This is a genomic window from Rhizobium sp. FG96, assembly GCF_057808655.1.
Genome location: NZ_JBMDIL010000021.1, coordinates 1 through 55,867, shown reverse-complemented (window position 1 = coordinate 55,867; position 55,867 = coordinate 1). Strand labels below are relative to the sequence as shown.

The 55,867-nt window shown below is 62.7% G+C and carries 55 protein-coding genes and 1 tRNA gene (1 of these 56 cut by a window edge); 30 read left to right on the top strand and 26 right to left on the bottom strand.

Going from position 1 to position 55,867, the window contains the following annotated elements; genetic code table 11:
* The 13 genes from eno to ACODR6_RS30305 form a co-directional block, all read left to right on the top strand.
* Window positions 1-592: the 3' end of a phosphopyruvate hydratase gene (eno, locus tag ACODR6_RS30365; RefSeq protein WP_112711757.1), read on the top strand. It extends 683 nt beyond the left edge of the window; the window shows 592 of its 1,275 coding nt (coding positions 684-1,275); its start codon lies off the left edge, out of view; the stop codon is at window positions 590-592.
* A 144-nt stretch (window positions 593-736) separates the two neighbouring features.
* Window positions 737-1,057, top strand: coding sequence for an FtsB family cell division protein (locus ACODR6_RS30360; RefSeq protein WP_112518610.1), 321 nt, complete (start codon window positions 737-739; stop codon window positions 1,055-1,057).
* 146 nt (window positions 1,058-1,203) lie between these two features.
* Window positions 1,204-2,250, top strand: a complete 1,047-nt coding sequence (pdhA, locus tag ACODR6_RS30355; RefSeq protein WP_112711759.1) for a pyruvate dehydrogenase (acetyl-transferring) E1 component subunit alpha — start codon at window positions 1,204-1,206, stop codon at window positions 2,248-2,250.
* Window positions 2,251-2,265: 15 nt separating this feature from the next.
* On the top strand, window positions 2,266-3,654 hold the full coding sequence (locus ACODR6_RS30350; protein ID WP_489026216.1) for a pyruvate dehydrogenase complex E1 component subunit beta: 1,389 nt from the start codon (window positions 2,266-2,268) through the stop codon (window positions 3,652-3,654).
* Window positions 3,655-3,669: 15 nt separating this feature from the next.
* Entirely contained in the window at window positions 3,670-5,013 is a 1,344-nt protein-coding gene (locus ACODR6_RS30345) for a pyruvate dehydrogenase complex dihydrolipoamide acetyltransferase (RefSeq protein WP_130278382.1), read from the top strand.
* A gap of 19 nt (window positions 5,014-5,032) precedes the next feature.
* Window positions 5,033-5,674 carry an SGNH/GDSL hydrolase family protein gene (locus ACODR6_RS30340; RefSeq protein ID WP_199629324.1) on the top strand — a complete coding sequence of 214 codons (642 nt, stop codon included), beginning with the start codon at window positions 5,033-5,035 and terminating at the stop codon, window positions 5,672-5,674.
* Window positions 5,675-5,676: 2 nt separating this feature from the next.
* Window positions 5,677-6,261, top strand: a complete 585-nt coding sequence (locus ACODR6_RS30335) for a GNAT family N-acetyltransferase (protein ID WP_489026213.1) — start codon at window positions 5,677-5,679, stop codon at window positions 6,259-6,261.
* Window positions 6,262-6,274: 13 nt separating this feature from the next.
* Window positions 6,275-7,723 carry a dihydrolipoyl dehydrogenase gene (gene lpdA / locus ACODR6_RS30330; RefSeq protein ID WP_413709450.1) on the top strand — a complete coding sequence of 483 codons (1,449 nt, stop codon included), beginning with the start codon at window positions 6,275-6,277 and terminating at the stop codon, window positions 7,721-7,723.
* 76 nt (window positions 7,724-7,799) lie between these two features.
* A complete protein-coding gene (locus ACODR6_RS30325) occupies window positions 7,800-8,054 on the top strand; it encodes a GlsB/YeaQ/YmgE family stress response membrane protein (RefSeq protein ID WP_112711771.1) in 255 nt (84 codons plus the stop codon).
* Window positions 8,055-8,080: 26 nt separating this feature from the next.
* Window positions 8,081-8,329 carry a GlsB/YeaQ/YmgE family stress response membrane protein gene (locus ACODR6_RS30320; protein ID WP_112711773.1) on the top strand — a complete coding sequence of 83 codons (249 nt, stop codon included), beginning with the start codon at window positions 8,081-8,083 and terminating at the stop codon, window positions 8,327-8,329.
* A gap of 91 nt (window positions 8,330-8,420) precedes the next feature.
* Window positions 8,421-9,392, top strand: coding sequence for a lipoyl synthase (gene lipA, locus ACODR6_RS30315; RefSeq protein WP_130278378.1), 972 nt, complete (start codon window positions 8,421-8,423; stop codon window positions 9,390-9,392).
* Between the two features lie 79 nt (window positions 9,393-9,471).
* On the top strand, window positions 9,472-10,044 hold the full coding sequence (locus ACODR6_RS30310) for a P-loop NTPase family protein (RefSeq protein ID WP_489026210.1): 573 nt from the start codon (window positions 9,472-9,474) through the stop codon (window positions 10,042-10,044).
* Between the two features lie 9 nt (window positions 10,045-10,053).
* Window positions 10,054-10,500 (top strand): type II toxin-antitoxin system RatA family toxin, encoded by a 447-nt coding sequence (locus ACODR6_RS30305; protein WP_489026208.1) that lies wholly within the window; start codon window positions 10,054-10,056, stop codon window positions 10,498-10,500.
* Between the two features lie 3 nt (window positions 10,501-10,503).
* Here ACODR6_RS30305 and ACODR6_RS30300 read toward each other — a convergent pair whose 3' ends face one another.
* The 3 genes from ACODR6_RS30300 to ACODR6_RS30290 all read right to left on the bottom strand — a co-directional run bounded on the left by ACODR6_RS30300 (window position 10,504) and on the right by ACODR6_RS30290 (window position 12,595).
* On the bottom strand, window positions 10,504-10,809 hold the full coding sequence (locus ACODR6_RS30300; RefSeq protein ID WP_112711779.1) for a hypothetical protein: 306 nt from the start codon (window positions 10,807-10,809) through the stop codon (window positions 10,504-10,506).
* Between the two features lie 74 nt (window positions 10,810-10,883).
* Complete coding sequence (locus ACODR6_RS30295; RefSeq protein WP_489026206.1) at window positions 10,884-11,372, bottom strand: CinA family protein; 489 nt, start codon at window positions 11,370-11,372, stop codon at window positions 10,884-10,886.
* Window positions 11,373-11,374: 2 nt separating this feature from the next.
* Window positions 11,375-12,595, bottom strand: coding sequence for a bifunctional 2-C-methyl-D-erythritol 4-phosphate cytidylyltransferase/2-C-methyl-D-erythritol 2,4-cyclodiphosphate synthase (locus ACODR6_RS30290; RefSeq protein ID WP_489026205.1), 1,221 nt, complete (start codon window positions 12,593-12,595; stop codon window positions 11,375-11,377).
* 144 nt (window positions 12,596-12,739) lie between these two features.
* On the opposite strand from ACODR6_RS30290, the gene dusB reads away from it, so the two are divergent.
* From dusB to ACODR6_RS30245, 9 genes are all read left to right on the top strand, one after another.
* Window positions 12,740-13,762 carry a tRNA dihydrouridine synthase DusB gene (gene dusB / locus ACODR6_RS30285; RefSeq protein WP_489026203.1) on the top strand — a complete coding sequence of 341 codons (1,023 nt, stop codon included), beginning with the start codon at window positions 12,740-12,742 and terminating at the stop codon, window positions 13,760-13,762.
* Entirely contained in the window at window positions 13,759-14,904 is a 1,146-nt protein-coding gene (locus ACODR6_RS30280) for a two-component system sensor histidine kinase NtrB (RefSeq protein ID WP_449096946.1), read from the top strand. Before dusB ends, ACODR6_RS30280 begins: the two co-directional genes overlap by 4 nt.
* Complete coding sequence (ntrC, locus tag ACODR6_RS30275) at window positions 14,901-16,352, top strand: nitrogen regulation protein NR(I) (RefSeq protein ID WP_112711789.1); 1,452 nt, start codon at window positions 14,901-14,903, stop codon at window positions 16,350-16,352. Before ACODR6_RS30280 ends, ntrC begins: the two co-directional genes overlap by 4 nt.
* A gap of 197 nt (window positions 16,353-16,549) precedes the next feature.
* The gene (locus ACODR6_RS30270) at window positions 16,550-18,820 is read left to right on the top strand and encodes a sensor histidine kinase NtrY-like (RefSeq protein ID WP_489026200.1); all 2,271 of its coding nucleotides are present in this window, start codon (window positions 16,550-16,552) and stop codon (window positions 18,818-18,820) included.
* The gene (ntrX, locus tag ACODR6_RS30265; protein ID WP_112711793.1) at window positions 18,810-20,174 is read left to right on the top strand and encodes a nitrogen assimilation response regulator NtrX; all 1,365 of its coding nucleotides are present in this window, start codon (window positions 18,810-18,812) and stop codon (window positions 20,172-20,174) included. Before ACODR6_RS30270 ends, ntrX begins: the two co-directional genes overlap by 11 nt.
* A gap of 59 nt (window positions 20,175-20,233) precedes the next feature.
* Complete coding sequence (locus ACODR6_RS30260) at window positions 20,234-21,097, top strand: D-amino-acid transaminase (protein ID WP_130278371.1); 864 nt, start codon at window positions 20,234-20,236, stop codon at window positions 21,095-21,097.
* Window positions 21,098-21,207: 110 nt separating this feature from the next.
* A complete protein-coding gene (gene hfq / locus ACODR6_RS30255; RefSeq protein WP_003539403.1) occupies window positions 21,208-21,450 on the top strand; it encodes an RNA chaperone Hfq in 243 nt (80 codons plus the stop codon).
* A 77-nt stretch (window positions 21,451-21,527) separates the two neighbouring features.
* Window positions 21,528-22,859, top strand: a complete 1,332-nt coding sequence (gene hflX, locus ACODR6_RS30250; protein WP_489026197.1) for a GTPase HflX — start codon at window positions 21,528-21,530, stop codon at window positions 22,857-22,859.
* A 44-nt stretch (window positions 22,860-22,903) separates the two neighbouring features.
* Entirely contained in the window at window positions 22,904-23,239 is a 336-nt protein-coding gene (locus ACODR6_RS30245; RefSeq protein WP_489026196.1) for a hypothetical protein, read from the top strand.
* On the opposite strand, the gene ACODR6_RS30240 is transcribed toward ACODR6_RS30245, so the two are convergent.
* Genes ACODR6_RS30240 through ACODR6_RS30230 form a run of 3 tightly spaced genes read right to left on the bottom strand, consistent with a single transcriptional unit; the run spans window position 23,221 to window position 25,884 of the window.
* The gene (locus ACODR6_RS30240) at window positions 23,221-24,450 is read right to left on the bottom strand and encodes an FAD-dependent oxidoreductase (protein WP_489026194.1); all 1,230 of its coding nucleotides are present in this window, start codon (window positions 24,448-24,450) and stop codon (window positions 23,221-23,223) included. The two genes, ACODR6_RS30245 and ACODR6_RS30240, sit on opposite strands and share 19 nt — an antisense overlap.
* 6 nt (window positions 24,451-24,456) lie before the next feature.
* A complete protein-coding gene (gene mazG, locus ACODR6_RS30235; RefSeq protein WP_489026192.1) occupies window positions 24,457-25,290 on the bottom strand; it encodes a nucleoside triphosphate pyrophosphohydrolase in 834 nt (277 codons plus the stop codon).
* A 6-nt stretch (window positions 25,291-25,296) separates the two neighbouring features.
* Window positions 25,297-25,884 (bottom strand): nucleoside deaminase, encoded by a 588-nt coding sequence (locus ACODR6_RS30230; RefSeq protein ID WP_112711805.1) that lies wholly within the window; start codon window positions 25,882-25,884, stop codon window positions 25,297-25,299.
* Here ACODR6_RS30230 and ACODR6_RS30225 point away from each other — a divergent pair.
* From ACODR6_RS30225 to ACODR6_RS30200, 6 genes are read left to right on the top strand one after another with little or no spacing between them, the layout of a single operon-like run.
* Entirely contained in the window at window positions 25,874-26,131 is a 258-nt protein-coding gene (locus ACODR6_RS30225) for a hypothetical protein (protein WP_203428918.1), read from the top strand. The genes ACODR6_RS30230 and ACODR6_RS30225 overlap by 11 nt on opposite strands.
* A gap of 2 nt (window positions 26,132-26,133) precedes the next feature.
* A complete protein-coding gene (gene cysG, locus ACODR6_RS30220; protein ID WP_489026189.1) occupies window positions 26,134-27,570 on the top strand; it encodes a siroheme synthase CysG in 1,437 nt (478 codons plus the stop codon).
* 2 nt (window positions 27,571-27,572) lie between these two features.
* Window positions 27,573-27,887 (top strand): DUF2849 domain-containing protein, encoded by a 315-nt coding sequence (locus ACODR6_RS30215; protein WP_130278364.1) that lies wholly within the window; start codon window positions 27,573-27,575, stop codon window positions 27,885-27,887.
* 8 nt (window positions 27,888-27,895) lie between these two features.
* Window positions 27,896-29,566 carry a nitrite/sulfite reductase gene (locus ACODR6_RS30210; RefSeq protein ID WP_489026186.1) on the top strand — a complete coding sequence of 557 codons (1,671 nt, stop codon included), beginning with the start codon at window positions 27,896-27,898 and terminating at the stop codon, window positions 29,564-29,566.
* 10 nt (window positions 29,567-29,576) lie between these two features.
* Complete coding sequence (locus ACODR6_RS30205; protein ID WP_489026184.1) at window positions 29,577-30,089, top strand: DUF934 domain-containing protein; 513 nt, start codon at window positions 29,577-29,579, stop codon at window positions 30,087-30,089.
* A 37-nt stretch (window positions 30,090-30,126) separates the two neighbouring features.
* The gene (locus ACODR6_RS30200; RefSeq protein WP_489026182.1) at window positions 30,127-31,338 is read left to right on the top strand and encodes a UbiH/UbiF family hydroxylase; all 1,212 of its coding nucleotides are present in this window, start codon (window positions 30,127-30,129) and stop codon (window positions 31,336-31,338) included.
* Here the strand turns inward: ACODR6_RS30200 and ACODR6_RS30195 are convergent.
* A complete protein-coding gene (locus ACODR6_RS30195) occupies window positions 31,318-32,268 on the bottom strand; it encodes an AEC family transporter (RefSeq protein WP_489026180.1) in 951 nt (316 codons plus the stop codon). The two genes, ACODR6_RS30200 and ACODR6_RS30195, sit on opposite strands and share 21 nt — an antisense overlap.
* Window positions 32,269-32,312: 44 nt before the next feature.
* The gene (locus tag ACODR6_RS30190; RefSeq protein WP_489026178.1) at window positions 32,313-33,062 is read right to left on the bottom strand and encodes a cytochrome c biogenesis CcdA family protein; all 750 of its coding nucleotides are present in this window, start codon (window positions 33,060-33,062) and stop codon (window positions 32,313-32,315) included.
* Window positions 33,063-33,258: 196 nt separating this feature from the next.
* On the opposite strand from ACODR6_RS30190, the gene ACODR6_RS30185 reads away from it, so the two are divergent.
* A tRNA-Lys gene (locus ACODR6_RS30185) sits at window positions 33,259-33,334 on the top strand.
* A gap of 66 nt (window positions 33,335-33,400) precedes the next feature.
* On the opposite strand, the gene ACODR6_RS30180 is transcribed toward ACODR6_RS30185, so the two are convergent.
* Window positions 33,401-33,865, bottom strand: coding sequence for a hypothetical protein (locus tag ACODR6_RS30180; protein WP_489026176.1), 465 nt, complete (start codon window positions 33,863-33,865; stop codon window positions 33,401-33,403).
* Window positions 33,866-33,932: 67 nt separating this feature from the next.
* Here ACODR6_RS30180 and ACODR6_RS30175 point away from each other — a divergent pair, with 67 nt between their 5' ends.
* On the top strand, window positions 33,933-34,154 hold the full coding sequence (locus ACODR6_RS30175) for a hypothetical protein (protein WP_489026175.1): 222 nt from the start codon (window positions 33,933-33,935) through the stop codon (window positions 34,152-34,154).
* A 139-nt stretch (window positions 34,155-34,293) separates the two neighbouring features.
* Here ACODR6_RS30175 and ACODR6_RS30170 read toward each other — a convergent pair whose 3' ends face one another.
* The 17 genes from ACODR6_RS30170 to ACODR6_RS30090 form a co-directional block, all read right to left on the bottom strand.
* On the bottom strand, window positions 34,294-34,554 hold the full coding sequence (locus ACODR6_RS30170) for a hypothetical protein (RefSeq protein WP_489026173.1): 261 nt from the start codon (window positions 34,552-34,554) through the stop codon (window positions 34,294-34,296).
* Window positions 34,551-35,435: a lysozyme family protein gene (locus ACODR6_RS30165; RefSeq protein WP_489026171.1), complete on the bottom strand. Its 885-nt coding sequence runs from the start codon at window positions 35,433-35,435 to the stop codon at window positions 34,551-34,553. The genes ACODR6_RS30170 and ACODR6_RS30165 overlap by 4 nt, the downstream gene beginning before the upstream one ends.
* 62 nt (window positions 35,436-35,497) lie before the next feature.
* Window positions 35,498-36,046, bottom strand: a complete 549-nt coding sequence (locus tag ACODR6_RS30160; RefSeq protein WP_489026169.1) for a hypothetical protein — start codon at window positions 36,044-36,046, stop codon at window positions 35,498-35,500.
* Window positions 36,047-37,405 (bottom strand): hypothetical protein, encoded by a 1,359-nt coding sequence (locus ACODR6_RS30155; protein ID WP_489026167.1) that lies wholly within the window; start codon window positions 37,403-37,405, stop codon window positions 36,047-36,049.
* A gap of 60 nt (window positions 37,406-37,465) precedes the next feature.
* The gene (locus ACODR6_RS30150) at window positions 37,466-37,735 is read right to left on the bottom strand and encodes a hypothetical protein (protein ID WP_489026166.1); all 270 of its coding nucleotides are present in this window, start codon (window positions 37,733-37,735) and stop codon (window positions 37,466-37,468) included.
* Between the two features lie 83 nt (window positions 37,736-37,818).
* Window positions 37,819-43,056: an LPD38 domain-containing protein gene (locus ACODR6_RS30145; protein ID WP_489026164.1), complete on the bottom strand. Its 5,238-nt coding sequence runs from the start codon at window positions 43,054-43,056 to the stop codon at window positions 37,819-37,821.
* 59 nt (window positions 43,057-43,115) lie between these two features.
* On the bottom strand, window positions 43,116-45,701 hold the full coding sequence (locus ACODR6_RS30140; protein WP_489026162.1) for a transglycosylase SLT domain-containing protein: 2,586 nt from the start codon (window positions 45,699-45,701) through the stop codon (window positions 43,116-43,118).
* Entirely contained in the window at window positions 45,701-46,258 is a 558-nt protein-coding gene (locus ACODR6_RS30135) for a hypothetical protein (protein ID WP_489026161.1), read from the bottom strand. The genes ACODR6_RS30140 and ACODR6_RS30135 overlap by 1 nt, the downstream gene beginning before the upstream one ends.
* Window positions 46,259-46,268: 10 nt before the next feature.
* Entirely contained in the window at window positions 46,269-48,290 is a 2,022-nt protein-coding gene (locus ACODR6_RS30130; RefSeq protein ID WP_489026159.1) for a phage tail protein, read from the bottom strand.
* Entirely contained in the window at window positions 48,290-48,919 is a 630-nt protein-coding gene (locus ACODR6_RS30125) for a hypothetical protein (RefSeq protein ID WP_489026157.1), read from the bottom strand. The genes ACODR6_RS30130 and ACODR6_RS30125 overlap by 1 nt, the downstream gene beginning before the upstream one ends.
* Window positions 48,920-48,992: 73 nt before the next feature.
* Window positions 48,993-49,268, bottom strand: coding sequence for a hypothetical protein (locus ACODR6_RS30120; protein WP_148195103.1), 276 nt, complete (start codon window positions 49,266-49,268; stop codon window positions 48,993-48,995).
* Window positions 49,269-49,327: 59 nt separating this feature from the next.
* On the bottom strand, window positions 49,328-50,197 hold the full coding sequence (locus ACODR6_RS30115) for a phage capsid protein (RefSeq protein ID WP_489026156.1): 870 nt from the start codon (window positions 50,195-50,197) through the stop codon (window positions 49,328-49,330).
* Between the two features lie 150 nt (window positions 50,198-50,347).
* A complete protein-coding gene (locus ACODR6_RS30110) occupies window positions 50,348-51,256 on the bottom strand; it encodes a hypothetical protein (RefSeq protein WP_489026154.1) in 909 nt (302 codons plus the stop codon).
* Window positions 51,257-51,270: 14 nt separating this feature from the next.
* Window positions 51,271-51,621, bottom strand: coding sequence for a hypothetical protein (locus ACODR6_RS30105; RefSeq protein WP_489026153.1), 351 nt, complete (start codon window positions 51,619-51,621; stop codon window positions 51,271-51,273).
* A gap of 14 nt (window positions 51,622-51,635) precedes the next feature.
* The gene (locus ACODR6_RS30100) at window positions 51,636-53,198 is read right to left on the bottom strand and encodes a portal protein (RefSeq protein ID WP_489026151.1); all 1,563 of its coding nucleotides are present in this window, start codon (window positions 53,196-53,198) and stop codon (window positions 51,636-51,638) included.
* Window positions 53,198-53,422, bottom strand: coding sequence for a hypothetical protein (locus tag ACODR6_RS30095; protein WP_489026149.1), 225 nt, complete (start codon window positions 53,420-53,422; stop codon window positions 53,198-53,200). Before ACODR6_RS30095 ends, ACODR6_RS30100 begins: the two co-directional genes overlap by 1 nt.
* Before the next feature lie 366 nt (window positions 53,423-53,788).
* Window positions 53,789-55,465, bottom strand: coding sequence for a hypothetical protein (locus ACODR6_RS30090; RefSeq protein WP_489026147.1), 1,677 nt, complete (start codon window positions 55,463-55,465; stop codon window positions 53,789-53,791).
* Between the last annotated feature and the right edge of the window lie 402 nt (window positions 55,466-55,867).

Sequence of the window (55,867 nt, the reverse complement as noted above, 5' to 3'; positions counted from 1 at the left end):
TGGCTACAAGCCGGGCGAAGACATCTATCTCGGCCTCGATTGCGCTGCGACCGAATTCTTCAAGGACGGCAAGTACGTTCTCGAAGGCGAGGGACGCACGCTGGAATCGGGCGCCATGGCCGAATATCTCGCACAGCTCGCTGCCCAGTACCCGATCATCTCGATCGAAGACGGCATGGCTGAAGACGATTGGGACGGCTGGAAGGCCCTGACCGATCTGGCCGGCAAGAAGGTTCAGCTGGTCGGCGACGACCTGTTCGTCACCAACTCGGCCCGCCTGCGCGACGGCATCAAGATGGGCGTTGCAAACTCGATCCTCGTCAAGGTCAACCAGATCGGCTCGCTGACCGAGACGCTCGACGCCGTCAACACCGCGCACAAGGCAGCCTACACCGCTGTCATGTCGCACCGTTCGGGCGAAACCGAAGATTCCACGATCGCCGATCTCGCAGTTGCCACCAACTGCGGTCAGATCAAGACCGGCTCGCTGTCGCGCTCGGATCGTCTGGCAAAGTACAACCAGCTGATCCGCATCGAAGAGGGCCTCGGCCCGCAGGCCCGCTATGCCGGCCGCTCAATCATCCGCGGCTGATAGCCCTTAAAGCTCAATGCCTTGAAACCCGCGCTTCACCGGCGCGGGTTTTTTCTTGCCCGCAAGAATTCATAGTCAACGGACGGTTAATCTCTGAGCGTTACTCTCTTCGCATAGGTAATGCGTTTTAGAGCATGTGTGCGTATGTGGACAAAGCATCATAAGAAAAAGAAGATCGGCCGGTTCGTGGTTCCGGCCATGACGGTCGCCTTTCTCTCCTATTTCGGCTATCATTGCATCCATGGCGATTACGGCCTGCGTGCCACCGAAGTCTTCGAGCAGCGGCGCATTGCCCGCGAGAAGGAATTGGCGACGCTGAAGGCCAAGCGCGAGCATATCGAGCAGCAGGTCGCGCTGCTGAGTGATGGCTCTCTCGATAAGGATATGCTGGACGAAAAAGCCCGTTACCAGCTGAATATGTCTCGCGCCGACGAGGTCGTCATATTCAATTCATATTCCAATTAACCGAATACTGGTTAATCGATAATTCAATAGAATTATCAGTGGCTTAATCCTGAATACGTGCCATGCATTTATGGCATTGCTGTGGCCATCTTTCTTCCCTATGGTACGCGCCACTCGAAGAACGACAAACCCATAGGGAGGGTTGTATGGCGCCTCGCAAGAACGCGACCGTTTCCAGCCGTAAAACCAGCACGAAATCCGCAGCCAAGGCCTCCAATGGTGGTCCGGTTGCCGATTTTACGCGCGATGAGGAGCTCAAGGCCTATCGCGAGATGCTTCTGATCCGCCGCTTCGAAGAGAAGGCCGGTCAGCTTTACGGCATGGGCTTCATCGGTGGTTTCTGTCACCTTTATATCGGCCAGGAAGCTGTCGTTGTCGGCATGCAGATGGCGCAGAAAGAAGGCGACCAGGTCATCACGGCTTACCGTGACCACGGCCACATGCTGGCAACCGGCATGAGCGCCCGCGGCGTCATGGCGGAACTGACCGGACGCAAGGGCGGCTATTCCCACGGGAAGGGCGGCTCCATGCACATGTTCTCCAAGGAAAAGCACTTCTACGGCGGCCACGGCATCGTCGGCGCCCAGGTGTCGCTCGGCACGGGCCTGGCTTTCGCCAACCGCTACCGCGGCAACGACTCGGTCAGCGTCGCCTATTTCGGTGATGGCGCTGCCAACCAGGGCCAGGTCTACGAAAGCTTCAACATGGCGGCGCTCTGGAAGCTGCCGATCATCTACATCGTCGAAAACAACCGTTACGCCATGGGCACCTCGACCGCCCGTGCAACGGCGCAGTCGAACTACTCGCTGCGCGGTTCGGGCTTCGGCATTCCGGGCGTCCAGGTGGACGGTATGGATGTGCGCGCCGTCAAGGCTGCCGCAGACGAAGCGCTCGAGCACTGCCGCTCCGGCAAGGGCCCGATCATCCTGGAAATGCTGACCTATCGCTATCGCGGCCACTCGATGTCCGACCCGGCGAAGTATCGCACCAAGGAAGAAGTGCAGAAAATGCGCTCCGAGCAGGATCCGATCGAGCAGGTCAAGGCTCGCCTCGTCGAAAAGGGCTGGGCTTCCGAAGACGATCTGAAGACGATCGACAAGGATGTCCGCGACATCGTCGCCGACAGCGCCGATTTTGCCCAGAACGATCCGGAGCCGGATGCATCCGAGCTCTACACCGACATTCTGCTCTAATCGGGGAGGGAACCAATGCCTATCGATATCCTCATGCCCGCCCTCTCTCCGACGATGGAAGAAGGCACGCTGTCCAAGTGGCTCAAGAATGAAGGCGACAAGGTCACTTCGGGTGACGTGATTGCCGAAATCGAAACCGACAAGGCGACGATGGAAGTCGAAGCCGTCGATGAAGGCGTGATCGGCAAGCTGCTGGTCCCGGCCGGCACCGAAAACGTCAAGGTCAACGCCAAGATCGCGATTCTGCTGCAGGACGGCGAATCGGCTGCCGATATTTCGTCGGCTGCCCCTGCTGCTGAGCCGGCTCCGGCCGCTGCTGCTCCGGCGCCTGCCGCAACCGAACAGAAGTCGTCTGCCGCTCCGGTCCCGGCCGAGCCCAAGGCATCCGTGCCCAACGACCCGGAAATTCCGGCCGGCACCGAAATGGTCTCCATGACCGTTCGCGAAGCACTGCGCGACGCAATGGCCGAAGAAATGCGCGCTGACGACAACGTCTTCGTCATGGGCGAAGAAGTTGCCGAATATCAGGGCGCCTACAAGGTCACCCAGGGTCTCCTGCAGGAGTTCGGCGCACGCCGCGTCATCGACACCCCGATCACCGAACACGGCTTTGCCGGCGTCGGCGTCGGCGCTGCCATGGCCGGCCTGAAGCCGATCGTCGAGTTCATGACCTTCAACTTCGCCATGCAGGCGATCGACCAGATCATTAACTCCGCTGCTAAGACGCTTTACATGTCGGGCGGCCAGATGGGCGCTCCGATCGTCTTCCGCGGCCCCAACGGCGCAGCTGCCCGCGTCGGCGCACAGCACAGCCAGGATTATGCATCCTGGTACAGCCAGATCCCTGGCCTCAAGGTCGTCATGCCCTACACGGCAGCTGACGCCAAGGGCCTGCTCAAGGCTGCGATCCGCGATCCGAACCCGGTCGTCTTCCTCGAAAACGAAATTCTCTACGGTCAGCACTTCGACGTGCCGAAGCTCGACAATTTCGTTCTGCCGATCGGCAAGGCGCGCATCCACCGCCAGGGCAAGGACGTCACCATCGTCTCCTTCGGCATCGGCATGACCTATGCGGTCAAGGCTGTTGCCGAGCTCGAGAAGATCGGCATCGACGCCGAACTGATCGACCTGCGCACGCTGCGCCCGATGGACCTCCCGACGGTCATCGAATCCGTCAAGAAGACCGGCCGCCTCGTCACCGTCGAGGAAGGCTACCCGCAGAACTCGGTCGGCACCGAAATCGCCACCCGCGTCATGCAGCAGGCCTTCGATTACCTCGATGCACCGGTTCTGACGATCGCCGGCAAGGACGTTCCGATGCCCTACGCCGCAAACCTCGAAAAGCTGGCGCTGCCGAATGTCGACGAAGTCGTCCAGGCAGTGAAAACCGTCTGCTACAAGTAAGGGGAGGCTGTTCCGATGCCTATCAACATCACGATGCCTGCCCTGTCTCCGACCATGGAAGAGGGCAACCTGGCCAAGTGGCTCGTCAAGGAAGGCGACACGGTCAAGTCGGGTGACGTCATCGCCGAGATCGAGACCGACAAGGCGACGATGGAAGTCGAAGCCGTCGATGAAGGCACTGTTGCCAAGATCGTCGTTCCCGCCGGTACCGAAGGCGTCAAGGTCAACGCGCTGATCGCGGTTCTAGCTGCCGAAGGCGAAGACGTAAAGGCTGCCGCAAGCGGTGCAGGTTCTGCACCGAAGGCCGAAGCCGCACCGGCGCCGAAGGCGGAAGCAGCACCTGCTGCCGCCCAGCCGGCTCCGGCCGCTGCTGCTCCGGCTCCGGCCGCAGCACCTGCTGCCGCAGCCTCGTCCGGTAACCGCACCTTCTCGTCGCCGCTCGCCCGCCGCCTTGCCAAGGAAGCCGGTATCGACCTTTCGGCGGTTTCCGGCTCTGGTCCGCACGGCCGCGTCGTCAAGAGCGACATCGAAGCTGCCGTCGCCGGCGGTGGTGCCAAGGCTCCGGCCGCAGCAGCCCCGCAAGCCGCCGCACCGGCTCCCGCCGCAGCCCCGAAGGGCGCTTCCGACGAAGCCGTCCTCAAGCTGTTCGAAGCCGGTTCCTATGAACTCGTGCCACATGACGGCATGCGCAAGGTCATTGCCAAGCGTCTGGTCGAATCCAAGCAGACCGTTCCGCACTTCTACGTCACCGTCGATTGCGAACTCGATGCGCTTCTGGCGCTCCGTGCCCAGCTCAACGATGCCGCACCGAAGTCCAAGGACGGCGTTCCGGCCTACAAGCTGTCGGTCAACGACATGGTCATCAAGGCGATGGCGCTTGCTCTTCGCGACGTTCCGGATGCAAACGTTTCCTGGACCGAAAATGCGATGGTCAAGCACAAGAACGCCGATGTCGGCGTTGCTGTCTCCATCCCGGGTGGCTTGATCACCCCGATCGTCCGCAAGGCGGAGCTGAAGACGCTCTCGGCAATCTCCAACGAGATGAAGGACCTCGGCAAGCGCGCCAAGGACCGCAAGCTGAAGCCTGAGGAATACCAGGGCGGTACCACGTCGGTGTCGAACATGGGCATGATGGGCGTCAAGCAGTTTGCCGCCGTCATCAACCCGCCGCATGCAACGATCCTCGCGGTCGGCGCAGGCGAGCAGCGTGTCATCGTCAAGAAGGGCGAAATGGCGATTGCCACCGTCATGAGCGTCACGCTCTCGACCGACCACCGTTGCGTAGACGGCGCTCTCGGAGCCGAGGTGCTGCAGGCGTTCAAGGGCTACATCGAAAACCCGATGGGCATGCTGGTCTGATCAAAGGGCGGAGGCGGAAATGACGAAGACCGTTCTTTGCTATGGCGACTCGCTGACCTGGGGCTACAGCGCCGAGACGATCGGCCGCCACGCCTATGAAGATCGCTGGCCGAGCGCGCTACAAGCCGCTCTCGGCAGCGATGTCCGCGTCATCGCCGAAGGTCTGAACGGCCGGACCACCGCCTTCGACGACCATCTTGCCGATTGCGACCGCAACGGCGCACGCATTCTGCCGACCATTCTGCAGACGCATGCGCCGCTCGATCTCATCATCATCCTGCTCGGCACCAACGACATGAAGCCTGTCGTGGCGGGTTCGGCTTTTGCCGCCTGCCAGGGCATCGCCCGGCTGGTGCGGCTGATCCGCAATCACGCCTGGCCCTTCGAGTTCGACGGTCCGGATATCCTGATCGTGGCGCCTCCGGTCCTTTGCGAGACGGCTAACGTACCGTTCGCCGCGTCGTTTACTGGCGGCATCGAAGAGTCTGCGAAGCTTGCGACGCTCTACCGCGATCTCGCCGACGAACTCGGCTGCGGCTTCTTCGACGGCAATTCCGTCGCCAAGACGACGCCGCTCGACGGCATCCATCTCGATGCCGAAAATACCCGCGCTCTCGGGCGCGGCATGGAATCGATCGTCCGGATGATGCTGGGGCTGTGACCATGGGCGGCGCTTTCGCAGCGCTTAGAGCGGCGGAACGGAAGGATGCGGCCGAGCTCGCGATCCTCGTCGATATCGGCTCGCATGGCTTTGCCTCCTGGCTGTGGTTTTCGGAGGTTGCCAACGGCAAGACCGATACGCCTCTGGAGCATGGCCGGCTGAAGATGAGCCGGGACGGCGAATGGGGCAGCTGGCAGAACGCAGTCGTTGCCGAAGCTTACGGCGAGGTCGCCGGCGCTGCAATCGGATACGAGTTGGGCGAGGGGATCCACGCCCTCAAGACGGACCGTCCCGCACTGGCGCCCGTCATCGCCATGCAGAAGACGGTCGCCGGTGGCTGGTTCATCGGCACGCTGGCAGTCTACCGCCATCTGCGCGGTATCGGCATTGGAATGAAGCTGCTCGGTGACCAGATCGACAGGGCAAACGGATTGCCGGTCAGCCTGATCACCGCAAGCGACAATGACGCAGCGCTCGCGCTGTACAAGAAGAATGGATTTTCGGAAGCGGCGCGCGCTGACGCCGTACCGCTTTTCGAAGGCAGCAAGAAACACGAGTGGGTGCTTTTGACCCGCCTCGCCGGATAAAAAGGCAGGAAACATGGCTGAGAATTACGACGTCATCATCATCGGTTCTGGACCTGGCGGCTATGTCGCGGCAGTGCGTGCTGGCCAGCTCGGCCTGAAGGTCGCGATCGTCGAGCGCGAGCACCTGGGCGGCATCTGCCTCAACTGGGGCTGCATCCCGACCAAGGCGCTGCTGCGCTCCGCCGAAATTCTCGATCATTCGAACCACCTGAAGGATTACGGCCTCGTTCTTGAGGGTTCGGTCAAGGCCGACACCAAAGCCGTCGTCGCCCGCTCGCGCGCCGTCTCCGGCCGCCTGAATGCCGGCGTCGGCTTTCTGATGAAGAAGAACAAGGTCGATGTCATCTGGGGCGAGGCGAAGATCACCAAGCCGGGCGAGATCACCGTTTCCAAGTCGTCGAAGCCTGTCGTCGAGCCGCAGCATCCGCTGCCGAAGAACATCAAGAGCGAAGCCGGCACCTACACGGCCAAGCACATCATCATTGCCACCGGCGCCCGTCCGCGCGCTCTGCCGGGCATCGAGCCGGATGGCAAGCTGATCTGGACCTATTTCGAAGCGCTGAAGCCGGATGTCCTGCCGAAGTCGCTGATCGTCATGGGCTCGGGTGCCATCGGCATCGAATTCGCGAGCTTCTACCGCTCGATGGGCGTCGACGTCACCGTCGTCGAAGTCATGCCGACGATCATGCCGGTCGAGGACGCGGAGATCACCGCGATCGCCCGCAAGCAGCTCGAAAAGCGTGGGCTGAAGATATTCACCAGCGCCAAGATCACCAAGGTCGAAAAGGGCGCAGACAGCGTCACCGCGACCGTCGAGACTGCCGATGGCAAGTCGCAGCAGATCACCGCTGACCGGATGATCTCGGCCGTCGGCGTTCAGGGCAATATCGAAAATCTCGGCCTGGAGGCGCTCGGCGTGAAGACCGACCGCGGCTGCGTCGTCATCGACGGCTACGGCAAGACGAACGTCCCCGGCATTTACGCCATCGGCGACGTCGCCGGCCCGCCGATGCTCGCCCACAAGGCCGAGCATGAAGGCGTCGTCTGCATCGAGAAGATCGCCGGCCTGCCGAACGTCCATCCGACCGACAAGAGCAAGGTTCCGGGCTGCACCTATTGTAATCCACAGGTCGCATCGGTCGGCCTCACCGAAGCCAAGGCCAAGGAAGCCGGCCGCGATATCCGCGTCGGCCGTTTCTCCTTCGTTGCCAACGGCAAGGCGATCGCGCTCGGCGAAGACCAGGGCATGGTGAAGGTCATCTTCGACAAGAAGACCGGCGAACTGCTCGGCGCCCACATGGTCGGCGCCGAAGTCACCGAGCTCATCCAGGGCTTCGTCGTCGCCATGAACCTGGAAACGACCGAAGAAGAACTGATGCACACGATCTTCCCGCATCCGACCGTTTCGGAATCGATGAAGGAAGCCGTGCTCGACGCCTACGGCCGCGTGCTGAACGCTTGATAATTTCCGTTTCCGCCCTCTCTATCAGGATGGTGTGAACTGTCCTGACGGGGCGGAAAAACGAAAGGAAATCATCATGTCAATGGGTACGCAGGCACTGCTCATCTTCCTGCTGATCGGGCTCGTTGCCGGCTTTCTGGCAAGCCTTGTGGTTGGCGGCGGCGGTTTGATCCGGTGCTTGCTGAGCGGCATCATCGGCGCCTTCGTCGGTGGCTTTCTGTTCAATGCGCTGGGCATCTCGCTCGGCATTGAAAATGCATTGGTGGTACAGATCATTCACGCCACCGTCGGCGCGATCATCGTGGTGCTGATCGCCAGAGCGATAGCGTAGGCAGACCGGGAAACGGAAGGACGGATATGGAAGGCGTAGGCTGGTTGGCGGCAATCATCATCGGCGGTTTTGCGGGCTGGCTCGCGGGCAAGCTGATGGATGCGCGATACGGCATTCTGCTGAACATCGTGCTCGGCATCGTCGGCTCGGTCGTCGCGACCGCCATCCTGGCGCAGTTCCATATTGAAGTGGCCGGTGGGCGGCTCGGCTACTTCGTCACCGGATTCCTGGGCGCTTGCCTGCTGATATTCTTCGCCCGGCTCGTCCGGCGATGATGCACATGACCGGCCGATTGTAACGGACGGCCAAAAGACTTATGTGCAGACTGATGAAGCCGCATTGGGGCGGCGGAAAGTTGAAACGGTAATGGTAACCATTCTCGACACGATCAATCCCGACGTAAAGCGCGTGCGCCATCCGGAAAAGGCCCACCGGCCTGACCAGGAAGTTCTGCGCAAGCCGGAATGGATCCGTGTAAAGGCGCCGACCTCCAAGGGCTATGCCGAAACCCGCTCGATCGTGAAGGAGCACAAGCTCGTCACCGTCTGCGAGGAAGCCGGCTGCCCTAATATCGGCGAGTGCTGGGACAAGAAGCACGCCACCTTCATGATCATGGGCGAGATCTGTACTCGCGCCTGCGCCTTCTGCAACGTCTCGACCGGCAAGCCGAATGCGCTGGATATGGCAGAGCCCGAGAACGTCGCCAAGGCCGTCAAGCAGATGGGCCTCAGCCATGTCGTCATCACCTCCGTTGACCGTGACGATCTGGAAGATGGTGGCGCCGAGCATTTCGAAAAGGTGATCTGGGCGATCCGCGAGGCCTCGCCGATGACGACGATCGAAATCCTGACCCCTGACTTCCTGAAGAAGCCGGGTGCCCTGGAGCGTGTCGTCGCCGCCAAGCCCGACGTCTTCAACCACAACATGGAAACCGTCGCCGGCAACTACCTGACCGTCCGTCCCGGCGCCCGCTATTTCCACTCCATCCGCCTGCTGCAGCGCGTGAAGGAACTGGACCCGACCATGTTCACCAAGTCGGGCATCATGGTTGGCCTCGGCGAAGAGCGCAACGAAGTGCTGCAGCTGATGGACGACCTGCGCACCGCCGACGTCGACTTCCTGACCATCGGCCAGTACCTGCAGCCGACCCGCAAGCACCACAAGGTCGAAAGCTTCGTGACCCCGGAGGAATTCAAGTCCTACGAGACCGTCGCTTACACCAAGGGCTTCCTGATGGTCGCTTCCAGCCCGCTGACGCGCTCCTCGCATCACGCCGGCGATGACTTCGCCCGTTTGAAAGCGGCGCGCGAAAAGAAGCTGCTGATCGCCGCAGAATAAAATCCCTGCTTGCATTTTCGAGAAGCCGCGGCGATTTTTCGCCGCGGCTTTTTGTTTGCCGAGAATGCGGAGCGATGCGATGCCGGCCTATATCGACGACCTCGACCAAGCCGTCAGCCTGATCCGCGGCTCAGGGCGCATCATGGTCGTCGGCTGCTCCGGCGGCGGCAAGAGCACGCTATCGCGAAAACTCTCCGGCCTTCTCGGCCTCCGGCATATCTCGATGGACAGGGAGTTCTTCTGGCTGCCCGGCTGGGTAAAGCGGGCGAAGGCCGAGGAGCGGGCGCTGATCACCGAGGTTGTCAACGGGGAAGCCTGGCTGATGGACGGCACCGGCCCCTCGACCTTCGATATCCGCGTGCCGCGCACGCAGTTCATCATCTGGGTGCGCATGCCGCGGTGGATCTGCCTCTGGGGTATCTGCAAGCGCGCGTTCTTCCACCTCGGCAAGACACGGCCGGACATGGCGCCCGGCTGCCGGGAACAGCTGCCGGACCGCGAATTCCTCACCTACATCTGGACTTTCGAGCAGCGGTTTTCGCCGCTCGTCATCGACGGGATCGATCGCTACGGCCCTGATATCCCGGTTTTGCAGCTGAAAAGCCGGCGAGACGTGGGCCGCCTTCTTGATCTTCTCGGCGCGCCCGCTTAACTGCGCTTCATGCCGCAATTCGAAACGCATCGCCCCGTTCCCCATACAGCCGAGCAGATGTTCGACCTCGTCGCGGATGTCGAGCGCTATCCGGAATTCCTGCCGCTCTGCGAGGCGCTGACGATCCGCAGCCGCAAGGAACGCGACGGCAAGATCCTGCTCGTCGCCGATATGACGGTTGGCTACAAGGCGATCCGCGAGACATTCACGACGCAAGTGCTGCTCAACAAGGCAGAGCGCGTCATTGACGTGAAATATATCGACGGCCCGTTCAAGTATCTCGACAATCGCTGGAGCTTCGCCGAAGCCACGCCGGGCTCGATGGTCAATTTCTTCATCGATTACGAGTTCAAGAGCCGCATTCTGGGCGCGCTCATGGGCACGATGTTCGACAGGGCTTTCCGCATGTTCACGGAAGCCTTCGAAAAGCGCGCATCGGCGATCTACGGCAGCTGACGCCTACCGATCCAGGAAGTGGTCGAAGACCTGGTTTGCCGGATAGGCGTAGTAGCCCCGATCCACGAAACTGCGCCGGTAGAGGCAGTTCCGCAGAGCCACATTGTAGATCATGCTGTGCGTATCCGGCGAGCCGCGATGAGACATCGCTTCCGGCTGGCAATAGGACAGCGCTCGATCGTAGCGGGCGAGCAGCACCGGGTCGGAATCGACACGGATGCCGGAATAGGTCTGATAGTTGGACGGTGCTTCCGCGGCAGAAATACAGCCGAGGCTCAATGCAACGCCGATGGCAGCCAAATATCGCATGGGAACATCCTTCAAAACCGGCAGCGGCCGGCAACGCGGCAGAAACGGTGGCAGAAGACTTTTGTTCCCGGATGCTACTTCAGCGCCAGCAGCATTTCCAGCGCCGTCTTGACGGTCGCAAGCCGCACCTTGTCGCGGCCGATATCGCCATAGAGCATCTTGTGATGCATGAGCGCGCCCTGGCGTGATTTCGCCGCGAGATGGACGAGGCCGACAGGCTTTTCCGCTGAGCCGCCGCCTGGCCCGGCAATGCCGGTCACCGCCACGGCAAAAGCAGCGCGCGAGCGGAAGAGGGCGCCATGCACCATCTGCCGCGCGGTTTCCTCGGATACGGCGCCGAAGCGTGCAAGCGTATGCTCCTGGACGCCGAGCATCTCCATCTTCGCCATGTTCGTATAGGTGACGAAACCGCGGTCGACGACGGCGGAGGATCCCGAGATCTCCGTCAAGGCACCGGCGATCAATCCGCCCGTGCAGCTCTCCGCCGTCGAGACCATCAACTCCTCTGCCGAGAACTCCCGGATGATCTTCTCAGCAAGCGCCAGGATCTCGGCCGTGAACATCGTCAATCCCTCGCGCCGCGGAAGACGACGGTCGCCGTGGCGATGGCGGCAATGCCCTCGCGGCGGCCGACGAAGCCGATCGTCTCGTTGGTCGTCGCCTTCACCGAGCAGCGGCCGATGGAAATACCGAGGAACTCGGCAAGATTGGCGCGCATCTCGTCGCGATGCGGCCCGACCTTCGGTGCTTCTGCGATCAGCGAGACGTCGGCATTCATGATCGTCCCGCCGCAGTCGCGCACGATCTTGGCGGCATGTTCGAGGAAGATTCGGGATGCCGCGCCCTTCCATTGCGGATCGGATGGCGGAAAATGGTCGCCGATATCGCCGGCGCCGCAGGTGGCGAGCAGCGCATCGGTCAGCGCATGCAGCGCCACGTCGGCATCCGAATGTCCCTTCAGCTTCTGATCGTGCGGAATGAACAGGCCGCAGAGCGTCACGCCGTCGCCGGGCTCCAACTGGTGGACGTCATAGCCGTTGCCGGTACGCACGTCGGGCAGGGCCGATGACGACAGGCGGTTGTCGGCAAGGGCGATATCGCGCTTCACGGTCAGCTTCATGTTGTCGGCAGCTCCTTCAACGATGGTCACGGGAATGCCCGCCCATTCGGCAATCGAGGCATCGTCGGTGAAATCACTCCGGCCGGATCGATGCGCATCTTCATGCGCGGCCAGAATGGTGTCGAAAGCGAAGGACTGCGGCGTCTGCGCCGCAAAGAGGTGTTCGCGCGACACGGTCTCCAGCACGGTTCCCGTATTGTCGGCGCGTTTCAGCGTATCGGCGACCGGCGTGGCAGGAAGGACTGCGGGCGCTCCGGCAATGAGCGCATCGGCGACGCGGTCGAGCAGCACATGGTCGAAGAACGGCCGCACGGCATCGTGAATGAGAACGTGGCTGATGCCCTTGTCCTTGAGATGGCGCAGGCCGGCCAGCACCGATTGCTGGCGCGTCGCGCCGCCATGCACCGCCTCGATCGGCGTCGCTGAAAGGATATGGCGCAGCGCCTTGTCGAACAGCGCCTCGTCGTCGGGGTGGATGACCACGACGATATGGGCGGCGTGCTCCCATGTCATGAAGTTTTCAAGCGTATGGGCAATAACCGGCTTGCCGCCGACCATGCGATACTGCTTCGGCCCTTCGACGGAGGCACCAGCGCGCTCGCCGCGCCCCGCGGCGACGACGACGATCCCGGCCGATAGTGGTTGCTTCGAATGCATTTGCGGCATAAATCCCTAAAATATGCAGAAAGCGACGTAAGTGCTCTATAGCCTTGGTCACCGGCTTTCCAGCATCTGCCCAAAAAATATCGATTCCAACCAAAGCCTCTTGGCAAGCCATTCGTCTATGGCTAAAAATAGTGCAGCAATATTGTGTGCCTGAAAGATAATCAATTGCATCCAGTGAACCTAGCAGCGCCATTGCAGATCGGAAACGTCTCCGTGCGCAACCGCGTCGCGCTCGCGCCGATGTCCGGCGTCACGGATATGCCGTTCCGGCAGCTGGCCTGGCGCTATGGCGCCGGCCTCGTCGTCACCGAGATGGTGGCGAGCCGCGAGCTGGTCAATAACACCGCCGAATCCTGGTCGCGCCTGAAGGCCGCCGGCTTCAAGCCGCATATGGTGCAGCTTGCCGGGCGCGAAGCCTATTGGATGGGCGAGGCGGCCAAGGTCGCCGCCGATGCCGGCGCCGATATCATCGACATCAATATGGGTTGCCCCGCCAAGAAGGTGATCGGAGGCTACTCCGGCTCGGCGCTGATGCGCGATCCCGATCACGCCTTGACGCTGATCGAGGCGACCGTGAAGGCGGTCGATATCCCTGTCACGCTGAAGATGCGCCTCGGCTGGGACGAGAACTCGCTGAACGCTCCTGATATCGCCAAGCGCGCCGAGGAGGCAGGCGTCCAGCTGATCACCATCCATGGCAGAACGCGCATGCAGTTCTACGAGGGCAAGGCGGATTGGGACGCAATCCGCGCCGTCCGCGATGTCGTTTCGGTGCCGCTGATCGCCAACGGCGATGTCAACACGCCCGAAGATGCTGAGGAGATTCTCCGCCGCTCGGGCGCCGATGCGGTGATGATCGGCCGCGGCTGCCAGGGCCGTCCGTGGCATGCTGGCGTGCTTGCCGGTGCTGCCGGTCCTGAAAGCGCGGAGATCGCCGATATTGCCGTCGAGCACTACCGGATGATGCTGAAATTCTACGGTGAGCATGTCGCCATCCGCCATTCCCGCAAGCATCTCGGCTGGTATCTCGAACGATACGCCCCCGGCCTTTCCGGGGAAGACAGGGCGGCGATCATGACTTCGAACCAGCCGCTGGAGGTGGAGCGGCGGCTTCACGATGCGCTCTCTGCAGGTGCAGAGGCAGTTCAGAGCCGGGAGGCGGCATGACGGACAAGACGCAGGCCGATCAGACGAGTGGCGTAGCGATGGCGGTGCTGAACGCCATCCAGAACCCTGTGATCATGGTGGACGAGGCCGGTCTCGTGGCTTTCGCCAATTGGGAGGCCGAAGCCTTCTTCGGCGCCAGTGCCTCGCATCTGGCGCGCTACAGGATCTCGACCTTTATTCCTTTCGGCAGCCCGCTGCTGGCGCTGATCGATCAGGTCCGAGAGCGTCGCGCTCCGGTCAACGAGTATCGCGTCGATCTGAGCTCGCCGCGGCTTGGCCAGGACAAACTGGTCGACCTCTATGTCGCCCCTGTCATCAGTGCCCCGGGTTCCGTCGTCGTCGTCTTCCAGGAGCGCTCGATGGCCGACAAGATCGACCGTCAGCTGACCCATCGCGCCGCGGCGCGCTCCGTCACCGGGCTGGCTTCGATGCTGGCGCATGAAATCAAGAACCCGCTCTCCGGCATCCGTGGCGCTGCTCAGCTTCTCGAACAGTCGGCTGTCGATGAGGACCGGGCGCTGACCCGGCTGATCTGCGACGAGACTGACCGCATCGTTTCGCTGGTCGACCGTATGGAAGTCTTCTCCGACGAGCGCCCCGTCGATCGCGTTCCGGTCAACATCCATTCGGTCCTCGATCATGTGAAGGCCGTGGCCAAGGCAGGATTTGCCCGCCAGATCCGCATCACCGAGAATTACGACCCGTCGCTGCCGGCCGTTTATGCCAATCGCGACCAGTTGGTGCAGGTCTTCCTCAATCTGGTGAAGAACGCCGCCGAGGCTGTCGGTGAACGGCAGGACGGCGAAATCTTGCTGACGACCGCCTATCGTCCCGGCATCCGCCTCTCCGTCGCCGGCACGCGCGAAAAAATCTCGCTGCCGCTGGAATTCTGCGTGCAGGACAATGGTCCGGGCGTTCCCTCCGACCTGCTGCCGCATCTCTTCGATCCCTTCATCACCACCAAGACCAATGGCAGCGGCCTTGGTCTTGCGCTTGTCGCCAAGATCATCGGTGACCATGGCGGCATCATCGAATGCGACAGCCAGAACAACAAGACCACCTTCCGTGTCCTGATGCCGGCATCCAAGGATGCCTCTTCCGATGACGCGGCAATTGCAAACCCCACAGGAACTTCTCGATGACAGCAACGATTCTCGTCGCAGATGACGATGCGGCAATTCGTACGGTGCTCAATCAGGCGCTCAGCCGCGCAGGCTACGATGTCCGCATCACCTCGAACGCCGCCACGCTCTGGCGCTGGGTTTCGGCGGGCGAGGGCGATCTTGTGGTGACCGACGTCATCATGCCCGACGAGAACGCCTTTGATCTGCTGCCGCGCATCAAGAAGGCAAGGCCGGATCTGCCGGTGCTGGTCATGAGCGCCCAGAACACCTTCATGACGGCGATCAAGGCCTCCGAGAAGGGCGCCTATGATTACCTGCCGAAGCCATTCGACCTGACGGAGCTGATCGGCATCATCGGCCGGGCGCTGGCCGAGCCGAAGAAGAAGCCCGCCAAGCTGGACGAGGACATGCAGGACGGTATGCCGCTGGTCGGCCGCTCCGCCGCGATGCAGGAAATCTACCGCGTCTTGGCGCGCCTGATGCAGACCGACCTGACGCTGATGATCACCGGTGAGTCCGGTACCGGCAAGGAGCTCGTCGCCCGCGCGCTGCACGATTACGGCAAGCGCCGCAACGGTCCATTCGTCGCCATCAACATGGCCGCCATCCCGCGCGATCTCATCGAGTCCGAGCTCTTCGGCCACGAGAAGGGCGCTTTCACCGGCGCGCAGAACCGCTCGACCGGCCGTTTCGAGCAGGCCGAGGGCGGCACGCTCTTCCTCGATGAAATCGGCGACATGCCGATGGATGCGCAGACGCGCCTTCTCCGCGTCCTGCAGCAAGGCGAATACACCACCGTCGGCGGCCGCACGCCGATCCGCACCGACGTGCGCATCGTCGCCGCCACCAACAAGGACCTGAAGCAGGCGATCAATCAGGGTCTCTTCCGCGAGGACCTCTACTATCGCCTCAACGTCGTGCCGCTGCGCCTGCCGCCGCTGCGCGACCGCGCCGAGGATATCCCCGACCTCGTCCGCCACTTCATCCAGCAGGCGGAAAAGGAAGGTCTCGGCACCAAGCGATTCGACCAGGAAGCGCTGGAGCTGATGAAGGCCTACGCTTGGCCGGGTAACGTTCGCGAGCTCGAGAACCTGATCCGCCGCCTGATGGCACTTTATCCACAGGATGTGATCACCCGCGAAATCATCGAGAGCGAGCTGCGCTCCGACGTGCCGGATAGCCCGATCGACAAGGGTCCGATCCGCTCTGGTTCGATGACGATCGCCCAGGCTGTCGAAGAGAATATGCGCACCTATTTCGCCAGCTTCGGCGAGAATCTGCCGCCGCCCGGCCTCTATGACCGTGTTCTCACCGAATTGGAGTATCCGCTGATCCTGGCAGCGCTGACAGCGACCCGCGGCAACCAGATCAAGGCGGCCGATCTTCTCGGTCTGAACCGCAATACGCTGCGCAAGAAGATCCGTGAGCTCGGCGTTTCGGTCTACCGGAGCTCCCGCACAGCTTGACAATGTGGCGGGATGCGTTGCATTTTCGCCACAATGCGTTGCTTAAAGGTCACGCATGGGGTTTGGACAATCGTAACCATAACAGATGGTCTGTGCCGCTGATCTCTTCATTCAGGGATTGAGCGAACGCTTTCGATTTCCGGTCCGTTGGTTGCAGATGTGGCGTGGCGGCGATTTGCCGCCAGGAGAATGACCTGATGAAGCAGGATGCGGCATCGCCTGCGGCGGGTGAAGAGGGAGTTGCGATCGTCACCGATCGCCGCGCGCTTTTCGCATTGCCAGGCCTCATGCTGGCGGGTGGTGCGCTGCTCTGCGCCACTGCAACGCTCTTCGTGCTGCTCGGCTTCACGCCGATCGAGCCGACCTCGCGCGTCGTCATTACCTCCGTCGTCGTCAATTCCTTCTTCGTCCTTGGCCTGATGGCGCTGATCGGCCGTGAGGTTGCGCGGCTGATGAAGGCACGAACCCGCGGAAGGGCCGCAGCGCGGCTTCACATCCGCATCGTCGTGCTTTTCTCACTGGTGGCGATCACCCCGGCGATTCTTGTCGCCCTCTTTGCCAGTATCACGCTGAATGCCGGTCTCGACCGCTGGTTCTCGCTGCGCACACAGTCGATCGTCAGTTCGTCGCGCAATGTCGGCCAAGCCTACATGATGGAGAATGCCAGCTATCTCCAGGGCCAGACGGTCTCGATGGCGAACGACCTGGAGCGCAACCGCACGCTCTTCAATCTCGACCGTACCGGCTTTGCCGACCTGATGACTCGCCAGGCGCGCGGACGCGGCCTGCTCGGCGCCTTCCTGGTCGAAAGCAACGGCGCGGTGATCACGCAGGCAGACATCAAGACCGAGAAGCCGCTGCCGGCCATTCCGCAGGATGCGCTGACCAAGGCCGCCGCCGGCCAGCCGACTCTGATTCCGCCGGGTGTCACCAACCTCGTCGGCGCCATCATCAAGCTCGAATCCATTCCTGACGCATTCCTCTACACGGTGCGTGCCGTCGATCCGAAGGTCATGGGCGCCATGCGCCTGATGCAGGAAAACGCCAGCGAATATCAGTCGATGGAGGCGGGGCGCGTCTCGCTGCAGATCGCCTTTGCGGTTCTCTATATCGGTTTCGCGCTGATCGTTCTGCTCGCCGCCATCTGGACCGCAATCGCCGTCGCCGACCGTATCGTCCGCCCGATCCGGCTGCTGATCACGGCTGCCGATAGCGTTGCATCCGGCAATATGGATATCGTCGTCCCGGTTCACGCCGTCGATGGCGACGTCGCCAACCTGTCGCGCACCTTCAACAAGATGATTTCGGAAATCCGCACCCAGCGTGACGAAATCCTCGAGGCGAAGGACGAGGTGGACGACCGCCGCCGTTTCATCGAGGCCGTGCTGTCGGGCGTTACCGCTGCCGTGATCGGCGTCGAGAGCGACCGCCGCATCACCATCGTCAACAGCTCGGCCGAGACGCTGATGGCGCTCGAAGCGCCTGATATGCTCGGCAAGCAGCTTTCCGATATCGCTCCCGAGGTCGATCAGGTCCTCACTGAGGCCGCACAGCGCTATCGCGGCGATTTCCGCAAGCAGATCGCTCTGGTGCGCGGCGGCACGGTCCGTACGCTCAGCGTCCAGGTGACGCGTGAAGAGGTGAGGGAGAGCGGCGAATCCTACGTCATCACCCTCGACGACATCACCGATCTCGTCATTGCTCAGCGTTCCACGGCCTGGGGCGACGTTGCCCGCCGTATCGCCCACGAGATCAAGAACCCGCTGACGCCGATCCAGCTGTCGGCCGAGCGCATCCAGCGCCGCTACGGCAAGCAGATCAATCAGGACGACAAGACCGTCTTCGACCAGTGCACGGACACGATCATCCGTCAGGTCGGCGATATCGGCCGCATGGTCGACGAATTCTCGGCTTTCGCCCGCATGCCGAAGCCGACCAAGGAACCGAGCGACCTGCGCGACATCCTGCGCGACGCGATGTTCCTGCGCGAGATGGGCAACACCCATGTCAGCTTCCTGCAGGAGCTCGGCGAACGGCCGCTTGAAGGCATGTTCGACAGCCGCATGCTGGGTCAGGCCTTCGGCAACCTGATCAAGAACGCCGTCGAGGCGATCGAAGCCGTACCGAGCGAAGAACGCGACGAGCGTAAGGTGCTGGTGCGGGCAGCTATGGACGAGGGCCGTGACCGCTTCACCGTCGATGTTATCGATAACGGTCGCGGTCTGCCGGTGGAAAACCGGCACAGCATTCTAGAGCCTTACATGACGATGCGGGAGAAGGGCACGGGCCTCGGCCTCGCCATCGTCAAGAAGATCATTGAAGAGCATGGCGGGCAGCTTGAGCTGCATGATGCGCCCGCAGAATTTGACCAGGGAAGAGGAGCCATGATCCGCGTGCATCTGCCGCGTCTCGAGCCGGCATCTTCCGCCCCTGCTGAAAGCGACAAGGAAAGCGTTTATGGCCTCTGATATTCTCGTCGTCGACGATGAGCATGACATTCGCGAGATCGTGTCCGGGATCCTGTCCGACGAGGGCCACGAAACGCGGACCGCTCACGATAGCGATAGCGCACTGGCAGCGATCTCCGATCGCGCCCCGCGGCTGATCTTCCTCGATATCTGGATGCAGGGCAGCAAGCTCGACGGGTTGTCCCTGCTCGACGAGATCAAGACGCGCCATCCCGATATTCCGGTCGTGATGATCTCGGGTCATGGCAATATCGAAACGGCCGTTTCCGCCATCAAGCGCGGTGCTTTCGATTTCATCGAGAAGCCCTTCAAGGCCGACCGCCTGATCCTGATTGCCGAGCGCGCGCTGGAAAACTCCAAGCTGAAGCGCGAAGTCTCCGAGCTCAAGAAGCGGGCGGGCGATGCCGTCGAGCTGATCGGCACGTCCGTCGCCGTCTCGCAGCTGCGCCAGACGATCGAGAAGGTCTCGCCCACCAACAGCCGTATCATGATCTTCGGCGCATCCGGTTCCGGCAAGGAACTTGTGGCGCGCATGATCCACAAGAAGTCGACGCGCGCCAACGGCCCGTTCGTGGCGCTCAACGCCGCCAACATCACCCCCGACCGGATGGAAATCGCGCTCTTCGGCACCGAGGGATCGCCCGGCCAGGCCCGCAAGATCGGAGCGCTGGAAGAGGCCCATCGCGGCATTCTCTATCTCGACGAAGTCGGCGAAATGCCGCGCGAGACGCAGAACAAGATCCTGCGCGTACTCGTCGACCAGCAGTTCGAGCGCGTCGGCGGCTCCAAGCGGGTGAAGGTCGATGTCCGCATCATCTCCTCGACCGCCTACAATCTCGAAAGCCGCATTGCCGAAGGCTGGTTCCGCGAAGACCTTTATCATCGTCTGGCCGTCGTGCCGGTCCGGGTTCCGGCACTGGCCGAGCGCCGCGAGGACATTCCGTTCCTCGTTGACCAGCTGATGCGCCAGATTTCCGAACAGGCCGGCATTCGCCAGCGCCGCATCGGCGATGACGCGATGGCCGTTCTGCAGGCCCATGACTGGCCGGGCAACATCCGCCAGCTGCGCAACAATATCGAGCGCCTGATGATCCTGGCCCGTTCCGACGGCCCGGACGCGCCGATCACCGCCGACATGCTGCCGACCGATCTTGGCGACATGCTGCCGAAGGTTTCGGCCAAGAACGACTATCACATTATGACGCTGCCGCTGCGTGAAGCGCGCGAGATGTTCGAGAAGGATTATCTGATCGCCCAGATCAACCGCTTCGGCGGCAATATCTCGCGCACCGCCGAGTTCGTCGGCATGGAGCGCTCGGCGCTTCACCGCAAGCTGAAGTCGCTCGGCGTCTAAGCTTCTGCCGGCGCAGATCCTGCGCCGATTCATGTCATTGCCCCAGCACCAGGTTTCCCATGCCCAGAATTTCCTACGTCAACGGCCAGTACGTCACGCATTCTGAAGCAGCCGTTCATATCGAGGATCGCGGCTATCAGTTCGCCGATGGCGTCTATGAGGTCTGCGAGATCCGCCACGGCTATATCGTCGATATCACCCGCCACCTGGATCGCCTGCACCGCTCGCTGAGCGAGTTGCGCATCGCCGCGCCGATGAGCCGTGCCGCGATGGTGCATGTGATTCGCGAGACCGTTCGCCGCAACAAGGTGAAGAACGGCCTCTTCTACATGCAGGTCACCCGCGGCGTCGCCCGCCGTGACCACGTGTTCCCGGCCGAAGGCACCAAGCCGTCGATCGTCATCACCGCCAAGAGCACCGATGCATCGGTTGTCGCCAAGAAGAATGCCAATGGCATCAAGGCTGTGACCGTGTCCGACAACCGCTGGGACCGCGTCGATATCAAGACCGTCGGTTTGCTGCCGAACGTCATGGCCCGCCAGCAGGCGAAGGAGGCCGGCGCCCAGGAAGCGATCTATGTCGACCGTGACGGCTTCGTTACCGAGGGTGCGGCAACCAACGTCTGGTTCGTCGATGCCGACGGTACGCTCGTCACCCGTCCGGCAGAGCATGGCATCCTCAAAGGGATTACGCGTACCACCTTGCTGGATGTCGGCGCCAAACTGGGCCTCAAGGTCGCGGAACGTAAGTTCACCGTTGCCGAAATGCTGGCCGCACGCGAGGTTTTCATCACGGCGGCGACAAGCATTTGTTTTCCTGTGGTTTCCATCGATGGACAGACGATCGCCAATGGCCATCCCGGAAGCGTTTCGCAGAATATTCGGGAAGCCTTTTTCGACGTTGCGGAAAAGATTGCGATTTGATACCAAGATTTGCTGGACGCAGGGGTGAGGGTTACCTGCCGACGGCCTGGAGAGGTTGATTAGTATTCTACCGGCTGAAACACGCCGGCAATAAAGAAAGAAGCGGCGCGATGGCGGAACGTTCTCAGAATCTGCAGGACTTATTTCTCAATACTGTTCGCAAGCAAAAGATTTCCCTTACAATTTTTCTGATTAACGGCGTTAAGCTCACGGGCGTTGTCACGTCTTTCGACAATTTCTGCGTTCTTCTTCGCCGTGACGGTCATTCGCAACTCGTGTATAAGCACGCGATCTCGACGATCATGCCGGGCCAGCCCATGCAGATGTTCGAGAGCGAAGAAGCCGCTTCCTGATAGGATCAGAAGTCATTTCGACACGCGATACGAAGAACGATTCCATCATCCCGGAAGCCGAAAAGCTCCGGGACGATATGCGCGCGACCGTCGTCGTGCCCGTGCTCAAGCAGGGCCGGGGACGTGGCGCCGCATCCGATGGTGCAATCTCCACGACACGTTCGCCGGAAAGCCGGCTTGAAGAAGCAAGCGGTCTCGCCGAAGCGATCGACCTCGATGTCGTCTATGGCGCCGTCGTCCCGATCAATGATCCCCGGCCTGCAACGCTGCTCGGCACCGGCAAGATCGAAGAGATCAAGGCCAAGCTCGACGAGCATGATTCGGGTCTTGTCATCGTCGATCACCCGCTGACCCCGGTTCAGCAGCGCAATCTCGAGAAGGCATGGAACGTCAAGGTCATCGACCGCACGGGCCTCATCCTCGAAATCTTCGGCCGCCGCGCCTCCACCAAGGAAGGCACGCTGCAGGTCGATCTCGCGCACCTGAATTACCAGAAGGGCCGCCTGGTCCGCAGCTGGACCCACCTTGAGCGCCAGCGCGGCGGTGGCGGTTTCATGGGTGGTCCGGGTGAAACGCAGATCGAAGCCGACCGGCGCATGCTGCAGGATCGCATCATCAAGCTGGAGCACGAGCTGGAGCAGGTCGTGCGGACCCGCCAGCTTCACCGCGCCAAGCGCAAGAAGGTGCCGCATCCGATCGTCGCCCTGGTCGGCTATACCAACGCCGGCAAATCGACGCTGTTCAACCGCATCACCGGCGCCGGCGTGCTGGCCGAGGACATGCTGTTCGCAACGCTCGATCCGACGCTGCGCCGCATGAAACTGCCGCATGGCCGCACCGTCATCCTTTCCGATACCGTCGGTTTCATCTCCGACCTGCCGACCCACCTGGTAGCCGCCTTCCGCGCGACGCTGGAAGAGGTGCTGGAAGCCGATCTCATCCTGCATGTCCGCGACATGGCCGATGACGATAATCCGGCCCAGAGCGCCGACGTGCTGCGCATCCTGAACGATCTCGGCATCGATGAAGCCGAGGGCCAGAAGCGTATCATCGAGGTCTGGAACAAGATCGACAGGCTGGAGCCGGAAACCCACGACGCCATCGTCCAGAAGGCATCCGGCGCCGAGAATGTCGTCGCCGTCTCGGCCGTCAGCGGCGAGGGTGTCGACCGGCTGATGGACGAAATCAGCCGCCGCCTTTCCGGCGTCATGACGGAGACCTCGATCACCGTGCCGGTTTCGAAACTGGCGCTGCTGTCGTGGATCTATGAGCACGCCATCGTCGATGCCCGCGAGGACAACGAGGACGGCTCGGTGACGCTAGACGTGCGCATGGCCGAGGCTGAAGCGTCGGCACTCGAAGGACGGCTCGGCACGCAGAAGACGGCGAAGGAAGATTGGGAGCGCTGAGCGCTCGCAATCTCGCACTGCATCAGATCATTGGAAGGGACGGCATGGCTGGTATCAAGGCTCGGGCAGGCGGTCTTTTGCTGATCGCTATCGGATGCGCTCTCGCCTGGTTTTTCCTGCTGCAGCCGCTGAAGGAAGCGCAGGCCGGTGTTCCCGAGGTCCATTATCAGCTGAGAGCCTTCCTCGCGGTGCCCGCCTGCCTGGTCTTCGGATTGGGCTTTCTGTTCGCCGGCGCAGGCCTGAACTATCGCAATGCCGCCGAAAAGAAGCTGACGGTCACCGGCTGGGTGCTCCTCGCGATCGTCGCACTGCTGACGTTGGCGGGCTACTGGTGGTTCCAGCAGCAGTTCTCGGCGCTCGGCTATACCAGCGCCGTCTGATCTCTTGCTGCAGGCTCTTTATCGGAAGCTAGCCATTCCAGACCAATCCGCCCGACAGGATCGAGCAGCTCCCCAGTCACCAGCGTCGTGATCAGGCTGCGCAGGAACGGCAGTTTCGTCGCCGGGCCGATCATCAGGTCCCGGCTCATCGGCAGGATCTTGCTATCCGACTGATAGAACGGCGTCAGCACGCGGCTCAGCAGCTGGTAGAAGCGGATATGGATCTGGCGCTGGCGCAGATGCCGTGAAATAGCGTCGCCGACCGTTGCCTCGCGGATCATCGCAGTGCAGAGCGAGGCAGCGTCGAGCAGTGCCATATTGGCGCCCTGGCCGAGTTGCGGGCTCGTTGCATGCCAGGCGTCACCGATCTTGACGACATTCTGCCCGGCGAGCGGGACGCGCGTATGATGCCGGTAGCGTGCATGAACCGGCTCGGCCGATGCGGCGAAATGGGCAGCCTCCGGCCAGAAGCGATGCACCGCTTCGATCCACGCCTCGCGCCCGGCGTCGCGCCAGGCCGCCACATCCTTGTTGCGGATGCTCCAGAAGAAGGTCGCCATCGGCGCCGCTCCATCCTTGGCCGTGCCGACAGGCAGCACGCCGGCCATCTGGCTCGCCCGGTGATAGCGCTGTTCCAGTTCGTCGGAATGGAAGACGCCCGATGCATCCCAGGGAACGGTGGCCCAGAGCGCGCCGTAATCGAGCTCGGTCGAGGACTTGTAGCCGATCGGCGAGCTTGCGCCCATCGCATCGATGACGAGATCGGAAGCGGTGGATGCCTTGCCGTTGCCGAGCTTTAGCCGCGGCCTCGCGCCCGGTTCGAACGCCGTCACCCGCGACGCCGTTTCGAAACTCACGCCGGATGCGACAGCGGCATCGAGCAGCAGGTCGAAGAGTGCCACCCGCTGGATGGCGATGCCCGATGCACCATTGCGGTAACCGACATCGAGCACGGTGCGGCCCGTCGCCGAGAGCTTGCCATGCATCCGCAGGATCCGCGCGCCGCGTTGCTCGACCTGGTCAAGCAGCCCCATCGCCGCGAGCACCGCGGATCCCGTCGGCTGCAACACGAAGCCGGATCCGACCGGCTGCGGCGCTGCCATCTGGTCGTAGATGGTGACGTTTGCGCCATGGCGCGCCAGGAGCGCGGCGAGCGACAATCCGCCGATACCGGCACCTGCAATCGCGATCTCAAGGCCGGAGAGCTTCATGGCGGGTCAGCCGAGTTGCCGTTCGATGGCTTTCGCCGCCTGCCAGATTTCTTCCATCCGCTCCAGGCTTGCGGCCTCCAACGTTTCGCCTTCCTTCTCAAGAACCACTTCTATATGATTGAAACGGCGTCTAAACTTCGTGTTCGTTCCGCGCAGGGATTGTTCCGGATCGGCATCGACATGGCGGCCGATATTGACGACGGCGAAGATGAGATCGCCGAGCTCGTCGCTGACCTTGGCCCGGTCGCCATGCGCCAGTGCCTCGCGCAGTTCGCCGATCTCTTCCTCGATTTTGTCGAGGATCGGCTCGGGCGCCGACCAGTCGAAGCCGACCTTCGCCGCACGCTCCTGCAGCTTCAGCGCCTCCGTCAGGGCTGGAAAGCTGCGCTGCACAGAGCCCAGAAACCCGGCCGTGGAGTCCTCGGTCACCCCGCGCCTGGCGCGCCGCTCGGCACGCTCGCGCTTCTCCGCCTGCTTGATCTCGTCCCACTGCTTCTTCACGCGATCCGGCGTATCCGCATCGGAGCGCGCGAAGACATGCGGGTGGCGGCGGATCATCTTGCGGGTGATGGCCTCGACGACATCGCCGAAGGCGAACTCACCGGCTTCCTCCGCCATCCGCGCGTGAAAGACCACCTGCAGCAGGAGATCGCCGAGCTCGTCGCAGAGATCGTCCATATCGTTGCGCTCGATCGCATCGGAAACCTCATAGGCCTCCTCGATCGTATAGGGCTTGATGGTCTCGAAGGTCTGGACGATGTCCCAGGGGCATCCCGTTTCCGGGTTGCGCAGCGCTGCCATGATCTCGATGAGGCGCGAAATGTCTTTGGAGGCTTCCATGATCGCTCAATTCAGGGGGATGTCGTTATCGCTCTTGGAGGCCTGATAGGCGCCGGAGAGAGCATCGTAGCGGGACTTGATGCGGGCGGTCTGCGCCTTCAGCTCGCTCTTTAGCGCATCCGCCTCGGTCTCGACCAGATCAGCGATCGCAAAGCTGTTCCAGAAAGCGTTGCTGCGGCGGTATCCGCCGGGCTCCAGGCCGAAGACTTCCTTGAGGATCTTCAGGTCGTGCGGAATGGCGAAGCTGTCTCGGGAGTCTTCGTGGCTGAAGAAATAATAGAAGTTATCGAAACCCGCCCAGGTGATCGCCGACATGCACATGGTGCAGGGTTCGTGAGTCGACAGGAAGATCAGGTCCTTGGTCGCCGGTTTCTCGCCGAGTTCGTAGAAGCGCTTCAGCGTGTGCACTTCGCCATGCCAGAGCGGATTTTCGAGCTCGTTGTTGGTCTCTGCGACCACCAGCGAGAGGTCGGACTTGCGCAGGATTGCCGCGCCGAACACCTTGTTGCCGGCAGAAACGCCGCGCTCGGTCATCGGCAGGATATCGCGCTCCATCACCTCGAGCAGGCGTGGAGCAATCGTCTTGGAAGCCATGGCTTTCTCCTTGTCGCAGCAAGTCTATCCCGCCCGGGCAAGAAGAAAAATGCCGAATTGCCCGATGGACGTTTTTGATCACAGGCTTTACATTGCACTGCAGCGACAACGGCGTCGCTCGGGCGACTTTTCTCAAATCAGTGGCATGCAGGCAAAAGATTACGCGGACCGCGTAGGCTTTCGAATTTCTGTTTCTTCAACGCCTTGCCGGTTAAAGGCATATTGGCGCAACTTCGAAGTGGAATGATAATGCCTTCCAAGAGCGAACAGCTATCGGTTTTCCCCGCCTTCTTCCGTGTTGAAGGGCGGATCGCGGCTGTCTTCGGTAACGGGGACGAGGCCTATGCGAAGGTGCGCCTGCTGCTAAATACGCAAGCGCGCGTCATTGCCTATACCGATCATCCTGAAGCCAGCTACCACGCCTTCCTGATCGCCAATCGCATCGAGACCGTCCGCGCATCCTTCGCTGCCGAACAGGTCGAGGGCGCGGTGCTTGTCTTCGCAGCAACCGGCGAAGCTGCCGCCGACCGCGCCATCGTCGATGCAGCGCGCGCCGCAAAAATTCCCGCCAATGCCGTCGATCAGCCTGATTACTGCGATTTCTTCACGCCGGCGCTTGTCAATCGCGCGCCCGTCGCCGTCGCGATCGGCACGGAAGGCGCCGGTCCGGTCCTGGCCCAGATGATCCGCGCGCAGATCGACCAGCTGCTCGCGCCCTCGCTTGGGCGCCTCGCGACCTTGGCGACCAGCTACCGCAAGACGGTCGAGCACCTCATTCCGCGCGGCGTTTCCCGCCGTGTCTTCTGGCGCGGCTTCTTCTCCGGTCCCGTCGCTGATGCCGTGGCCAATGGCAACCTGCCGGAGGCCGAGCGCGCCGCACATGCGCTGCTGCAGGAAACCGGCAAGGCGAAGGGTCGTATCTGGCTCGTCGGCGCCGGCCCCGGTGCCGAAGACCTGCTGACGCTGCGTGCGCAGCGCGTCATGATGGAAGCCGATGTGCTCGTCTTCGACGCACTCGTGCCGCAGGCAATCGTCGACATGGGCCGCCGCGATACCGAACGTATTTCGGTCGGCAAGCGCAAGGGCTGCCATTCCAAGTCTCAGGAAGAGATCAACGATCTGCTCGTCCAGCTTGGCCGTGAAGGCAAGCGCGTCGTGCGCCTGAAATCCGGCGATCCGTTGGTCTATGGCCGGGCAGGGGAAGAGATGGCCGCCCTGCGCGCCGCCGGTATCGCCTATGAAGTGGTGCCTGGCATCACATCTGCCTTCGCTGCCGCGGCTGATTTCGAACTGCCGCTGACGCTGCGCGGCGTCGCCTCGTCGCTGGTATTCACCACCGGCCACGACTTGACCGGCGACGTGCTGCCGGATTGGGCGAGCCTCGCCGTCTCGGGTGCCACCATCGCCGTCTATATGGGCCGCACCGTCGCGGCCTCGGTTGCCGAGCGCCTGATGGCTGCCGGCATTCCCGCCGAGACGACGGTTGCCGTCATCGAGAATGCCAGCCGCGCCGAGCGCCGTCTCATGCATGGCATTCTGCGCGATCTTCCCGACCTGCAGCATCGTGACGAATTGACGGGACCCGTCATGGTCATTATCGGCGATGCAGTGGCAGGCGCCAATTTCGAACTGTCCGAGCCGCTGGTTCGCCGGGAGGCGAGCGTGCCGGAACTTGCAAGGAGCTGATCATGGTAGACAAGGTACTGACCGCCAACCGGTTGACGGACGGCATTGCCGTCTGGCTCGACGCCAATGGCGCGTGGGTCACCTCGTTGCAGGATGCGCTGGTTGCCCGCCATGCGGAAGCGGTCGCCGCGCTCGAGGACATCGGCAAGAAAGCCTATGCCGACAACAAGGTCGTTGACGTCAATGTCATCGAGGTTCAGGAAACCAACGGCGTATTGTGGCCGCTGCGCCTGCGTGAGCGCATTCGCGCGCAAGGCCCGACCATGGAATATGCTCCGGGATATGCGATTGCCGATCCCAAGTTCATTGATGTCTGAGGAAGCTGATGTACCGTTACGACGAATTTGACCACGCCTTTGTCGCCGAGCGCGTTGCGCAGTTCAGCGATCAGGTCCAGCGCCGTCTCGCCGGCGAGCTTTCCGAAGATGCCTTCAAGCCGCTGCGCCTGATGAACGGCGTTTACCTGCAGCTGCATGCCTACATGCTGCGAATCGCCATTCCCTATGGCACGCTGAGCTCCAAGCAGATGCGCATGCTGGCCCATGTCGCTCGCACCTATGACCGCGGCTATGGCCACTTCACCACCCGCCAGAACCTGCAGTTCAACTGGCCGAAGCTCTCGGACATGCCGGCCGTTCTCTCCGAATTGGCAACTGTCGAAATGCACGCGCTGCAGACATCCGGCAACTGCATCCGCAACGTCACGGCAGACCATTTCGCCGGCGCCGCCGCCGATGAAGTCGCTGATCCCCGGCCTTATGCGGAAATCCTGCGTCAGTGGTCGTCTGTCCACCCCGAATTCTCCTTCCTGCCGCGCAAGTTCAAGATCGCCGTCACCGGTGCCGAGCGTGACCGCGCCGCAATCCAGGTCCATGATATCGGCCTGCATCTGAAGAAGAACGACAAGGGCGAGATCGGCTTTGCAGTTTACGTCGGCGGTGGCCAGGGCCGCACGCCGATGGTCGCCAAGCTGATCCGCGACTTCCTGCCGGAAGAGGACCTCTTGTCCTACACGACCGCCGTCATGCGCGTGTACAATCTGCACGGCCGCCGCGACAACAAGTACAAGGCCCGCATCAAGATCCTCGTCCATGAGACCGGCGCCGAAGAGCTCGCCCGCCAGGTCGAGGTCGAGTTCGCGCAGCTGAAGGACACCGAGCTGAAGCTGCCGGAACAGGACGTCGATGCGATCACCGCCTATTTCGCGCCGCCGGCTTTGCCGCAGCGCGCCGAAGGCTGGGAAAACCTTGCCCGGTGGAAGAAGGCCGATCCGGCGTTCGCCCGCTGGGTCCAGCAGAACGTGCAGCCGCACAAGAACCCCGACTACGGCATGGTGACGATCTCGCTGAAGCCGATCGGCGGCATTCCGGGTGACGCCTCCGACAGCCAGATGGATGCGATTGCCGATATCGCCGAAGAATATGCCTTCGACGAAATCCGCGTCAGCCACGAACAGAACCTGATCCTGCCGCATGTCGCGCTGGCCGATCTCGAAGCCGTCTATCGCGGCCTCGTCGCCATCGATCTCGCCGAAGCCAATGCCGGCCTGATCACCGATATCATCGCCTGTCCGGGCCTGGACTACTGTGCTCTCGCCAACGCGCGCTCGATCCCAGTGGCCCAGGAAATCTCCCGCCGCTTCGGCAATCCCGAGCGCCAGGCCGAAATCGGCGAGCTGAAGATCAAGATCTCCGGCTGCATCAATGCCTGCGGCCATCACCATGTCGGCCATATCGGTCTGCTCGGTGTCGAGAAGAAGGGTGCCGAGCTCTATCAGATCACGCTTGGCGGCTCCGGCGACGAGCACACCTCGATCGGCGAAATCATCGGCCGCGGCTTCGAGCCCGAGAAGGTGACGGACGCGATCGAGACGATCGTCGATACCTATCTGAAGATCCGCAAGGATCAGTCGGAAATCTTCCTCGAAGCCTATCGCCGTGTCGGACCGCAGCCGTTCAAGGACGCGCTCTACGGCTCTGCCGCCGAAGCTGCATAAGGAGGGGATGATGACGAAGATCTGGAGAGAGACCGGTTTTGTCGAAAACGATCCCTGGGTCATCGAGACCGAGGAAGTCAAGGCAACCGAAAATCAGAAGCCGCTGCTTGGCCTCGACGAGCTCATCGCCAAGGCGGACGAAAGCAACGATGTCGGCCTCGGTGTGCTGGTCAAGCCGGCCGACGATGTCCGCAAGCTCGAGCCCTATCTCGACCGTCTGGCGATCATCGCCGTTGCCTTCCCGGCATTCAACGATGGCCGCGCCTTCAGCCACGCCTCGCTGCTGCGCGATCGCCTCGACTACAAGAGCGAACTGCGCGCCGTCGGCGACGTGCTGATCGACCAGGTGCCGTTGATGCTGCGCGTCGGCATCGACAGCTTCGCGGTCACCAACGAGACGGCGCTGAAGCGTCTCTTGGAAAACCGTCTGCCGGGAATTCAGCATCATTATCAGCCGGCTGTGCGTGACGCGGACAGCGGCAAGGGCTATAGTTGGCGCCGTCAGGCGAAGCCGGCGGCATAGGGCCGGCTCGCCGTCATCTGATGACGGAAGCAATGCGATGAAGAATTTCGAAGTGGCGGTGATCGGTGGCGGTCTCGCCGGCATGGTTGCCGCGGTAGCGATTGCCCGCGGCGGCCGCAACGTGGCGCTGATCGCGCCGCCTGCAGCCAGGGAAGACCGCCGCACCACGGCGCTGATGGATCAGTCGATCCGCTTCCTCGATCGTCTGACCCTCTGGGACAAGCTGAAGCCGTCGACCGCGCCGCTCACGAGCATGCGCATCATCGATGGCACGAATCGCCTGCTGCGCGCACCGGCAACGACCTTCCGTGCCGCCGAAGTCGGCCTCGATGCCTTCGGCTACAATTTCCCGAACAAGGCTCTGACCGATGTGCTGGAAACGGCCATCGCAGGCGAGGGCAATATCACGCGCTTCGACGCTTTCGCCGAGACGATCGAAATCGGCGCCGAGAGCGTGACGCTGACACTTGCCGGCGGCGAGCAGCTGACGGCCGATTTCGCCATCGGTGCTGACGGGCGCAAGTCGAAGCTGCGCGAAACGGCCGGCATAGACGTCCGCAACTGGTCCTATCCGCAGTCGGCCATGGTGCTGAATTTCAGCCATTCGGTGCCGCACCAGAACATCTCCACCGAGTTTCACACCGAGCATGGGCCTTTCACCCAGGTCCCGCTCGCAGGAAGCCGCTCCAGCCTCGTCTGGGTCCAGAACCCGGCGGAGGCCGCTCAGAATGCCGAACTCTCCCTTGGTGATCTGAGCCGTCTCGTCGAAGAGCGCATGCAGTCGATGCTCGGCAAGGTCACCGTCGAAGAGGGCGTCCAGGTCTGGCCGCTGTCCGGCATGATGGCGCATCGCTTCGGCAAGGCCCGGATCGCGCTGATCGGCGAGGCTGCCCATGTCTTCCCGCCGATCGGGGCTCAGGGACTGAACCTCAGCCTGCGCGATATCATGGCGCTGACCGATATTCTCTGCACCCACGCCGAACTGCCGGTCGCGGCCGATGCAGGAGACCAGTTCGACCGCAAGCGCCGAGCCGATATCATGACGCGCACAGCCAGCGTCGATCTTCTGAACCGCTCGCTGCTTTCGGACTTCCTGCCGGTGCAGATGCTGCGCGCTGCCGGCCTGCACATCCTCTCGGCCATCCCGCCGCTGCGCAATGTCGTCATGCGCGAGGGCATCGAGCCCGGCCGCGGTCTCCGCGGCATTCCGGATGCTCTGAAGGAAAGGCTAAGCCGGAAGAAAGCCTGATTTGATCGCGATCAGGAACATCGACACGGTGACCACCGACAGCGCGGTGGTGATCAGAATGGTCGCCGACGCGCGCTCCTGCCAGACGTGATAGAGCTGCCCGAGGACGAAGACATTTGTCGCGGTCGGTAGTGCCGCGAGCAGCACCGCGGCATAAACCCAGACCGGCTCGAAGCCACCGACCAGCGTCAGCGCCGCATAGACGACGAGCGGATGGACGATCAGCTTGGCCGGAACGATGTAGCTGATTTCAACAGGCACCCGCTTGAGCGGCCGCAGCGCCAGCGTCACGCCCATCGCAAACAGCGCGCAGGGCGCGGCCGCCTGGGCAAGATAGTCAATGAACTGTTTGAGCGCCGATGGCTGCTCGAACTGCAGCCCCGCGGCAAGAAAACCGGCCGCCGTCGACAGGATGAACGGATGCAGCGCGACCTTGCGGACGATGTCGGCGGCAATCTGTCCCCGTGAGCGCTTGTCATCGCCTGCGGCCGCCATCATCGCCGGCGCCACGATGAAATGCAGAGCGTTCTCGAGGCAGACGATCAGCGCGACCGGAACCGCAGCCCTGTCACCGAAGGCGATCAGCGCCAGCCCGGGACCCATGTAGCCGATATTGCCATAGGCACCGGCAAAAGCCTGGATCGTCGATTCGTCCATCCGGCTCTTGCGGATGAAACGGCCGATGACGAAAATCGCGATGAAGATCGAATAGGTGGCGGCCAGATCGGTGACGATGAAATCGATCCGCGCCAGATCCTCGACCGGCGTGCGCGATACCAGCTTGAAGAACAGCGCGGGCAGGGCGGCATAGACGATGAACGTATTCAGCCAGCCGAGCGCCTCGGCCGGCTGTTTCGTCACCTTCGCGGCGATATAGCCGATCAGGATCAGGCCGAAGAAGGGCAGGAGCAGGCTGATGATGTCGGCCACTGGACCGTCCGGGGCAAGTTGCAGAGCGGGCGAATGCTTCCCGCTTAGCCGATCTGCATCAGGATTGGAAAGGTCTGCTGGAACCAGATCGCGGCTTGACTGATAAAGCCGAACATGAAGGCGAGGCCGGTGAGCACCAGAAGCCCGCCGAGAATCTTCTCGACCGTGCCGAGATGACGGCGGAAGCGCACCAGGAACCGCATGAAGGCACCCGAGAAACCGGCTGCGATCCAGAAGGGAATGGCAAGACCCAGCGAATAGATGGCAAGCAGCCCGGCGCCGGAACCGACCGTCTCGCGCGACGCGGCGATGCCGAGGATCGCGCCGAGCACCGGACCGATGCAAGGCGTCCAGCCGAAGGCGAAGGCAAGACCCATGATATAGGCGCCGGTCAGCGTCGCCGGCTTGCCGCCATTCTGAAAGCGGGCCTCGCGCGCCAGCAATCCGATTCGGAACACGCCGAGGAAGTTGAGGCCCATGATGATGATGATCAGGCCGCCGATCTTCGAGAGGATGTCGAGATGCTGGCGGAGAGCCATGCCGATGCTGGAGGCACCGGCACCCAGCGCCACGAATACGGTCGCGAATCCGAGCGTGAAGAACAGCGCCGAGAAGAACACGCCGCGGCGCACATCGGGAGCCACGGCAACAGCCGTCCCGCCACGGAACTGATCGACGGAGATCCCGGCCATATAGCAGAGATAGGGCGGAACGAGCGGCAGAACGCAGGGGGAGAGGAAGGACAGAGCACCGGCGATCAGGGCGCTCCACAGGGAAATATCGGCAATCGACACGCATCTTCTCCGGCTGCAATCAGGCCGTTCTCTAGCGCTGCGGCCACGCGATTGCCAATCACCTTTTTGCGCTCCGGCAAGAAATGTGCCGAACGCCTGTGAAAGGCATGATTTTTCGGTTGACCGCAATGGGTCGCCTGCATATGTTCCGCGCACTTCCAGCCGGGGCGGCAAATCGCTGTCCAGTGCACCGTGGGAGAGCGTAGCTCAGCCGGTAGAGCAACTGACTTTTAATCAGTAGGTCATGGGTTCGAACCCCATCGCTCTCACCAAAAATCAAGCACTTAGCCGGAATGCTTGGAACTCTGGAACAGGACCAGAGTTCCACGGTTCCAAACCTACTTCAGGAGTGCATCGCGACCAGGCGAGCGCCCCTGCAGGATCGCCCGCACAACCTTCATGTCGCTGCTCACATCATTGACCGAAGCTGTCAGTTCCTTCACCGAAGACAAGACTTGTCCGACCGACTGCTCGTTTGCCGACATGCGCAAGGCGAGCATCTTGATATCGCTCTCGGCCGTGGTGATCCGGGCCGTGCTGTTTTCGAGGATGGTCTTCAGCTCGGTCGTGGTCTTCTCGTTGGCGATCTGGCGATCCTTGATCTGCGCCTCGTGCTGGACCTTCCAGCCCTGCAGCTCCTCGATGTCACGGCTCTTGTTGGCCGTCACCCAAACCGCTGTGCCGACAGATGAGCCGACCGAGATCAGGCCCATGATGACGACGAGCGAGGAATTGATATTCCAGCCCGCCTTCTTTGCTCGATCCGAGACGTTCACGTCCTCAATCTCCGGTTCGTTCGCCACCCTGCAGCCCCTGTAAACGCAAATCACCCCGGTTGAGATCCTACGGGCAGAGAGATACGGTCAACGGATGCCGGACAATTCGACCTGGGCGGGGATGATCGCCCTCAATCTCGCCTGCCATGTCTACTGCAGTCACTGCAAGCGAGAGAGCGAGATCGACATGAAGAGCATGCCGCCGGAGCAGACGGCGATCGGCCGGACATTCCGTTGCTCGATATGCGGCCGGGCGGCATCACCGATCATCAGCCACCGGAGCGCCAACCACACCTATCCCGGCGCGAAGCGCTAGGTCCGGCTACTTCCGGCACATCGGATCCTTTGCGCATTGCTCGTTGTGTGCCGCGACCTGGTCGCGGAACAGCGGGTCATGAATGGTGATGAAGGTTCGGGTTTCGGAGTTGGGCGTCTGGCGCTCGTAGCCGGCGCCGTCACTCGCACCGCCCGTTGCGGTACACCCCGCCAAGAGAGCGGCACTTGCGAGCTTCAGAAAAATTGCGGACTTCCTCATTGGTCACGTTCCTTTCGCCGAGCTGGTTGATCGTCGACCGCTGATGCTTGCTCTCGTTGTCGGCAGCGCCGCTCGAATAGCGCTCGTGGCCGAACCAGGCGAGACCGGCGAGCACGGCCGCGATCGCCGCGATCGGCAGCCAGTACTGGCGGCCGAAGGCGAGGAGGGCGGCGGCCGTCACTGGCCGAGATCCGATTTCAGGTCGCGATAGACCTTGCCGATATCGGCCCGGCGCTTGATCGCATAGGCGGCGAAGCAGGCGATGATGAAGACGATCGCCAGCTGGACGCGCCAGTCCTGGAAGACGGCGAGGACCGGCATGAGGATCGTTGTCAGCAACCACTGCCAGACTGTCTTCGAGCGAAACAACGGCTTGTCGAGCTTCTCCGGGTCGACGTTGTGGGCGAGGCCGGCTGCGGATCCGGCCCCGCCCTGGTCGCTCGACGGGCCGGGAGGAGTGGCCGGAGCAACATCGGTTGTCGATACCAAGGCCGCCGGCGCGGCCGCCTTGTCGGCGGCGAGGAGCACCTGGCGCAGAACCTTCTCGATCTTCGCCGGAGAGACGAGTGCCTTGTTGAGCGCGTCGCCGGCGTAATAGCTCTCGCCGCGTTCGACCATACGCTTCTGGCCCTTGACCGGCGCCAGGACCGGGAAGCTTGCCCACTCCTGCGCCAGCGCCAGGCCGAACTGGGCGACCGACATGCCGCCGGCGATGAAGCGTTCATAGCCGCGCCGCAACAGCAAATAGTAGGCGAGGCGGTCCTGCAGGGCACGCGTAAAGACAAGGTCGCCACGGACGTCGGGAAGCTCGCGGCAGATAGACTGCAGCGTATTGCGCATGAACTGGTAGCGGCCGCAGGCACTGGACTTGAAGCGTTTCGTCCAGGTCGGTTGCGCATCGACGATGTCGCCGAGCATCATAGATGTCAGCGGCTTCGGGAGCTTGCCCTGGTTGTTACCGTAGATCGTGTCGTAGCCGACCGGCGCTTCGGTATCGCCGATGAAGTCGAGCAGGATCATTGCGTGGGCGGGAACGGAAAGCGGAAGCGACTTTAAGGCCATGAAAAAAAGCTCCTGGTGAATGATCCAGGAGCTTAAGCGCAGGGCCGTCCGGTCAAATGCGATCAGGGCCAGGCGACAGCATCGGCGGCAGCCTGCGCTGCCTCCACGGTCTCGGCCACATCAATCGCAGCCTTGGTACCGAGGCGAGCCGCCTCGATCGCTGCGCCGATCACCTGCCACTGCGTATAGGCATCATTGACAATCGCAGCCACCTCGCCGATCGACGGCGCGGTGATGCCAACCTCGGCCGCAAGCAAAGGGAAACCTGCCGGATCCGGGGTCGACGCTGCGATAAAGCGTGCCGCCTCGTCAGCCTTCTGCATGTAGGTCATCGCCTGGCCGGAGCCGGACGTGATGTACTTCCGGCGCTCGCCCTCAGCCTGCTGATCTATATCGTCCTTAAGGGCTTTCTTGACGTCAGCGAGGGTAGGCGGCTCCGGCTCCGGCGGATCCTCCGGAAGCAGGCGATCCTTGACGGCAAAGCCGCCCTCGATCGAAATGAGCTTACCAATCGCCATTCCCGCAAGCGCTTCCCGATACTGCGCATCACTGATCTCGATCCCATCCTCAATTGGGTCGGATGAAATTCTGCCTTCTGCTGCATAGGGCATTTACTTGATCCTCATATAAGCTTTGACGCCGCCGTTTTTCATGCGGGTTTCTGTGTCGGTTCGCACTGCCAATGATGCGTTAAACCCAATACTTCTACCGGTACTCGAACCCACCGATGGCCGCGTTGCTGCCGTGCCGTTAGCATCGGTAAACGCGCCTGCTACAGTTATCGATGTACCCCACAAGCCTTCCAGCGTCCCGATAATATTTTGAATAGCATCGTTCTGCTTCGTGCCGGGCGATGCGCTCGGTCGGAGCATCCGGCCTTCGGTATTGATCAGGTCGATGGTCTGACCATTCATCGGAGAACTTGCCAGCGATACGGCCGCGGTTGCGAGCACCAACGGCGCCGATCCAGACACGCTCTCGCTGCTCAGTTTTCCGTTGTTGTATCCGCCAGCGCCCGTGAGGCCAGCTGTCAATTCGACGAACACGGGCCCGGTCGTAGTCGATGGCGGAATCTCGGCGCCCGTCTTCGAGGTATCAACGAGGTAGACCTGACCGATACCAACCCGGCATTGCCATACGAAGTCTGAAAAAAGTATCTTACGGATCGAACCTGAAACGCTGTCCCAGAAGCCGATCTCGTCGGCGCCGACCATGGATGTCTTAGCCGTCGCAGCATGGATCGCAGCGGCAAAGCCAGCGACCACTGAATTGTAGAGCGCGAGCGTCTTCCGGTACCAGTGAAAAGCCGAGAAAAGTCCACCCGATACCGGAACATCCTCGGCGTTGCTTGCCCACTTGCTCGCGAGTGCGGCAGAAGCCGAGGCGTCGCTGGCGCTGGTGTTCGCGGCACCCTGGGCCAGCGCCGCATCGTAGGCATGCTCGGCCGCCAACTCGGCATAGCCCTGCGCATTCTGGATTTCACCCGCATTCGGCCCAGCCACAAATCGGTCGCCGTCGACCATCAGCGTATCGCCGTTCTCAAGATCGTTGGCGATCGTGTAGCCGGTGGCGCCATAGTCGACCTTCAGCGCACGATCCGTCTCGCGGAAGAGCTCCAGGAGAATGATGCGGTTGCGATCGAGCTCGTCGTCGGTGAGATCGGACCGGAACCGGCCACCGGTGACGATCGAGGTCAGGCGATCGATGACGGTCTTGCCGATGACAAGGATGACGTCACCTGCTGTTCGGCCGACTGCCAGCGTCACGGATCCGCCCGCGGGGTTGCCGGCGCCGGCCAGCGTATAGTCCGCCTTGTTGATTTCCGTGTACAGGCTCGGCGCGGTCTGCAGAAAGACCTTCATGTCGTCATTCTGCTGGAACGGAAAAGGGATCGGGAAAGCGGTCTGGCCGGCACTCGCCGTGTAGCGCCGGTACCGCGGATCATCCTCGATCGGAAAGACTGCACTCATGAAAGTTCGCCCCTTCTATCAGTCGAGGCGATCTTCCCATGGGCAAGCTGGCGTCAACCGTCAGGGTCTGACGTCGTAGCCGCGCTTGCTCATGCAGCCGTGCATCGCAGTTTCGGAGAGCGAAGCCTCGACCATTGGATCGCGCAGGCCACTACCGGACAGGCGGCTCTGCGCGACTTCGCCCTGGCATTCGGTCTTTGCCCGCTGAAAGGGTGCGAGTATTTTAGGGCTGGCGTCGGCCCGCAAGCCGGAGCTGCGCTCGTAGTAATAACCACCACTGCAGCCGGCGAGGATGCCGGCCATCGTGATAGTGATAAGGATGGATTTCATTCGCGGTTCCCCAGTTGGCCTGGGTAGCGGTAGCACCCGATTTCCCGCGTGTGAAGATTTGAGGAAAAACAACCACAAGCATTTTACGGCACGAGCTCCGGCTTTGCCTTGCGCCCGCGCTTTTCGCCATCGAGCGCCAGGCCGGACGCTTTCACGTCTGCGACCAGGTCGGCGGTAAAGGCCGAGGATCCGTCGGAGAGTGCCCGCGCCTTGAGTTCCGGCCAGGCCTGCTTCACAGCGTCGAAGCTCCACACCTTGTTCGTCGCGAACGCATCGCCGAGACGCTGCGCCAGCGCCGGGCTGACGGCTTCGAGCTCTCGATAGAACGTGTCTTCATCCATCTCTGAGCGCTGCGCCCATCCTGGTACGCCCGCCTCCTTAAGACCGTTTCTCGCCATGGCCATCGAAAGGGTCGACAGGATGTCGTCGGCCGCGGTCCTGGCCGCTGCAGGGACATTGATCGGGTTGCCCTCGCCATCGACCAGGCGCCCAGCTGCGAGCTCGCGTCGAACCGTCCCGATCGCCTGAATGCCACCGCGGGCGCGGATCATCGGATGAAGCCGGCGCGCATCAGCATCGAGCGAGGAGACGGCGACATAGGCCTTGTCTATGGGAGGCAAGTGCGCGAAGTAGTCGGCGGCGCCGGCGGCGTCACCATTCTCCGCCATCATCTTCCAGCTCTTGACCTTACCTTCTAGCACGCCCTCGCGCTCGCCGACGAGCTCCCAAAACTTCGTGCCCGAGTCCGACCCTCTGCTGGCATCCTTGATGAAGCGGCGCGTGATCGGCGCATCATCCCAGGCAAAGCCGGGCGCATCCGGCTGCGCCAGGTCGTAGAGCGAAACCGCGCTTCGGCCGAGAGAGCCGGTGAAGCTGACAATGAGGTGATCGATGACCACAGGCGGCTCATTCAGGAGATAGCCCAGCTGCTTTGAAAGTGCGCTCGTGCGCGCCGTATACTGCAGCCAGGGCTCAAGGCCCTTCAGCTGATCGGGCACGATCGGAGCGTCCGTGAACAGATCGGTGTTTGTGCGCAGCTCGAAATAGCTCTTGATCAACGGGTTGCTCTCGAACAGCGACGGAGGTGCCACGGTCAGATACAGACTGTCGAGCCATCGCTTCGCAGCAACGGGATCTTTTCTAATCCAGCTGTCGTACATTGCCTCGCCGAGATTGATAGCGACGGCCATTTCGAACGGCTTGGGCACCACTGTCCATTTCTCGCCGGATTTGATCAGCCAGTGTGTCGCCCGAACTGTTGCCCCCGGCTCGTCATGATCTTCATGCTGAGCTTGCAGGGCGTAGAGCGAGATCGAGCCTGTCACCAGCGCGGCAAGCCGGGCCCAGCTCTTAACAGCCAGAGAAGCGGCAGCTGCATCTTCCGGCCCCTGCGCCTGGCCGAGCACCTTGCGGGCAAGCGGCGCAATCATGTGCCGGCTTGCCTTGTCTAGCCCCTGCATCGAGGCATTGAGGAACGGAATGACCTTCGCAAGCGCTGCCATGCCTGAGCCGCGGCGGTCGAAGTCCATGTAGTCGCGGGCGCGCCAGGCGGCCTCGAACATCGCTTCGTAATCGGAGAGGCCGCGCTTCTTCGCCTCGTTTTTGAATGTCCGGAACAGCCCTAGGCGAGTGGCAGTTTCGGCGATCTCCGTCGTCTCGAGAATTTTGCGCGGAGAGGTGAACCTGGTCGTCCAACCTTTCTTTGCAAGGCGTGAGAGATCGCGCTCTGCCATCAGCTTGTGCATGGTCGATGTCTCGGCGCCTCCGGAGATACCGTGCATGCGCGAGTACGAGCGGGCGACCTCGCGCCCCCATAGGTCATCAACACCACCGAGCACCGTTGTCGCGACGCGCTTTAGCGGATTGCCGTAGTAGATTGCCGCCATGGTCTGGTCGCGGACGAAGTTGGCGCCGATGAACTCCGGCGCCAGGGTGATACCGGCGCGCAAGACGCGAGCCGGCATTGCGACGAGCTCTAGCCAGAAGTTCTTCTCGACCGGGCTCATGCCGGTGATTGCCTTGTACATGTCCTGGCCGAACTTGCCGTCAGCCAGGCGCAGCGCCTTCAGGTCGCCGCCATCGCGGAAGAACACGATAGGTTCGCCCTTCTCGTTGATGATGGCCGGCCGGAAGATGGCGGCTTTCTCCGAGCCGACGGCGCTTTCGACCGCGTCACGCAGCACAGTGATGTCGGCAGCCGACAGGCCGGCATTCTTGGCGGCGCTCTGCACCGCCTCGATCGGATCGATCATCGAAGCGCGCAGATCCTTGACCGGCACGATCTCGGCGATCCGGCCGCCGCCCAGGCCGGCATTCAGCGCCAGGCGATGAAGCGACTTGACGACGTCGTTGCGCGCGATCGTCATCGCGGTTTCGTAGGCGTCGGCCGCCATGCTTTCGAGCGGGTTGATGACGTCGCGCTTTGACCCCTTGAAGCGCTTCACCAGGCCGCCCTTCATCGAGCCGCCGCGACCAGGCTTGCCGCTTTTGAGATCGGTGTCGCTCGTCGAGAAATCGCGAAGGCCTGGCACATAATCCTTGATCAGCAGGCCCTGGTCATAGGTCTCCTGGTCGATCAGGCCGGCGTCGTATTTCTTTTTCCACAGCGCCCGGCCGAACTGGTGAACCTTGTCGGCCGCGCTGACGAATTGCGGGTTTGCCTTTTCATGCTCGGCGACGTTGGCGGCATGATCGGCCTCGGTCAGCTTGTCCGGCGGGTTCGGAATGTCGCCGTTCCTGTAACGCTCCCATTCGCCGAGCGCCCGGCGCGACCAAAGATAGGCGCCGAAATCGGTGACCTTCTCCTGGTCCCAGCCCGACAGGGCGTTCGGCTTGCCAGTCGCCTCGATGATCGCATCGCGAAGCGAAGGGCTCGCAGGGTTCGTGCCTCGATAGGGGGCGACGCCGTACATGATATCCATGTGGCCGGCCGAGTAGGAACCGCGCGACATGCGAGCCAGCTTATAGGGATCGCTCGAAACCTTCAGGTCGAGTGCCTTGCCGGTGTTCGCATAATGGAGATCCTTGAGGTAGGTGACACCGCGATTGATCGGGTTCAGGTCGTCGAAAGCAAAGGTGTAGATCCGCTGCAGGACTTCAGCGATCGTGCCGCCGAAACCCGACTTCCGGAGCTCCTTGGCGGTCGACTGGACCCAGCCGTCCTTTTTGGCAGAGACGATGGTCGAGCGGACTGCAACCGAAGACGGCGCTTTGAGGAAGGCATCCCAGGCGTCGGTCGCCGCATCGATGGCCTTCGCCATGTCAGGCGCGGCCGACTTTATGACCTGGTCGAATTCGCTCGCCATCGCCGGCATGTTCTTTTGCACATAGGCGCGGTTGGTGAGCCAGAGGCGAAAGAACTCCGCGAACCCTTCGAAATCGCGCCCCTTAGCGGGATCGTAGTCGAGGAGCGCCAGCGCCTTGGAATTTTTGGCGATGAACGCTTTGACTTCCGGGATCTTGGCATCGAGGTGATGGCCGTATTCGTGCGACAGGGTATCGAAGTCGTCGAGCGATCGGACCCGGACTACGCCGTCGCGCGTGTCGAAAGTACCGAGAACGTTCGATCCTCGGCCGGTGCGGCCCTGCCTGGTAGCCGCGACATCGAGCGCCTTGGCAAGCGCCTCGGCGGTTTCGCGCACGCGCTCGACGCGCCCGGTTGCCGCTTTGGCAGCGCTCGCTGCAGCGCGCACGCGTTGGCCGGTGAAGCCGGCCGTCGGAGATGCTTGGAGAAACTGCTCGGGAGAGGATTTGGCCGTCAGGCCGGCTTGCTCTCGTGCATTGCCGCCAGCAGCTGCAGATTGCCCGCGATCCGCTTCATCTGCGCCGCGTCCTCCGGATGCGCTTTCGCCGCCCGCGCGTTCCAGTTCTCGGCCCGCTGGCGCAGCTCGGCCGGGTTCGACGTCGTCGAAGAAGGGGATGTCGGCTGCTTTTCCTGCATCGGGTGTCTCCGGGCCGCGTTCTGAAAGGCTAGCTTCGAAACGAGCCTCGTCTTCGAGCACCGATCGGTCGAAAGCTTCGAGCGGTGACAGGCGTTCTTGTACCATGAGGTCAGCGGCGCGAGCAAGAACAGCGTCATCGACAGTCACGCCGATCTGATGATCGTTGAGCTGCTTTGCCATGTCGTCGACAAAACGGCGATAGTCTTCACGGCTGGCGATCGCCGCATCATGGTCAGCGATCGCCTTGACGCGATCGGCATCCGGCATGGAATAGGCTGGCTTGCCGCGGGCCTCCTGGTCGACCAGGTCGAGAAGATCGCGCACCGTGCTCTGCGCCGTCGCCTCGTCGGCCGAGCCGTACAGGTGATTGAAATATCCGGCCTGGGCGGCAGCCTCGCGCGCCTTGTCGAGCTCCATGCCCTCGCCACGGACCAGCGCACCGCGCCCTGGCAGAAACTTGCGGGATACGCCCATATTGGCGAGCTCGCCGGCGTCGTCACGAATGCCGCCTTCGGATGCGAGGAAGTCCATCAGCGACTGGGGCCGCGCCGGCGGCTTGCCGATCGGCGCGTTGGCGTCGACGACGCGCTGCACCTGTTCGGGCGGGATCGCCAGGCCACGGGCCTCGGCAGCCTTGGCCGAGAGGCGCTCGCCGATCGTCTCGCTCGCAACGGCCGCCGGCGCCGGCGCTGCCTCACCGGCCGCCGCCGGCGGCGCTTCGAGGATCGTTTGGGGCACCGGATCCGGTTTCAGCGGCGCGGCGACGTTGTCGGTGGACGCGATCGGCGGGGCAACCGCTTCGTCCAGGCCGGCGAAAGGATTGTCCGCGTGGAGGGATTGTTCCGGCGCGGATCCGCCAAGCGCCTTGCCCGCGGCTCCGGCAGCACCGCCGACGGCCGCGCCGAGCAAGATCCCGGCGCCATATTGCACCGGGTCGAATTCCTGGCGATTGCCGCCGGCAATATCGATGCCCTGGATTGCGGCGTCGGTGACTGCGTTCGAGGCGGCCGCGTCGACGGCGCCGGCGAAAACTTTGGCCCACAAGCCGGTTACACCCTGCTTGCCGGCGACAAGGATCTTCTCGCCGAGGCCGACAGGGATGAAGTTTTCCGGGCTTGCAGCCGTGCCGGCGATCTGGCCGGCCAGTGCTGCGCCACCTTCGAGGATGCCCTGCCACTCCGGATAGCTCTCATACCGGCGATCGAAGCGGGCGCGATCGGCGCGGCCGACTTCCGTCGCGGCGTCGAATGTGGCGCCGGCGATCGTGTTTTGCCGGTTGCCGGCTTCGAAGTTGATTTTGAAACGATCGATGAGACCAGGCGCCGGCGCCTCGGTCAGGAAGTCGCTTTCGTCGTCAAGACCCTGAAACGGATTTGGCATGCTGCAGCCTCGCAATGGTGGAGGCTGCAGCATAGGATGGCTGAAATCACGTCAACCAATTAGCGGTCGGTAGGCGGCTGCAAGCTCTGTGTTCCGTCAGGCTGGACGGTGACTACGCCCTGCGGCGTCTGATAGGAGACAGGCCCCGAGGGACCGATCACGCGCAGGGCTGCACCTGGCCCGAACATCTGGTCGAACTGCGGCGCGAGCTCCGGATGTTCCGTGAGCAGGCGCAGGCTCTTTGCGCCAGGCAGCGGGAAGGCGTCGCCCGTCGAGGCTCTCGCCGCGCTCGTCACCGGCCGGGAAGGGTCGCCGCCGACGCCGGTCAATCCGGCTCGCGGTTCGGCCGATCGGGTGGCAGCGGCCGTCTCGTCGAGGACGCTGGCCTGGCGCTTGTCGCCGGCCGACGGCGGCTCACCGCGCTTGAGCTTTGCGAAGTAGCCGGCGCCGAGCGTCGCCATTTCCTTGTCGATGCCCTGGGCCGAGAGGACCTGGCTCATGACCTTGTTGGCCTGCGGGCCATACATGTCTTCGACCTGGGTGACGAGATCCATCATCGCTTTTGAAGCGAGCTTCGGATCCGTCTGCGCCGAAATCGGCTTTGAGAGCTGCAGCGCCTCTGCATTGGTGAGGGGCTGCTGCTCGTATTCCGAAATGTCGAGCGCCTTCTGCGCCTGCAGGCGGGCGGTGACGACGGCCTGCATCGAGGCCGGATCCTGCGGGTTCGCCGCATCCATCGCCCGCTGGACTGCCGGAAACGCTTTCTGAACGGCGGCGGCCGGATCCTGAGATCGCTCCTTGATCACGGCCGATGCCTTCTTCTGGGCGGCCTCGTAGATTTTCAGATCGTCGGCATAGCCTGCCGCGCCAGGCTTCGGAGCGATCAGCGCCAGGCGCTCGGTCAGGTCAGTTGCCGATTGCGTCTCCATGCCGGCGGTCGCGTCGTACATCTTGCCGGCATTCTCGCGCTCCTTCTGCCATTTCGCGAGACCGTTCTCGCCGACGATCGTTTTGACGCGGTCAGGCGTGAGGCCGGTCGCATCCGGGTCGACGCCCTTGCCGGTGGCCTCGATGCTGGCGACGTCGTCATCGATGAGCGAGGAGAGCCTGGCTGCCTCGACCTTGTTGTCGGCCGTGCGCTGATTGATCTGCTCGCGCGCGTCCCGTCGGAGCGTATCGGAGATCGCCTTGACTGTTGCGTAGGGAAGGGCGGCCATCGGGCCCTTCTGCTCTTTCCAGTCATCAAGGACGCCGAGCGCGAACTGCTCCTTCGCCTCGGGCGTCGGAAGCGCATCGTAGACGCCCTGGATACGGCCGCGGGCGGCCGTCGTGGCAATCTCTTCCTTCTGCTGCTGCCCTTGCGCTGCAGTGATCGTGCCGGCCGCGACCGCGCCGTCGATGGACGCCTGGACGGTCGCGACCTGGTCGGCGATGATCTTGTCGCCTTCCGGGTTGGCGCCAAGCACCTGCGCCTGACGTTCGAGATCGACCTGGCGTGCGGCCAGGCCACCGGTGAACGAAGAGACCTGCTCGCGACGCAGAGCGGCTTCGTGGTTGGCGATGATATCCCGGCTATAAGCCTGGGAGCGATCGACGAACGTCTTGTCGAACATTTCGCGCTGCTGCTGGTCGCCGAGGTCGGCCGCATATTTCTGGCGGATCGCTTCTGCCGCGCCCGCGAAACCTTGCGGATCCTCTTTGAACTGCTGGTGCGCAGCGAATAGATCGTTGCTGACGCCCTCCTGCATGCGCCATCCCCAGGAAGAGATTGCAGCATCATCGAAGGCTTCGCCGCGTACCGTGCCGTCCCTACGCAGTGCTAACGGCTCCGTCGAAAGAGGCGGGCCGCCGTGCGTGGCGCCGGTGACCAGACCATCGGCCACAGCGACCCCGCCGCCCGCTTTGGAAATCCAGAGGTTGGCAAACTGGCCGGCGGTCATGTCAAGCGATCCGCCGTTCAGACGAACGGCGTCAGCGCCGACCAGGTCGGCCGCCTTGGCGTCGGGATTACTAAGCAACTTTGATGCCCCGCCGGCACCTTGCTGATGAGCAAGATAGAGCTCGCCAGCGGTCGGCGCGCGGCCAAGAACCTTGGTAAGCTGCGCGGCATTATCTTTTGCCAACCGTGCCGCCGCATCTGCCGCCTGGGCCGGATCGTAGCGATCCGCCAGTCCGTAGGCCTTTGCCGTGCTATCGACAAACTGGAACAACCCGCCGGCGCTAGAGGATGGGTTCGATGCCTTCGGGTTGAACGAGCTTTCGAGCATCGCAATCTTCTGCAGGGCACCAGGATCGACGCCGTGTTTGATCGCCGCATCGGACACGATTTTGCGAAGCTCTCCAGGTGCCCGCACCTCGATGCCCGGGCCATGCGGTGCCGAGCTCGCGGCCGCCGTTGTTTCCTGAGCCTGAAGGTAAGAGGCGCCGGCGCGCTGGCCCGCAGTCATTCCTTCCATCTCGCCTTCGCGCGCGGCAGCCTTGAATGCGAGCTTCATCAGAGTGTCGGACATGCCGCCGGCAGCCGCGGCAAGCGCTTGGTAAGCCTGGCCGGTATCAACAGCGTAAGACGGTACGTCCTCGGAAATGCGTCCGGCCGCATCGAAGCGTGAAATCTGGCCGGGGTTGCGGATTTGCCGGTTTGCCATCAACCCATCTCCGCCAGCTTGATACCGTATCCGGCGACGTCACCAAGAGCACCGATCAGCGCGCCGCCCTTGGTGGCCCGGGCGCGATCGCGAAGTCCGGACGCACGCATGCGGTAGAGCGAACGGCGAAAATCGGTGTCCTGCTGGTCGATCGAGATCTCGGTCGCGGCCCGCTCTTTGGCGGCGGCCGCGCTGTCTTGAGCGACACCCTGAGTGAGATCGATGCCAGCAGCAGCGTAGGCCACCTCGTTCTGGCCGAGAACGCGGGCGAGCTCGCGGGTCATTTTCGTCTTGCGCTGCTCACCGGCAAGCTGCTCCTGCCCGGATTGAAGCACAGCTTGGTCGGCCGCCTGATTGTCCGCGCGCGCGGATGCATTCGCGGCGCCGACGTTGCCGAGCACCTTGAGAACGGTTGAGACGCCAGAAAGCACGGCGAGCGCGCCTGATCCCGCACTAGCGGCAACGCCGGCGCCCACCGTTCCCGCCGCCGTCGCCGCCGTGCCGCCCAGCCCCAGGCCTCCAAAAATGCTACCGATCGCTGCTGTCGCAAGTTCCATCGCGAACCCCCTATAATGCAGCCTCGACGGTAATCGCCCTGACGTTCAGTCTACCGGGCCGGACTTGCGATATGGTGATGAACGGCGTGTCAGAATAACCGCGCAGGCCGGTGATCTTGATGCTGTCGGTCACGCCCTGGTCGAGCTCGGCGACGTCGGCCTGCACGCCATACCGGTAGAGCGACACATCATGCAGCGGACCGCCGTTCGTCGAGATCGCGAGGCTCGTCGTATCGAGCACGGAGACATGAACCGTGTGGATCCTCGCTCGGCGCTTCATGACCGTATTCGGGCCGATGTCGCGCGGCGGCGGAAGGGTCGAGGCGACGGGAGGACGCCAGGTTCCGACGGTGACGGCCGAGACAGCGACGGGAAGGATGATCTGTCCGCCGGCGACTGCGAACGGCCCGAAGACATTGCGATCGCCGATCGCCCACACCTCGCGGCCGTTGTAGCGGCCAAGGCCGGTGATGACAGCCTGCGGCACGCCGTAGGTGAAATCCATGGCCTCGTCGAGCAGCAGGCCGTTTTCCATCCGCTCAAGCGATCGGGCGCCGCCGTGATCCATGATGAAGGAGAGCTGGTTGCGCCCGTTGCGGGAGACCGCCTTGAACAGGCCGTCGGCCGTCATGCGCGCGAAGGCGGTGACCTCCTGCTCGCGAAGCAGGGTCACCATTCGAGCCTCACCATCGGCGCGCACGATCGCGCCGACATTGCCGTCCATGTCGGCCGTCGAGCGGCGCACAGCCATGTCGACGACATTCTCAAGCAGGTGAGGAGCGAGCAGCGATATGTTTGTCGGCACGAAATTGCCATCGACGTCGGTATAGCGGAGCTCGCCGATCGAGGATCCGTTCGCGTGGCACCAGAGCGCCGCACCTTCGTTTTCCGCGACCGGAATGCCGCGCTTCGATCCGTAGCGGGAGGCCTGGACATGGTTGGGCGCCTCGGTCTTCGAGATCGCCCGCTCGGCAATCCAGTATTCCGCCTGCGTTGTGAACAGCAGGAGGTTGAGCGAAGGGACGATGGCTTCGAGCTTTTCGCCGCCGGCGATGTCCATCGGCACCAGGAAGGGGCCGTTGGCCTCCGTGAAGCGTTCGTCGTAGTTGAAATAGTCAGCCTGCTTGGATGGCATCCAGGCATTTGGCAGCGACTTGAACCCGCCGATGATCAGACGCTGATTGAAGAAGGCGCCGCATTGCGGCCAGCCCTTGGTCGCCGAGATCAGCGGTTCGCCTGGCGCGACGCCGGGCGTCTTCTTGACGGCCAGCACCGCGGCATCAGCCTTGTTGACAACGCGAGCCGACACCGCCCACCCGTCCCCCTCGTTCCCGACGCCGGAAAATACTATCCGATAAATCCCGCCGGAAAGGTAGACGTCGATCCCGGCGCTAACATTCGGCAGGGCCATGATAGCCGTCTCCATGGTCGAGGAAAGGCCGCTGTCGTACAGGATCGAATTGGTTTCCTGTCCCGATATATTGAGGACGAATGACGTGCCCTCCCCCGTTGTCATGCCGACAAATTCCAGGGTCCAGACTGCCGGAACTCCATTCGTGTAAGCAGCACCGTAATCATAGTTCGGAATGGCCTGGTAGGGCAGGTCATCGACGACCCAGCCGCTATCAGTGAGACGAATACGCTTGGTCTCTAGGTCCGAGTGAAAAAGCACCATAGTGTCGAGGCGCTGGGCGAAAGTCATCTCGCTGACAACAGCCGCCATGCCCGCCACGGCAAATGAGGCGCTAAGAGCCGTCGCGGTCCAGACCTGGCATGTGGTGCCGCCGAAGACCAGGTCGTAAGATGCGCCATTCGAAGCGTCGAAGGGGAAGATCCGCGCGGCCGTCGCCAGCACGTCGCCGACCAGGCGCAGGCCGTCACGAAGCCTGAAGCCGCCCTGGGGCGCAATGACGATATTCTCGGCATGCTTCAACCCGGTCGAAAAATACTTGAGCGTTGTGCGCTCCTCGAGGAGCGGGGAGAGCTCGCCGGCGGTAAAGGCGGCCTGGGTGCGTCCGGGGCTGGCAACCATTATGACCTCCAGGCACGTTCGAGCGGATTGCGGCTGGTGCGTATCGATCGCGGCGGGTTGGAAAACCCGTCTTCGTTGAGCGCTGCGCGCATCTGGCCGCCACGAAAATCGGCGCTTGGCGTGCCGTAGGCTTCGGTCATGAGGTCGTTTTTGACGTTGAGGTTGGAGGCCACCGCAAAGGCGAGCTTGGCGGCGATCGCCGTGATCGTCGCCGTCTTGAAGGTGCCGGTCCAGCGGTGCGGCTCGGGCCGAAACTTGATCATGGCGAACAGCGTATCGGCGTCGGCATGCACCTGGCTGTTGGTCAGGATGAAATCATCGAACCGGCAGCCAGGATCGCGGATGTCGTCGCTCAAAAACACCGGCAGGCCCGTATAAGGGCCGGGAATGTCGTAGACGTAGGCATAGCCGGTGAGGGGCGTTGCATCGGTGAGGCGGGAGAGCTGGCGTACCTCGCGCGCGAAGGCAAAGCCGGACGGCTGCAGGCCGAGATTGAAATCGACCGTCTCGTCATAGATCAGCGAGGCGGACTGGCCGCCGCCGAGATCGTCGGTCAGGCTCTGGACCGGTTCCTCGCCGATACGGGCGCAGGCGGCGTTGACGATGTCGGTTACTGTCAGCAGGGACATGGGCGTCACTCCTCAAGAGCAAGCCGCCGCCGGGGCGTGACACCGGGCGGCGGCGAGGCGGCAAAACGGAAAATTACGTGACGTTCTGCTTGGCGATGGTGACGACGCCGCCGGCATTGGCGGTGACGATGTAGTTACGGCGCATGGGAGCGGTGGCGAGCGCCAGCGTCATGTCGAGGTGATCGCCGACCTTCACGCGCGTGGTCAGGGCATTGAAGTAGCCGGCGGTCTCGATCGCCGCCGTATCGTCATTGGTGACGTACTTATGGACGCCGAGATTGGCGCCGGCCAGGCCGGACGGGTTGGTCATGTAGTCGACAGTGCGGAAGCCCTTGACGTCGAATGCCATGGAGAAGTTCCTTTTTCAGTGGACGGAGGAGGGCGCCGGCGCGAACGCCGGCAGCCTTGTTAGGAGACGACGATCGCAGCGTTGCTGGACGTCGTGAAGCGCTTGATGCCGTTGCCTTCCTGCAGGGTGGTCGCGCAGCCCTTGGCCTTCATGTTGATCGTCCAGACGTCCTCGCGGTTGTCCCACTGGGTGATGACGCTGAGATCGGTATTGTTGCCCCAGCCCATCGCCGTCTTGTGCCAGATGAACAGGTCCTGCTTGTTGGCGCCCGGAACCGGGTAGAGATCCTGGGCGTCTTCCTCGACGAACAGGAACCAGTTGACGCCATTCCAGAAGCGCGTGTCGGTCGCCTTGACGAACGGCAGGTCGTTGCCGACGTGGTCGGAGCCGTTCACGATCTTGTTGGCGAGGAACTGGTTCCACTGCTGCTGCGGCAGGCCGCAGAAGACATTGCCGTCCCACGGCACTTTGTCGCCCTGCAGGGCGGCGCAAAGCGTCAGGGCATTGGCAGCGCTGAAGGCGCCGGCGGAGAAGTCGAGATCCGCGACCGTCTTTTTCGCCGCCATCTTGGCGTAGATTTCGATATCGGTTGCGCGGCCGAGGGCGTTGGCGCCGCTTTCGTAGACGACTTCCTTTTCGTCGACGGTCATGCGGTCGACGTCGTACTCGTCGACCTCGTCGAAGGCGACCCACGTTTCCAGCGAGGCTTCGAACTTCTTGCGCTCGCCGTTGCTCGGGATGTTGCGCTGGCGGCGCGTCTTCTTCACGGCCTTGGACTTGCCGGCGAGCCAGAACACGGCCTTTTCGTTGTTTTCGATTTTGAGCGCCTGGGTGACTGTCGGCCGCAGGCGGTTGCCCTTCTGCTGGTAGATGGCCATGGCGCGATTGGCGAACTGGGTTGTATTCCAGTTATTGGCGTTTACCGTCATGTGACGAGATCCTCGATGTGTTTTGGGAGAGGCACCGAGGGGGAGAGGCCAAAGCCGCCCGCGGGTCCGGTCGATGCCGGAGAGGCCGCGGGCGTTTCAGGTCCGCCCTGTGCTGATCATGACGATAAGCGGGCGGAAGTCCGGTCAACTTTACCGGTTGGTGGAGAGGCGGGCGTAGGCGTCGTCGTAGCGCTTGCGCAGATCCGGGTCGAAGCGCTGGTTTGGATCCTTGTGCTCGCGGTTCTTCGGATCGATGCGAGGATCCGTGTCGAGCTTGCGCAGATCGTCCATGGTCAGCGGGCCGTCGCGTCCGCCCTGGCTTTCCTCGGACAATCTGAACCCGCTTTCCGAAAGGCGCCCGGAGATCGCCTGCAGGAGGATGTTTCCGGCCGCCGTGTCCGTCATACCGAGCAGCATCGCATCGATGTCGTTCTTGATCTCCGCCGGGATGCCCTGCAGCTGCGAGGTGATGCCTTTCGCGAAGGTCTCGGTCGCCACGAGTGCCTGCTGCGTTGCCTTCGGATCGAGGCCGGTCAGCTTGGAAAAATCGCCGAGCTCTTTGGCCGGGTCGAACGGCGCGACCAGGGCGCCGCTTTCCAGCAGCGGCGAATAGAGATCGTCGATAAAGCCTGAAAACTGGGCGTCGCTCAGGCCGTGCTTGTGCGCGGCATTGCGGGCAGCCTCGTAGGTCTTGTTCTGGCCGAGGTCACCGAAGAACGGCGCCAGCTTCTCGCTCGGCGCAAAGGTGTAGCCGTCGGCTTTCTCCGGCGCCGACGGCATCTTCGAGAGCTTTTCGCGCATGCCGCCGAAGCGGGTATTCAGGTCGCTGTAACCAGCGAACAACTTTCCGAGCGTTTCGTCAGCATTGGTGCCGACGAACTCGGCCGGCAGACCCAGCGGCGCCGACCAGGACGAACCGCCGCCACCGGATCCGCCGCCGTCGCCACCAGCGCCACCCGCACCGCCGGCGCCACCCGCGCCGCCATCACCACCAGCACCGCCACCGGCCTCGCCGGCAAGCCCGAAAACCGGCATCGGCCGGCCAAGCAAATGTTTCATGTCACGCATCCTTCTTAGGTTTCCCGAGGCTTGAGCTTCTCGGCATTGCCAAGCGCGATTTGCCGGGCAATCTCATGTGCGAGGGCGTTCTGGCCCTCGCGAAACGCGCCAAAGATCGCCATGGAGTTCAGATCCAGGCCGAGCTGAGCGAAGAAGACGGAACGGCGCAGCGTTGAGTCGAAGAGCCGCTCGATCGCCTTGCGGCCATCCGGGCTCCTGGCGAAACGTGCCCAGGCGGCCGCGATCGTGCGCGCATCCTCGGCGTGCTTCGACTGGTTGACATCCATGGCCTGCTGCACGGAAGGATCGGCCTGGGCGAACCAGTCCCATCCAGCCCGCGAGGCGTCGGCAATTAGGCTTTGCATCGGGTTTGCCCGCATCATGCTGCTCCTGGCATTGCGCCGCCGGCGGCGGCCTGGACGGCAAGCATGGCCGCCTGCTTGTCGGCCTCCTGCTTGTCGATCTCTTGGCGTTCCTTTTCGGTGACGATGTACTCGGCCGGGATGCCCATCTCGCGGCCGACATCGGTCAGCAGCTTTTCGAGGTGGACGATGCGGCTGACGCTGCCAGGCGCGCCCGTCGAGGCGAGGATCTGCAGGACCATTTCCAGCCACTGGACGATCTTCTCGATGCGGGCAGTCTCGCGGGCGATTGCCAGCGGAGACTTGACCTTGACCTTGACCAGCAACTGGTCGATCGGGATCTCGTTGCTGATCAGGCCCAGATTGTAGGCGAGCTCGATGACGCGCCGGATCGCCTGGACGACGATGTCGTTGACCAGGCGGCCGAAGGAGCCGAGATAGTCGGCGGCCAGGCGCTTCACGCGCTCGATGATCTCCGTCGCCGACTTCACCGCCGCATTTTCAGGCGGCAGGCTCTCATCGAGCATGGTTGCTTTTACGCTCGAACGCATGTCGTTCAGCACGAGGTTTGATAGATCGAGGCGCGGATCCGGGAAGCGGTTGACGGACGGGCCCATCGTGCCGCCGTTGCGCGCGACCTTCCAGAACACGCCGGGCTCAAGCGGGGCGAGATCCGGGTTGAAGACGCCATCGTCGACGACGGTGTAGATGCCGAGCATCGCGATCGCGGCTGCCTGCAGCTGCAGGCGCGCAACGGTGTTGACCGTCTTGATCGACGGCATCGCCAGCATGGCATTGCCGCGGCCGTATGTTTCGCCGGGAACGCGGAAATAGCGGACGGTCAGCCAGGGGCAGGTCCGGCTTTCGGTCTGGAAAATGATGGTGTCCTGCTTGTCGCACCAGACAAGCATGTTCCAGCGCCGGCGCTTGCGGTCGTAGACCGTGTCGACATGGACTTCCAGCTGGTCTTCGGGCTTGGCGCGAAACAGCTCTTTGAGCTCATTGCCGAATTTGCCTTCCGGCCAGGTGTCCATCAGGACGCGGACCGACATTTTGCGGTCCCAGAAGATCGCCGAGATCTTGTTGTTCGGCCCGTTTTCCCACAGGAGCTCGTCGATCGAGACGGAGATCGGGTTCCAGAGCTTCTCCGGCTCGTCCTTGCTCGCCGAGTTCATCAGGATCGCGCCATTGCCGGCGTTGAGATCGAGCGCCATCTCATGGAAGGCGATATCCCAGTCGCCGTCCTGGAAGAAGGATTGCGCCACGTCGCTGACCGGCTTCAGGCCGGCAGCCAGATCTTCCTTCTCGTTCGCGGGAACGGTCGGCCCGGGCGCAAGCTCGAAATTATCCTGCCCGGGCGGCCAGAAGTCCTGCTGGAACTTGCCGGCGAAGCGAAAGGCGGCGTCGATCGCCGTGTGATCGAAGACCTGGTCGACGCGCTTTTCGTTCGTGCCGCTGTTGCGCGTCGATTTACGAAACGGGATTGTGTACTGGTAGGCCTCGTCGAGCAGAGGCTGGAAGCCGTCCCGCTCGCCCTTTGCCGCGTTGCGGCGTGCTTTCAGCTTCGCGGTTTCAAACATCAGTTCTGCCCGAACTTATCGTTGCCGGTGCCAGAGAGCGACGTGTCGGACAGGAATGTCAGCAGTCGGCTGCCTGTCTTGCGGCCGGTCTTGCCCGCCGCCGCCTGGTCAGTCTCCGCCTGCTGTGCTGCCAGCTGCGCAAGCGTCCGGCGCTGCTGCTGCTCCGCCTGCTGCTTCGCGATCTTCGCGCCCTCGTCGCTGCCGCCGCCCAAAATCCCGCCCATGCCAGACTTCCCTACCTTCGCTGGTGCCAAAAAACTGAAAGCCGCAGAGGCGCGCGATACGCTTCCCGGCTGCAGAGGTGCAGATCACCACGATTTCAGGGTATGAGCGGCAAGCTAAGGTCAACCGGATATGCTGGACGATGAAACCAAGGTGGCGAGCCGCTTCCGGCCGCACGATAAACCAGGCCTCGGCGCCGTAATCGGTCGGATAGAGGCCGACCAGGGCGACCAGGCGCCCCTCGTAACGAAAGGCCATGCTCTCACCGCCGGACCACATTTCGCGGACCACGGCCCATTCCATCTGCGAGCGCGCGCCGCCGAGCTCGGCCATGTCGAAGATCGTTGCAGGGCATTCGACGACCAGGCTCATCGCATCCCGACCTTGTGCGGATCGAAGCCTCCCCGACCCCAGGGGGAGCCAGGCTGGCGGCCAGAAGGCGCGCTCGATCGACGCTCGTGATCTCGATCGGCTGCGCCACGAATGACGCCGGCGCGACCGCGGATGCCGCCGATAAGGTACTGGCCGCCGTCCATGACGTCGGACCATGGGTGCGCCTTGTCCGGCTTTTCCTCGAATTCGGTCGAGGCGTGCTCCGGCCGGCGCTTGAAACGATACTTCCCGTCGAACCCTTCGAGCAGGATCGGGCATTTTTCCGGGCAGATCAGCAGCTCGCTGCCAGGCTCATGGTAGCCGCGCAGTTCCGTGTTCATGGCATCGAGGCGCAGTGAGAGCTCGTTCGAGCCGCCGAAGGGCAGGAGGATCGGCAGCTGCAGGATCATTGCGCCGATCTCCATCGCCGCCAGCTGGCCGCCTTCGCGATCGGCGCCGTTCTCGGCGGCCGGGTCGATCCAGACGCGGATTTTCGAGGCGCCTGGATATTCGCTGTCGAGCTTCATCTTCAGGGCCTCGAAGAAGCGGGCAGGGCCGACGCCGTGGCCGAGATAGAGCTCATCAATGATCCGGATCCGCGCACCGGCCGGCTGACCGAAGACGGCAGCCGGGTTGAGGGAGTTCGTCGACGTGTCGACGCCGATACCGAGCGTGACTCGAGGGTCGAATTCGAGCCGGTGCCTTGCGACATGGATCGCACGGTTGAATTTCGGATGGACCGGCTTGCCGTGGCGGGAATAACCGAACTCGTTATCGACCATGCGCTTGACGAAATGTTCGTCCTGGTTGCGGATGATGCGCGGGTAGTAGTCCTTTTCCAGGTTGAAGAGATTTTCGGCCTGCGCCGATCGGCCTGACGGCTGGATGTAGAGGTGCCGGTCCGGCTTGGGGTTCTTGACGAACGCCTTGTAGACCCAGTTGTCGACGGTCGGCGCATTGAGGTCGCCGATGACCTGGCGCTGGCGCTGTCCGGAGACAAGCGTGCGTCCGAGCTTCCGGCCGAGCTCCTCGATCTCGGCGACCGTCAGCAGCAGCTTGGGGCTCGGATAGCGGCCGACGCGCTGCTCAAGGTCATCGAGGGCGCCGTCGGCATGCGTGTCTGCTTCGTTGAGCCAGCCGCCGGAATACTCGCGGCCCTTCATCAGCGTCTCGATCGAGTTCTCGCCGAGACCGGCGAATTCCGTGACGATCTCGATCCTGACGCCGTCGCCTCCCATGAAACGCAACGTGTGCGTCACCGGGCGATCGTTACCCCCGGCCCATTTCGAGCCGGGAAACCCTCGCGGAAACCACTGTTTCCAGCTTTCCAGAACGGTCTTTTCCACCGAGCGGAAGGTATCGCGCAAGACGATCCAGCGGCACATGCGCGTTGGCTTGCTGTCTTCCGGATGCCACGCGATCGGCGCCAGTGTGGCCGCCAGGATCCGTCGGAAAGCGCAGAGCGTCGTCTTGCCCCCGCCGAGCGGCCCCATGATGAACGGGGTGAGATAGGTCGAGTTGAGGAAGTCCTGCCCGGTTGGACCAGGCGGCGTGTAATTGAACGGGCTGAAGTCGCCGACGAATTCCAATTCGGCGATCTTCTCGCGCATCTCGGCGTCGCTGTACGCCCGAAGGTCATCACGTTCGACCAGGTTGGCGATGTGCTGGCTCATGGGCGGCAGCCCATGACTGCCGGGCGGCAGCCCGGCTCACAAAAAAGCGCCTGCGCGCGCATCAGCGCAAGCGCGCAGGCCCCGCCGATGTCGATCGGAGAGCGACGGGCGCCGGCAGGCGCACGACGTTCGGAGATCGTCCGCTTTTCCTCTCTCCCTCCCGAGACAAAAATTGGTTTTTCCCCCGACCCCGAGCGGCGCGAGGAGGGCACCGGCGCGGCCTGCGGCCCAAACCCCGACCCCCGGGCGCTGCGGCAAAGCGCGGTGCAAAAGCCCCAAAACGCAACTCCAACGTGCCGCAAGCCCGCTTGCTCAAATAGAGATCGGTGTGCGCACGCGGTCCCCTGGGTGTGGGGGTGGCCCCCCTTTCGGGGGAAGGCGCCCGGCCGGGCGCCCGGCGTG

What these genes read in the sequence shown, in the direction of transcription:
- ACODR6_RS30340 (WP_199629324.1), top strand. Translation starts at nt 5,033, where the DNA reads ATGACGAAGACCGTTCTTTGCTATGGCGACTCGCTGACCTGGGGCTAC.
- ACODR6_RS30215 (WP_130278364.1), top strand. Translation starts at nt 27,573, where the DNA reads ATGGTAGACAAGGTACTGACCGCCAACCGGTTGACGGACGGCATTGCC.
- ACODR6_RS30140 (WP_489026162.1), bottom strand. Translation starts at nt 45,701, where the DNA reads ATGGCAAACCGGCAAATCCGCAACCCCGGCCAGATTTCACGCTTCGAT.
- ACODR6_RS30105 (WP_489026153.1), bottom strand. Translation starts at nt 51,621, where the DNA reads ATGCAAAGCCTAATTGCCGACGCCTCGCGGGCTGGATGGGACTGGTTC.
- cysG (WP_489026189.1), top strand. Translation starts at nt 26,134, where the DNA reads ATGCCTTCCAAGAGCGAACAGCTATCGGTTTTCCCCGCCTTCTTCCGT.
- ACODR6_RS30125 (WP_489026157.1), bottom strand. Translation starts at nt 48,919, where the DNA reads ATGTCCCTGCTGACAGTAACCGACATCGTCAACGCCGCCTGCGCCCGT.
- ACODR6_RS30155 (WP_489026167.1), bottom strand. Translation starts at nt 37,405, where the DNA reads ATGAGTGCAGTCTTTCCGATCGAGGATGATCCGCGGTACCGGCGCTAC.
- ACODR6_RS30120 (WP_148195103.1), bottom strand. Translation starts at nt 49,268, where the DNA reads ATGGCATTCGACGTCAAGGGCTTCCGCACTGTCGACTACATGACCAAC.
- ACODR6_RS30270 (WP_489026200.1), top strand. Translation starts at nt 16,550, where the DNA reads ATGAAGCAGGATGCGGCATCGCCTGCGGCGGGTGAAGAGGGAGTTGCG.
- ACODR6_RS30325 (WP_112711771.1), top strand. Translation starts at nt 7,800, where the DNA reads ATGTCAATGGGTACGCAGGCACTGCTCATCTTCCTGCTGATCGGGCTC.
- ACODR6_RS30310 (WP_489026210.1), top strand. Translation starts at nt 9,472, where the DNA reads ATGCCGGCCTATATCGACGACCTCGACCAAGCCGTCAGCCTGATCCGC.
- hflX (WP_489026197.1), top strand. Translation starts at nt 21,528, where the DNA reads ATGCGCGCGACCGTCGTCGTGCCCGTGCTCAAGCAGGGCCGGGGACGT.
- ACODR6_RS30280 (WP_449096946.1), top strand. Translation starts at nt 13,759, where the DNA reads ATGACGGACAAGACGCAGGCCGATCAGACGAGTGGCGTAGCGATGGCG.
- ACODR6_RS30090 (WP_489026147.1), bottom strand. Translation starts at nt 55,465, where the DNA reads ATGAGCCAGCACATCGCCAACCTGGTCGAACGTGATGACCTTCGGGCG.
- ACODR6_RS30100 (WP_489026151.1), bottom strand. Translation starts at nt 53,198, where the DNA reads ATGTTTGAAACCGCGAAGCTGAAAGCACGCCGCAACGCGGCAAAGGGC.
- ACODR6_RS30290 (WP_489026205.1), bottom strand. Translation starts at nt 12,595, where the DNA reads ATGCCGCAAATGCATTCGAAGCAACCACTATCGGCCGGGATCGTCGTC.
- ACODR6_RS30205 (WP_489026184.1), top strand. Translation starts at nt 29,577, where the DNA reads ATGACGAAGATCTGGAGAGAGACCGGTTTTGTCGAAAACGATCCCTGG.
- ACODR6_RS30095 (WP_489026149.1), bottom strand. Translation starts at nt 53,422, where the DNA reads ATGGGCGGGATTTTGGGCGGCGGCAGCGACGAGGGCGCGAAGATCGCG.
- ACODR6_RS30245 (WP_489026196.1), top strand. Translation starts at nt 22,904, where the DNA reads ATGGCTGGTATCAAGGCTCGGGCAGGCGGTCTTTTGCTGATCGCTATC.
- ACODR6_RS30335 (WP_489026213.1), top strand. Translation starts at nt 5,677, where the DNA reads ATGGGCGGCGCTTTCGCAGCGCTTAGAGCGGCGGAACGGAAGGATGCG.
- ACODR6_RS30110 (WP_489026154.1), bottom strand. Translation starts at nt 51,256, where the DNA reads ATGAAACATTTGCTTGGCCGGCCGATGCCGGTTTTCGGGCTTGCCGGC.
- ACODR6_RS30345 (WP_130278382.1), top strand. Translation starts at nt 3,670, where the DNA reads ATGCCTATCAACATCACGATGCCTGCCCTGTCTCCGACCATGGAAGAG.
- ACODR6_RS30360 (WP_112518610.1), top strand. Translation starts at nt 737, where the DNA reads ATGTGGACAAAGCATCATAAGAAAAAGAAGATCGGCCGGTTCGTGGTT.
- ACODR6_RS30115 (WP_489026156.1), bottom strand. Translation starts at nt 50,197, where the DNA reads ATGACGGTAAACGCCAATAACTGGAATACAACCCAGTTCGCCAATCGC.
- pdhA (WP_112711759.1), top strand. Translation starts at nt 1,204, where the DNA reads ATGGCGCCTCGCAAGAACGCGACCGTTTCCAGCCGTAAAACCAGCACG.
- ACODR6_RS30295 (WP_489026206.1), bottom strand. Translation starts at nt 11,372, where the DNA reads ATGTTCACGGCCGAGATCCTGGCGCTTGCTGAGAAGATCATCCGGGAG.
- ACODR6_RS30210 (WP_489026186.1), top strand. Translation starts at nt 27,896, where the DNA reads ATGTACCGTTACGACGAATTTGACCACGCCTTTGTCGCCGAGCGCGTT.
- ntrX (WP_112711793.1), top strand. Translation starts at nt 18,810, where the DNA reads ATGGCCTCTGATATTCTCGTCGTCGACGATGAGCATGACATTCGCGAG.
- ACODR6_RS30145 (WP_489026164.1), bottom strand. Translation starts at nt 43,056, where the DNA reads ATGCCAAATCCGTTTCAGGGTCTTGACGACGAAAGCGACTTCCTGACC.
- ACODR6_RS30305 (WP_489026208.1), top strand. Translation starts at nt 10,054, where the DNA reads ATGCCGCAATTCGAAACGCATCGCCCCGTTCCCCATACAGCCGAGCAG.
- lpdA (WP_413709450.1), top strand. Translation starts at nt 6,275, where the DNA reads ATGGCTGAGAATTACGACGTCATCATCATCGGTTCTGGACCTGGCGGC.
- mazG (WP_489026192.1), bottom strand. Translation starts at nt 25,290, where the DNA reads ATGGAAGCCTCCAAAGACATTTCGCGCCTCATCGAGATCATGGCAGCG.
- ACODR6_RS30320 (WP_112711773.1), top strand. Translation starts at nt 8,081, where the DNA reads ATGGAAGGCGTAGGCTGGTTGGCGGCAATCATCATCGGCGGTTTTGCG.
- ACODR6_RS30135 (WP_489026161.1), bottom strand. Translation starts at nt 46,258, where the DNA reads ATGGAACTTGCGACAGCAGCGATCGGTAGCATTTTTGGAGGCCTGGGG.
- ACODR6_RS30165 (WP_489026171.1), bottom strand. Translation starts at nt 35,435, where the DNA reads ATGGCCTTAAAGTCGCTTCCGCTTTCCGTTCCCGCCCACGCAATGATC.
- lipA (WP_130278378.1), top strand. Translation starts at nt 8,421, where the DNA reads ATGGTAACCATTCTCGACACGATCAATCCCGACGTAAAGCGCGTGCGC.
- ACODR6_RS30230 (WP_112711805.1), bottom strand. Translation starts at nt 25,884, where the DNA reads ATGGCTTCCAAGACGATTGCTCCACGCCTGCTCGAGGTGATGGAGCGC.
- ntrC (WP_112711789.1), top strand. Translation starts at nt 14,901, where the DNA reads ATGACAGCAACGATTCTCGTCGCAGATGACGATGCGGCAATTCGTACG.
- ACODR6_RS30175 (WP_489026175.1), top strand. Translation starts at nt 33,933, where the DNA reads ATGCCGGACAATTCGACCTGGGCGGGGATGATCGCCCTCAATCTCGCC.
- ACODR6_RS30300 (WP_112711779.1), bottom strand. Translation starts at nt 10,809, where the DNA reads ATGCGATATTTGGCTGCCATCGGCGTTGCATTGAGCCTCGGCTGTATT.
- ACODR6_RS30160 (WP_489026169.1), bottom strand. Translation starts at nt 36,046, where the DNA reads ATGCCCTATGCAGCAGAAGGCAGAATTTCATCCGACCCAATTGAGGAT.
- ACODR6_RS30150 (WP_489026166.1), bottom strand. Translation starts at nt 37,735, where the DNA reads ATGAAATCCATCCTTATCACTATCACGATGGCCGGCATCCTCGCCGGC.
- ACODR6_RS30350 (WP_489026216.1), top strand. Translation starts at nt 2,266, where the DNA reads ATGCCTATCGATATCCTCATGCCCGCCCTCTCTCCGACGATGGAAGAA.
- hfq (WP_003539403.1), top strand. Translation starts at nt 21,208, where the DNA reads ATGGCGGAACGTTCTCAGAATCTGCAGGACTTATTTCTCAATACTGTT.
- ACODR6_RS30260 (WP_130278371.1), top strand. Translation starts at nt 20,234, where the DNA reads ATGCCCAGAATTTCCTACGTCAACGGCCAGTACGTCACGCATTCTGAA.
- ACODR6_RS30130 (WP_489026159.1), bottom strand. Translation starts at nt 48,290, where the DNA reads ATGGTTGCCAGCCCCGGACGCACCCAGGCCGCCTTTACCGCCGGCGAG.
- ACODR6_RS30240 (WP_489026194.1), bottom strand. Translation starts at nt 24,450, where the DNA reads ATGAAGCTCTCCGGCCTTGAGATCGCGATTGCAGGTGCCGGTATCGGC.
- ACODR6_RS30200 (WP_489026182.1), top strand. Translation starts at nt 30,127, where the DNA reads ATGAAGAATTTCGAAGTGGCGGTGATCGGTGGCGGTCTCGCCGGCATG.